Here is a 55,925-nt window from a genome sequence, read left to right on the forward strand (position 1 = left end):
GAGTGAGGCGAAAAATTTAGATGCTATTTAAATGCTGCCGGAGAGCAGACGACCGTTGATGGTGGTGTTGCTTGAAACGCCGTATTGGCTATAGGTGACCGGCACCGTCTTGCGGCCAAAAAACTCCATGGTGTCCTGGATCCAGTTCAGAGTGGCGCGGAAAAGAAAGGCGTTGCGCCGATTCTCCTGCTGAATTTCCCGGGCGTATTGCTGGTCGTCCGGATGAAGTCGCTCCACCGAATTCAACACGTTGAGCAGGGCTTCTTTGTGGCGGACGTCGGCCATCATGGCGGGCAGATCAAGCGCTTTGGCGTGCTCGCGTTCCGCCTGGATGGTGTCGCGCAACTGAAACAGCAACTCACGAACGGTTTCGCGTTCCATAACGTCAACCCTTTCCATAACGTCAACCCTCAACCAAGAATTTGAGCAGGCTGGATGCGACCTTGTTCAGGTCCGGCTCATACTGGCCGTTGGCAACTTGGGCCTTCAATTCCTGCACCCGAGCGGCGCGTGCGGCGTCTTCGGTCGATCCGGCTGATTGGGCAGCAGTTGCGCCCTGCAGCGCCGACGAAAAAGAGACGCTTTCCTTGCCTTCGGATTTTGACGATTTCTGCGTCTCACCGGCCTGGCCGATTTTGTTGAGACCACCAATCTGTCCCATGCCTCGCACTCCAAAAAATTCCACAGTCATCACGTTCACCTCAAGGAAAATGTATCAGGCTACAGCCTTTGATTCCGCTGCCCAGTCATCGAGTTTTTTCATCACCGCATCGTAGGTGTCGTAAGAGATGTCGGGCAACCAGTCGCCAAAGGCTTTTTTGGCCTCGGCAAATCCCTTGTCAATCCCTTCCTTGATTGCATCAATGCGCGACGGATCGCCTCCGGCAACTCCAACGGCGAATTGAAAAATTCGGTCGGATGTCTGCTCCACGCCAAAGTAACCGTTTTCGCCGATGAGGTCTTGCGCTTCTTCGGGAGTGACGGCAGTGAGATCGATTTCACTTTCGCCGACGGCTATCTTGGTGTTGATGCCCTGTTCCTGCAGCAGATTGGCCACCAAACTCCGCAACATCCCGTATTTGGATTCGTCGCTTGCACTCAGTTGCATGGAACCAGTGTAGGTGACGGCCAAGGTCGATTCGCTGCGCAGGCTGATCGTGTCCGACGAAGTCGTCTGCGAGTCTGCCGATTGCACGGTCGAAATTCTGGAGACGTCCACACTTGTGCTCTGGTGGGCAAGAAGCGTGCTGTGAGTCTGGTTGTTGCTGATATTGCTGACCATTTTTCTGCCTCCGTGCAGTGTTTGCGGGCCATCCTGGCTCGATTTAACAAGAATTTCTCCTTCCTGTTAGTTCTTTATCGGACGCGGCCGCGAAAAACTTTACAAAAAAAACGCTCTTTTTTTTAAGGAAGATGAGCAGCCGTAAAGTTATTTGGCGGGGGGCAGTTTCTTTTCCATCTGGCGATACATCTGCTCGGCCAAACCTATGCTTTGTTTCTGGGATATTTTGGTGGCGATTTCCTGGTCCAGCATGTCCTGATACATCTCGGAGGCGTTGTTTTCTTTAAATAATTCGCCTTCGGGCACGGTTTTGCGCATGGCTTTGAACATGGACTGGATGAAAATGGCTTCAAAGTCCTGGCAGGATTTCTTCAGCGCCTTTCGGTCCTTGGGCAATGATTGGGTCTCCGAGGTCTTTGCCGTAGCGAGCAGGACGTTGGAATCAAGATTCGTTTTCATGGGTGCAACCCTAAAAAAAAATGCAGCTCGTTTTAAAGGACGACCAGTTCGCCTTGCAGGGCGCCTGCCGCCTTGATGGCCTGAAAGATGGCGATCAGGTCGCGCGGGGTGGCGCCGATGGCGTTCAAGGCTCTGGCTACTTCACCAAGATTGACGCCCATGGGCAGCACCACCAGATTGCCTGCATCCTCGGTGGCGGTGATCGTGGTTTGCGGGGCGGCCACGGTGGCGCCGGCGGCCAGCGGGTTGGGCTGGGAAATGTTGGTCGACTCGGTGATCACCAGATTGAGGTTGCCGTGCGACACGGCCACCGTGGCGATGCGAACGTCCTGCCCCATGACAATGGTGCCGGTGCGTTCGTTGACCACAATTTTGGCCGCTCGATCCGGCTCGACCTCAATGCTTTCCAGGTCAGAGATAAAGTTGACCAGATCGCCTTTAAGCCGAGTGGGTTTGGTCACCTTGACCGAGCGTGAATCCATGGATTGGGCTGTTCCGTTGCCGAAATGGGCGTTAATGGCCTCGGCAATGCGGGATGCGGTGGTGAAATCGGTGTCGCGGAGTTGATAGAGCAGGTCTCCCGAGGGGGGCAGGGCAAAATCAACCGCCCGTTCAACAATGGCCCCGCCGGCGAGCATGCCCGAGGTGGGGAAATTTTTCTGGGCCTTGGCCGCCTTGCCGCCAAAGGAAATGCCGCCCACCGCCAGCGGCCCCTGGGCCACGGCATAGGTGTTGCCGTCCGGCCCTTTCAACGGGGTCATCAGCAAGGTGCCGCCGGAAAGGCTTGAGGCGTCGCCGATGGAGGAAACCTGGATGTCGATGGCCGATCCCGGTCGGGCAAAGGGCGGCAGTTGAGCGGTGACCATGACGGCCGCCACATTGTCGGTTTTCATCTGTTTAAAGACGTCTTCCGGGATGGCCATGCCCATGCGTTTGATCATGTTGATCATCGCCTGCTTGGTAAACACCGATTTTTTAATGTCGTCGCCGGTGCCGTTGAGACCAATGACCAACCCGTAACCCATCAACTGGTTGTCCCGCACGCCTTCAATGTCGGCCAGATCCTTGATGCGGGTCGCAAACCCCGCCCTTGGGGCAATGCAGAAAAAAACAAGCGCAAGGGTGATGATCCAACAGAACCGATGTTTCATGTTCCAATACCCTGATGATCCATAAAAGCGACCCATTAAAACGGCCAGGTGTTGTCAAAAATTCGCATCAGCCAACCCGGTTTTTGCTTGTCGGAAACCGCTCCCTTGCCGGTGTACGAAATCTGGGCGTTGAGAATGTTGCCGGAATCCACGGTGTTGCTGGCAGTGACGTCGTAAGAGCGAACAATGCCGGTCAGGTAGATGATCTGATTTTCGTTGTTGACGGTCACCGATTTGCCGCCTCGGATTTTAAGATTGCCGTTGGGGTACACCTCGACCACCTGGGTGGTCAGGGTGGCGGCCAAATTTTCCGAGCGGGTGGTTTTGCCGCCTCCGGAAAATTTATTACTGGAGGAGGCTTCAATCAAAGCTGCTGGATCAAGGTTGCTGTTTCTATCCGCCACCGATTGTTCCAATCCGAAAAAAGAGGAAATGCCAGCGGAAATACTGGACGAACGATCCGTGTCTGTGGAGGCCTCCTTGGAGGCTTTTGCCGTTTCCTGGATGATGACGGTGACGATGTCTCCCACCCGGCGGGCCTTGATGTCGGCCAGCCAGTTGCCTTCATCGCCGTTCCACAGGGTGCCGGGCGATTGCGGTTTGGCGTCGGCCGCCACGGGTTCTTCGAGCGGTTCCGGAACAGCCGCCGTCTCCTGGGTGCGGGGGGCGCACCCGCCTGCAGTCAGCAGCGTGATCGCCAGCAACAGGGACGCCGCTGCCCGCGTCCAGCCGGCCAAGTCAATATGTGGCGACAATGCGCGGGCAAATGCCGCGTCGCGCAGAATGAAACGCATGATTAAAACTCCACGGAAACCATGCCGGGTCCATCGACCCGACAGTGAATCAGCTTGTTGGAACTGATGTTTTTGACCTGGATCATCTCGCCCAGACGACCGTCGGTTTTGGCCAAGCCGCTGGTGGAAAGCTGCATGGCCCCTTTGCGCGCCACAATTTTGACCATTTCGCCCGACTTGACGATCGTCGGCATGGCTATGTGTGCTTCCTCAAGCGGCGTCCCGGCATTGACCGTGCGGGCGACCTGCATGCCCAGAAGCTGTTCCTTGGCGGTAAACGGTTTTTGCAGCCCGCCGATGTCCAGTTTCTGCATGACGATGCTGTTCTCGGAAATCACGTCGCCTTTGTGCAGGGTGACGGCGGCGGTCGCCACCTCGGCGACGACCTCGAGCCGACCGCGCACAACACAGGTGGTCGCCGGCTTGTCGTCCACGGCAAAGGCGATGGAAAAGCTTGAGCTGCCCAGGATTCCAGGCCGCGAAGGCGTCACCTTCCAGGTCAATTTTCCGGCCGGCAGGGTCACTTCTTCAGGAGCCCGCAGGGAGGTGAACCGGATTTCCGTTTGGGGCAGGGAAGCGCTGTTTTCCTTGAGGAACTGGTCAACAATAGCCTGCAATTGTTCCTGTTTAACGCGATTGCCCTTGCGCTGCACGACAATGCTTTGACTGCCCTGCCAGTCTACGTCGGCCACTTCCGGGCGGTTGCGCAGCGAGTTGATCACCGAGACGGTGTACAACTCCTTTGATTTGCCTGGGGCGGGCGAGGACGCCACCGGCAGTTGGGCAACGGCTTGGGCCTCTTCCCCGGCCGGTTTGATCACCGCGATGTCGCCCAACACAATGCGGGGCCCGGCGACGCTGGCGTTGGCCTGGAAATTGACCGAGAGCTGAGCGTATGCCTCCACCGGAAGCAACAGCGCCAAGAGGAGAAGAAAAAACCGTTGATTCAATCCATTACACCATGTTGGTGACGGTTTGCATCATTTCGTCCGAGGTCGTGATCACATTGGAGTTGATTTCATAGGCCCGTTGGGTGGTGATCATCTGGGTCATCTCTTCAACCAGGTTGACGTTGGAATTTTCCACATATCCTTGGAGCAGGGTGCCGATGCCGTTGGTTCCCGGCGTGCCGACTAGGGCTGTGCCCGAGGCCTCGGTCTCGCGGAAAAGGTTGCGGCCGATGGCGATCAGGCCGGAGTCGTTGACGAAGTCCACCAGATCAATGTTGCCCAGTTCGGTGGAGGTGGTTTCGTCGCCGAGGATGGCGCTGACCACGCCGGTTTCACTGATGGTCACCTCGCGGGCGTCTTCGGGGATGACGATCTCCGGTTCAATGGTGTACCCGTCGGAGGTGGTGATGCGGCCCTCGCCGTCCAGTTTCAGGTTGCCGGCTCGGGTGTAGGCGGTGTTGCCGTCGGGCAGGTTCACCTGAAAGAATCCGGCGCCCTCAATGGCCACATCCAGGGTGTTCTGGGTCTGAACAATGTCGCCCTCGGTGAACACCTTGGTGATGGCGGCCGGCTTGACGCCCAGGCCCACCTGGATGCCGGTTGGCGACTTGGTGTCGGCCGAGGTCGGACTGCCGGGCACTTTCATGATTTGGTAAAGCAAATCCTGGAAATCGGCGCGGCTTTTTTTGAAGCCGGTGGTCGACACGTTGGCCAAATTGTTGGCAATGACGTCCATGTTGAGATTCTGGGCCGACATGCCAGTGGTGGATGTCCAGAGTGAGCGCATACTGTGTGCCTCGCGTGTGATGCTTGTGGAGTCTCGGCGCGCCGCCGTTCGTCGTCGTTAGTCGTCGTTAACCGACCGAGCCGAGTTCGTCTTGTTTCTCGCCGAGTTTGGAATAACTCTCGATGACCTTGTTGTGCGCCTCAAAGGCCCGCTGGGTGGAGATCATGGCCGTCATCTCCTCAATCATGTTGACGTTGGAGGTTTCGAGATTGCCCTGCAGCACCCGAAATTCATCCAGGGGCTGATCGCCGCCTTGTTCCAGCTTGTAGAGGGCGTTGCCGGCCTTGATCAGTTTGTCCGGTTCGGCAACGGCAAACACCTGCACCCGGCCGCCGGCCAGGACGCCGTTGACCGAAATGTCTCCGGATTCGGCAATTGAGATGTCTTTGCCCTCGGCCGTGTCAATCTGCAGCGGATTGTTGCCTGCGCCAAGGACATTGAGCCCGTCTTCGGTCTTGATCATGCCGTTTTCGTCGATCATCAACCGTCCGGCGCGGGTATAGAAGGTTTCCTGTCCCTTCTGCACCTTGAAAAACCCTTCGCCGTCAATGGCCACATCCAACGGCCGATCAGTGGTTTGCATGCCGCCCTGACTGAAATCAACGCCAATCTTGCGGATGCGCGAATAATTGATGCCCCTGGCCTCAGCGGTCTGCTTGGTTCCGCGCAGGATGGCGGCAAAACTGATCCGGTCTTTTTTGAATCCCGTGGTGTTGACGTTGGCCAGATTGGCGGCGAGGTTGTCCATCGCCTGTTCTCTGGCCACCGCTCCACTGAGGGCGCTGTATTTTCCCGATACCATGCCGTCTCTTTGCGTCGTGCTTGAAGTTGTAGGGTGTTGTTTTTCTTGTCGGTTGCCCGGGCCGCTTTCTTAACGCCGAAATGCAGTCGCGGCCCTGAGGCGTTTGCCGGGCTGTTGTTGCGCGCTTGCCGCTTCAGCGGCCATACTGCGCCATGCTGCTCAGACTGAGCAATTGACCGGCTTCAACCCTGGAAATGCCAAGGACGGTTGCGATCTCCTCGACGTTCATGCCCTGGGAGGCCAGTTTGCCCAGGATGCGGTATTTTTCCGGGGCCTGTTTGTCAATTCTGGCCAGATTTTCCAGGCGGGGCCGCTGGAGATCGGTGGTCAGGCTGGCCGTTTTGAGGGCTGCGCCAAAGGCTGCCCTTTCCGCTTCAAACCCTTGGTCGTTGAGGGCCGCCTCGATCTTTTGCTGCAGCGTCAGAAGACGCTCGTTTGCCGCCTGGGTCTGGGCGCGTTGTCGTTTGACGATCAAAAGAACGGCAAGCAAGCTGGCGGCGACCATGCAGGCGCCAAGGACAAGCGGTATGGATATTGGCATGGGGGCCCACCTCGCTAAGGGGCAATCACGGTTCGTAGAGTTCAGAGTTGAGCAGTTTGACCCGCAGTTTAATCAGCGCCTGGCTGTGCAACTGCGACACCCGGCCCTCAGAGACGCTGAGCACCTCGGAGATCTCTTTCTGGGTCAGTTCTTCGTAGTAGTAGAGCGCAATCACCAGCCGCTCTTTTTCCGAGAGTTCTTCCAATACCTCGGCCATGAGCCGGGTCATTTCGGCTTTTTCGATGATCTCAGGGGGCATGGGCCCGCCCACGTCTTCCAGGCTGTCGAGGAAACTGCGTCCTTCTTCCGAGTGGTCCAGGGTCTCGTGGAGACTGACGCAGCCCAGATGGCTGACCTGCCCCAGCAAATCATGGTAGTCGTCAATGCCCATGGTCAATTCGTTGGCCATTTCCGCCTCGTCCGGCGAACGGCCGAGCTGCCGTTCCAGCCGCAGCATGGTCTGGGTCAACTGGTTTTGTTTGTCGCGCATGGAGCGGGAAAACCAGTCGAGCTTGCGCATCTCGTCAAAAATGGCGCCGCGCACCCGGTATTCGGCAAAGGTCTTGAACTTGACGCCCTTGGTCGGGTCATATTTGTTGGCGGCGTCGACAAGACCGACCATGGCGGCGCTGATCATGTCTTCCTTGGTCATGAAGCTCGGCACCTGGGGAGTCATGCGCTGCACCACCAGCTCAACCAGCGGCATGTTCTCCCGAATCAGTTGGGAGCGGTCATCCAGAGGCGGTACCGGAGGAAACATAGTTATCATCTCGTGTTGGCCTGCCTGTCGTATGGGCGGCGGCGATTATTTGCCGCCGAATTCCAGCAATCGTTTCCAGAAAAACTGGATCGACCCCTTGGGTTCTATGTTTTGCGGTTCCTGGACAATGGTCCGCGCCAGGGCTTCAAAGGCGTGACTGGTTTTTGAATCCGGAAACAGCTGCACCAGAACCTGCTGTTTACGGATGGCGTCCACCATCAATTTGTCTCGTGGAATCGATCCGATATAGTCGATGGAGATGTCCAGGTAGCGGTTGGCGACCATGGTGAGCTTGCGGTAGACGTCCAGGGCCTCTTCTTCGCTTCTGATGAAATTGACGATCAGGTTGAAATGCTTTTCGTGATACTGGTTGGAGAGCAGTTTCATCAAGGCGTAGGCGTCGGTGATCGCGGTCGGGTCGGGCGTGGTCACCACCAGAATTTCCTGGGCGGCGGTGTTGAAATAGGTGACGTTTTCGGAAATGCCGGCCTCGGTGTCGATGAGCACGAAATCAAAATCATTGTTCATCGTGTCGAGCGCTTCCAGCAGCCGCATTTTCTGTTCGGAATCGAGCCGGGTAAAACGCTGCACGCCCGAGCCTGCCGGGAGAATTTTGATGCCTTCCGGTCCGTCGGTGAGGATTGCTTCCAGGTCGTGTTCGCCGGTGAAGAAGTGGTTGAGGTTGTGGCCCGGCGCCAGGCCAAACACCACGTCGATGTTGGCTAGGCCAAGATCGGCGTCGAGGATCAGCACGCGTTTGCCCATACGGGCCAGCAACACCGCCAGATTGGCCACCACCGCCGTTTTGCCGACGCCGCCCTTGCCGCTGGTCACGGAAAAGACGCGGGTGGCGGTCTGTCCGGTTCTCGCCTCGGTCGGTTCGGGACTGTTCATGGCCCGCAGGGTGCCGGCCTGGTCCGTGGGACGTCCTTTTGTATCAGCCATGGGTCAGGTTTCCGTGGTCGTTCATGATGAGATCGGCAATTTCCGTTGGCGAGGGCGCAAGCAGGTCTTCGGGAACCCTCTGGCCGTTGGTGAGAAAGGAGATCGGGGTGTCGTTTTTGTAGTGAATGTTGAGCAGCACGCCAAGTTGGTCGCATTCGTCGATCTTGCTGAAAATGAAATTGCTGATCGGCAGGATGGAAAAACGCTTAATGGTTTCTTCGATCTCGCGCTCCCTGGTGGTGGCGGAGAGCAGCAGGTTGTTTTCAATCCCCAGCTGGGGGCGGAGAAAGGCGGCCAACTCCTGGATGTCCAACCCGTTTCTTGGACTGCGGCCGGCGGTGTCGATCAGCACCAGGTCGAAGTCGCGGAATTTTTCCAGGGCCTGCTCCAGTTCGCGGGGTTTGATCACCACCTCCACCGGCAGGCGCATGATTTCGCCGTAGACCTTGATCTGCTCGACCGCGGCGATGCGATAGGTGTCGATGGTGATCAGGCCGATCCGACCGCCGAAGCGGCTGAGGGCGTGAGCGGCGATTTTGGCAAGCGTCGTGGTTTTGCCCACTCCGGTGGGGCCAATCAGGCTGATGCGCCGTTGTCGGCTCGGCCGGCCGTCGAGCAGCGTCTCAGTGGTGAACAGTCGGGCAATGGCCGTCTTGAGAATCAGGGTCAGGTCGGCGCTGTCGAGATTGCGCGCCTTTTCGATGGTGTCGCGGGTAAACCGGGCCACCACCTGGGCGGTTTCCTGATTGATGCCGTAGCCGGTCAGGTAGCCGATCACCGGGTCGCCCGCGCCGGCGTTGCCGCCCACGCCAGCGGGCGCGGCAAACTCGGGTTCCACATACGGCCTGCGCAGGGTCGCAGGGTCAATCCCGGTGATCCGGTTGGACAGCCCTTTGACGATGTTGCGCAGCTCGGCCAATTCGTTGTGGATGTCCTGGCTCGCAGGGGCGGGCTCCGGTCGGTAAGGCGACGGCGCCGCCTTGGGTTCCGGGCTGTTGCGCGCCCAAATCTCCTCGTAGGAGATGTCGTCCTGACGCGGCGCGCGTTCCGCCCAATCGCGCCGTTGTTCGGGCGCCTGCGGCCGACGTTCGGCAATCGGGGGCTGACGCTCGGCAACCGAGGGCTGACGCCATTGCTGCCGGGTCCCGTATCGCGGTTCGGCAGGCGCTGCCGATTCCTGCCAACCGTTGTCAACGGCGGCGGTGATCTCCATCATCGGTTTGCCGATCATGCCAAACTTGCCGCTGCGGATGGTGCGGGTGGAGAGAATCAGGGCGTCCGGGCCCAACGCCTCCTTGACCATTTTCAGGCCAGTGGCCATGTCTTTTGCTTCAAAGACCTTAACTTGCATTGATGGTCACCGTACCGATGGATTGAATGCGGATCTGCGAGGTGATCTCGTTATGCGACAGCACTGCCAGATTGGGGAAATAGCGCTCGGTCAGGCGGCGGACATGCGGCCGGATCTGCGGCAGCACCAGCAACACCGGCTGCTGGCCGCCGGCAAGCGAGGTGATCAGGGTGTTGATGTTGTCGAGGATCTTCTGCGCCGTCTTGGGGTCCAGGGCCAGGTAGCTGCCGCGTTCCCGGTGTTGCACGGCGGCCTGGACGGTTTCTTCCACCTTGCGGTCCATGGTGATCACCGGCATCACGCCGTCGGCTTGCACATGGGCGGCGGAGATCGAGCGGGACAGGGCGTGGCGCACGTACTCGGTCAGGATGTCGGTGTCCTGGGTTGCGGTGGCGTAGTCGGCCATGGTTTCCAGAATCGAGCGCAGATCACGGATTGAGACGCCTTCGCGCAGCAGATTCTGCAGCACCCGCATGACGTTGCCCAGATTGAGCACATGGGGCACCAGCTCCTCGACCAGCTTGGGATAGCTTTTGGCCAGATTGTCGATCAGGGTCTGGGCCTCCTGACGGCCGAGCAGCTCATAGGCGTGCTTCTTGATCACCTCGCTGATGTGGGTGGCCATGACCGTGATGCAGTCGACCACGGTGTAGCCGGCGATCTGGGCGCGCTCGCGTTTGTCCTCGGTGATCCAGATCGCGGGCAGATCAAAGGCCGGCTCCTTGGTGGGCAGCCCCTTGATGGTTTCGGTCACCAGACCGGGATCCATGGCCATGTAGTAGCCGGGCATCATCTCGGCGGTGGCGATGTTGACCCCTTTGAGATTGACTGTGTACTGGTTGGGGTTCAACTGCAGATTGTCTTTGATGTGCACCGGCGGCACGATAAAGCCGGTGGTAAGGGCAAACTGCTTGCGGATCGATTGGATGCGGGCGAGCAGTTCGCCGTCCTGGGCCGCGTCGACAAAGGGGATCAGGCCGTAACCGACCTCAAGCTCGATCAGGTCGACATTGAGCATCTTTTCGTAATCCTGATCGGGTTTGACCACCGGTTGCGGCCGTTCGATCACGGTTTCCTCGAGTTGCTTGGCCTCCTCGGCCCGATCCAACCGATAGGCGGTGTAGGCCAGCCCGCAGGAAATAACCAGGAAGGGAAGAAAGGGCATGCCGGGAATCAGAGCAAAGCCAAGTAGAATTGCCGCCACCACCCACAGGGCCTTGGCATAGCGGGTGAACTGGGTTTTCAGCTCAGCGCCGAAATCGTCTTTGCCGGACGAGGAGCGGGTCACCAGCATGCCGGCGGCGGTGGAGATGATCAGGGCTGGAATCTGGCCGACCAGACCGTCGCCCACGGTGAGAATGGTGTACACCTTGGCGGCGTCGCCAATTTCCATGTCTTTTTGCAGCACCCCGATGATAAACCCGGCGCCAATGTTGATCAGGGTGATGATGATGCCGGCAATGGCGTCGCCGCGCACGAATTTCGAGGCGCCGTCCATGGCTCCGTGGAAATTGGCCTCGTTGGCGATCTCCTCGCGGCGTTTGCGGGCCGTGGCCTCGTCGATCAGGCCGGCGTTGAGGTCGGCGTCGATGGCCATCTGTTTGCCCGGCATGGCGTCGAGGGTGAAACGGGCGGCCACTTCGGCGATGCGGCCGGCACCCTTGGTGATGACGATGAAGTTGATGAGCACCAGGATCACAAAAATAACCAGACCCACCACATAGGAGCCGCCGACCACGAATTGGCCGAAGGCCTCGATCACCGAGCCGGCCGCGTCCATGCCCTCGTTGCCGTGAAGCAGAATTAGCCGGGTGGAGGCGACGTTGAGCGACAGCCGGAAGAGGGTGGTGACCAGCAGGATGGAAGGAAAAATCGAGAATTCAACCGCTTTTTCGGTGTATAGACTGATGATCAGAATCAGAATGGCGATGGTGATGTTGAGCGACAGGCAGAGGTCGAGGATTATCGCCGGCAGGGGAATGATCATCAGCATGAGAATGCCGATCAACCCCAGCGAGGCCATAATGTCGCTGCGCTGAAGCAGATCCTTGAGGCTGATCCGGCTCAGCAATGTTTGCGCCCCTGTTGCTTCCATTATCTCCTACCTTTCAGCGAATACACATAGGCCAGAATCTCTGCCACGGCCTTGAACATTTCCTCCGGGATCGACTGGCCCACCTCAACCTTTGAATGCAATAATCTTGCCACTGGTGGGTTCTCAACCAGGGGGATGTCGTGTTCACGGGCGATTTCACGAATCTTTTCCGCCACCAGTTCCTGGCCTTTGGCCAGAACCAGCGGCGCGTCCATCTTGCCGGCTTGATATTGAATGGCCACCGCGATGTGGGTGGGGTTGGTGATCACCACGTCGGCCTCGGGCACGGCGGCCATCATCCGCCGTCGCGCCATCTGTTGCTGGATGGAACGGATTTTTGACTTGATGTGCGGATCGCCCTCGGTCTCCTTCATTTCCTCCTTCTGTTCCTGTTTGCTCATCTTCATCTTTTCCTCCATCTCCCAGCGGATAAAGGCGTAGTCAAGAATGGCGAGCACGATCATGATCGCCGCCACCTTGGCCATAACCAGGGCCGCCGTCTTGGCCAGATAGAGAACAGTGTGTTCGACCGGCATTTGCAGCAGCAACAGGGCCTGGCCAAATTCGCCTTTGACCGTCTTGTAGGCGACCCAGCCGATCAGGCCGACTTTGAGCAGCGATTTGATCACCTCAACCAGCGAACGCTTGGAGACAAAACGGGCCATGCCTTTGATCGGATCGAGCTTGGCCAGGTCCGGCATCAACGGTTGGGTGGTGAACAGCCAGCCGATCTGAAGGAAGGTGGCGAAGAACCCGACGACCAAGACCACCAAAAACAACGGCGCCAGGGCCATGGCCAGACCTGCGCCGATATAGTAGCTCAGTTGCATCAGCGAGAGGGTGGTGATGGCGTATTCGCCGCTGTCGCGCCAGAGCGCAGTCATCATTTCCCGGATCTGCTCCCAGAATATGGGGGCGAAAAAGATCCAGAACAACAGCAACAAGGTGAACATCGCGGCCGCCTGCACTTCCCGGCTTTGCGCCACCTGGCCTTTTTTGCGAAAATCGGACCGGCGTTTTGACGAGGGGGATTCGGTCCGTTCCCCGGAGGAACTTTCTTCAGCCATGGGTTACTGCTCCGTGCCGCGCCTCGCCTTGAGGGGGAGGAGCAGGATGGGGGAGGGAATGGGGTCAGGAAGAGGGCGTACGAGGCGTTGTTAGCAAAATGCGCACCTGAAACCAGGGGGCCTGTCGTATGGCTAGAGGTGCCTGGGGAGCGCAGATGCTGTATTTATTTGAGTAATTGCATAATGTTAAGGATGTTCTCGGGCATAGTGTCAAATTCGCGACGCAGAACAGCGAAGGTGGCTCCGAGTGTCAGGCTCATGACAAGGAAGGCAATGCCGATGTTGAGCGGAAAGGAGAGCATGAAGACGTTGAGCTGCGGAAAGACGCGGGCCAGGATGCCGAGCACCAGGTTGGTGAGCAGGAGCAGGGCCAGCACCGGGGCGCTGAACTTGACGCCGAGGGCAAACATCTGACTGGCCAGCCGCATCAGTTCCAGCACCGCTCCATGGGAAAAATCGAGCAGTCCGGGGGGAAGCAGGACGTAGGATTCGACGATGGCGCGGAAGAAATAGTGATGCACGTCCAGGGTGAGAAAGGCAATCAGGGTCAGGATGTTGACGAACTGGCTCATCAGGGACAACTGCTGCGTGGTTTGCGGGTCAAAGATGTTGGCGGCGGCAAAGCCCATCTGGTAGCCAATAACCGTGCCGCCAAAGCTCACCGCAGCAAAAACCATCTGCGACACCAGGCCGATCATTGCGCCCAGCAACACTTCGTTGACGATCAACAAGCCCAGTCCGGTCATGCTCAGAGTCACCTTGGGCGTATAGGGGGCCATGGCTGGAAAGAGCAGCAGGCTGGTCATAACGGCCAGCCCGATCTTGATCTGTCCAGACATCTGAATGCCGGCAAAGGCGGGAATAACCGCCACCAGGGCAATCACCCGGGCCAGACAGAGAAGAAAAGTCTGGAACTGCTGCAGGGGGACAAGGGCCAAGTCCATTGTCGCGGCGCCGGGGGGCCTTTAATGCCCGACCGTGGCAATCTGGGAGATGATGCCGATGGTGAAGGTGATCAGCAGCTCCATCATCCAGGGGCCGAAGAACAGCAGCGCGACAAAAACGCCGACAATTTTAGGGATAAAGGTCATGGTCTGCTCGTTGATCTGGGTGGCGGCCTGGAAGATGCTGATCACCAGACCGATCACCAGGGCCGCGATCAACATCGGGGCCGAGGTCAGAAGCACGGTTTCGATCGCTTGTTTGCCGATGTGGACAACGTCTTCCTGAGTCATGGCGTTCCTTGCGGGGAAAAAGGGGGGGCTTAGCCGAAACTCTTGATCAGCGAGCCGACAACCAACTGCCAGCCGTCGACCAGGACAAAAAGCAGCAGCTTGAAGGGCAGGGAGATGACGATTGGCGGCAGCATCATCATCCCCATGGCCATCAGCACGGAGGACACCAGCATGTCGATCACCAGAAAGGGGACATAGATCATAAAACCCATCTGGAAGGCGCGCTTGAGTTCCGAGAGCATGAAGGCCGGGATAAGGATGGTGGTCGACACCGCTTTTTTATCGGCCGGCTGTTCTTCCTTGGTGATGTCGATGAATAGTTGCAGCTCGCTCTCCTGAACCTGGGAGAACATGAATTCGCGCATGACCTCGACTGATCGTTCCAAGGCCTGCTGCTGGCTGATTTTTTCCTGCATGTAGGGTTGTAGGGCCTGGTTGTTGAGAGTGGTGAGGGTCGGGGCCATGACAAAGAAGGTGAGAAACAGGGCCAGCCCCAGCAAAACCTGGTTGGGCGGGGTGTTCTGGGTGCCCATGGCCTGGCGGACAAATCCGAGCACAATCACGATGCGGGTGAAGGCGGTGGTCATCAACAGGATCGCCGGCGCCACGGTGAGAATGGTGAGAACAAAGATCACCTGGAGGGCGGTGGACACCTCGGCCGGGGTGTTGGCCGCTTTGACGCCGAGGGAGAGGGTGGGCAGGTCAATGGCCAGGGCCGTTGCCGGCGCCAGCAGCAACGCCAAGCCCAGCCAGCAGCTTGTCCGCTTCATTTGCTCTCCGCCAGCAGCGCGGCAAAATCCGGTGCGTCGGGGGCGGCGTTGGTCGACACCTCCGCCAAAAGGTGGATGCCGGCCGGACTGAGCCCGAGCAGATACTCCCTGCCGCGCACCTCGACCAGGGCCAGGGTTGTTTTGGGCGCCAGCGGCCGCAGTTCAACCACCGTAATGGCCTTGCCGCCGATTTTGCCCAGCAGCAGACGTTTGCGGGCCAGGGCGTAAAGCGTCAGGATCAGGCCAATCACCACCAGCAGGGCCCAGCCCGTCTGCAGAGCGGCGGCGGCCAGGGAAGGCGGTTCGGCGGCCCAGGCTGAGACGGGTGCGGCAAAAAGGAGGGCGAGCGCGAGCAGCCGCATGGTCAGCCCAGATTCTCGATCCGGTCCGACTGACTGACCACCTCGGTCAGCTTGATGCCGAACTTGTCGCCCACCTTGACGGCCTCGCCCCTGGCAATGAGCCGCGAATTGACGTAGAGGTCCAGCGGTTCTCCCGCCAGTTTCTCCAATTCAACCACATAGCCTTCGCCCATCTGGAGCAGATCCTTGAGCAGAATCCGCGCCCGGCCGACCTCCACCGAAACCTGCAGCGGCACGTCGAAGAGGAATTCCAAATCCCTGTTTAAGCTGCTCTGGCTGGCGCGGATGGGCGCGTCGGACTGGTGTTCCTTTAACAATTCCGCAGTCTCCTCGGGATTGAGGGTGTTGGATCTCTCGTCCATACCGTTAGGCGCTGCCATGGATGCCTCCTAATCTGTTGCTGTAACGGCCGGTGATGTGAAAGGCCTTTTTGCCGTTTCTTTCCCCAGGGATGGCAAGAAAAAGCGGTTGTTCCTCGACCAGGACGGTCAATGGTTGGTCGGGATTGTAATGCAGGTCAACAATGTCGCCGGGCTGCAGGGTAAGGATCTTGCGGATGGTCATGTTGATCAGTCCGGAACGGGCGGTGACCTGACTTTCCATTTCCAGGGCCTCGTGGGCAAAGATTTCCGTCCAGGTGTTGGTGGCGGCCTGGGTGATGGTGACCAGGGCCTTGAATTTTTCCCGCAAGGGTTCAAGGGTGAGATAAGGGATGATCAACCGCATTCGGCCGCAGAGTTCGCCTGACAACCGAATGGTGAAATGGGTGACCAAAACCTCAACGTCCGGCTCAACGATGCTGACCAGCCGGAAATTATTCTCCACCTTGGCCAGTTGGGCTTGCAACTCCACCACCGGCCGCATGGCATTCATCAACTCGTTGCAGATGTCGGTCATGACCGTCCGCAGGATGGCCATCTCAATGGTGGTCAGGTTGCGGTCCAGGGCCAGCGATTCGCTGGTCTGGGAGGAGCCGAGCATGATCTCCAACAGGGTAAAGGCCATGAGAGTGTCAAAATGGAACAAGCAGCCGTGCTTGAGGGGGGAAATGCTGTAAATGCCGACTGCGCCTTGACTTTTCAGATCGATCAGGCTCTGCTGGAAATTGGTGGTGGTGATCTCTTCCCGATCCACCGCAAAGCTGCGTTGCAGGGTGTTGGTGAGGCTGGTGGTGAATCTGCGGGCAAAGTTGTCCAGGATGATGTCGAGGTTGGGCACGCGCATCTCGCCGCTGCCCCGGGTTCGTTCGTAGGTGCGGAAGAGATCGACCTCGGTGGAGTGCAACTGGCGCCGGCTGCGGGACTGGCCGTTTTCCACCAGTTCGGTCGAAACCTTGCCCGACTTGATGGCCGCCAGCAGATCGGCAATTTCTTCCTTGGAGAGAATCGGTTCCACAGTGGTCACTGCACCACAAAGTCGGTCAGATAGATGTTGTTGATCTTGCCGGTTTTGAGGAAGGAGTTGATCTTGCTTTTCAGCTCGGCTTTGACCTGGTTTTTGCCCTGGATATCCTGCAATTCCTCAAAGGTTTTGTTGCCGATGAGCAGGAGAATGGCGTCCCGGATCTGCGGCATCCGTTTGTTGACCTCTTCAAGGGTGGCTTCTTTGTCCAGTTCCAGGGAGAGCGCCGCCTTGACGTAGTGGGGCGTGTCCTCGCCGATGATGTTGACGACAAAGTCTTTGATCTCCACCATGGGGCCGATATTGGCCTCTTCCGGCACAGGTTTGATCAGCGCCGCCGCCTTGCTCTCCTCTTCCTGTTTGCGTTTCATTTCTTCTTGCTTTGGTTTGTGGACAAGAAAATAATAACCGCCGCCGCCGGCGGCCAACAACACAACCAGCGCCGCCACGATAATAATGATCAGCTTTTTTTTGCCGCCTTTTTTGGGCTCTTCTTTTTTCTCTTCTTTATCCGCCATGATTGTATCCTCTAGGGCCGCCGTTTAGAACGGAATGGGCGTGGAAGGTTTATTGTCTTGTTCAACCGGACGGTCGCTGCGGAGAATGAAATCAACCCGTCGGTTTTGCACCATGTTTTCCGGCGAGGTGTTGGGAACGAGCGGCCGCGAGTCGCCGTAACCGGTGGCGGACATGCGGTCCAGGGCAAAGAGTTCGCCCCGGTGATAAAAACTCATCACCGCCACCGCCCGCGCCACTGAAAGATCCCAATTGGACGTTTTGCCCCCGGCCACCGGGGTGGCGTCGGTATGTCCCTCAATCCGCATGGTCATCGGCAAAGGCCGGATGATGTCGGCAACTTTACGCAAAATCGGATACGAGGCCGGGTCGAGCGTGGCCTTGCCGGCTTCAAAAAGGACCGAGTCATGAATGCGCAGAATGATGGAATCGTTGTCCCGTTGCACCGCTTCCACTTGGGCGTCGAGTTTGGTCATTTCCAGGTCGCTCTTGATCCGTTTGAAATGCTGAATCGGCGACTGTCTGGGAATAGGGGTGAATTTTGATTTGGGCGGCGAGGGCAGCACCGGGATGGAAAACGGGACCGGCGCCGCTTTGGTGCTCCAGCCAAAGGCGTCTTCAATCGAAGATTTCGCCTGGACGAATTTGGTCGGGTCCATACTGGCCATGGTCAGCAGGAGGACGAAAAAGGTGAGCAGCAGGGTCACCATGTCGCTGTAGGTAGCCATCCACATCGGCAGGCCGGGAGGTGGGCAATCCGGTGGTTTTGCCATGTCAACTCCTTGGTTTTATTTAAAGACCGATTCGCGTTTCTTCGGGGCCAGGTAGGTGTGCAGTCGCTGTTCCATCACCCGTGGGTTTTCGCCGGAAAGGATCGAGTCCATGCCTTCGGCAATCACTGTTTTTTGCAAAACCTCGGTGCTTGAGCGAGCCTTCAGTTTGCCGGCCATGGGAATGAAGAGGATGTTGGCCAGCACTGCGCCGTAAAAGGTGGTGAGCAGGGCAACGGCCATGGCCGGTCCGATGGCGGCTGGGTCGCTCATGTTCTGCAGCATCTGCACCAGACCGATCAGGGTGCCGATCATGCCCATAGCCGGACCAATGGCCCCCATGGTGTTGAGGATCTCTGAACCGTAACTGTGCCGGGCCGCGAGGTTGTCAATGTCGGTCATGAGAATAGCCTTCAATTCAGCCGGTTCCTGCCCGTCCACCGCCATCTGCAGGGCCTTGACCAGGAACTTGTCTTCTATGGCGTCGATTTGGTCCTGCAGGGAGAGGATGCCGCCTTTGCGCGCCTTGCCGGCAAAATCGAGCAGCTGAGCAATCAGTTTGTTGGTGTCCGGCTCTTTGATCAGGACGGTTTTTTTGACGATAGAGATCACGCCGATGATGTCGGCCAGGGGATAGTTGATCAGGGCCACGCCGATTGAACCGCCGAAAACGATGGCCACCGAGGGGATGTCGACAAAAATGCTTAGAGGACCACCCAAAAGGATGGCCCAGACCATCAGGCCAAAGGAGAGAACGATACCGATTATGGTTGCTATATCCACGCGTGTATTCCTTTACAAGCAGGGGAATGGAGAAAACGCCGAACCCGATGAACCGGATGGACTGAGTGTACCTAAAATCCAAATCAATGGCAAGTTTGCAAGTAAAATGCCAGGGGTAGCCCTGCGGATGAAATAGCGACGAGATAAAAGAGGGGATGGAACTGCGCCAAATGGCGCACAAGAGAACGGCTGCATGGATCGGGTGATCCATGCAGCCGGTGTCGGAATGTTGACTTGGGGGAAATCAGCGCTTGAGATTGATCAATTCGCTCAGCATCTCGTCGACCGTGGTGATAATCTTCGAATTGGCCGAGAAGCCGCGTTGGGTGGTGATCATTTTCACAAACTCCTGCCCCATATCGACGTTGGACTGTTCCAGCGAATTGGTAAACACTTTGCCTAGCTCTGGTCCGGGAAGGCCGGTGCGGATTGTGCCAACCTCGGCAGGGGCGGTATACCGATTGGCGCCTGCCAGTTTTAACGCGCCTGGATTCTGAAACTTGGACAACACCAGTTGCGAGATGTTGATCTGGCGACCGTTGGAGTAGGAGGCCACCACGACGCCGTCGCCGTTGATGGCGACGTTGGTCAGTTCGCCGGCGCTGTAGCCGTTTTGGTCCCGGCCAATGACGATGGAGCTGCTGTCATATTGGGTGCAGTCGAACCCCAGGGTAATGTTGGTGGGATCCGCGCCATTGCCCCAGGTGAGGGGGCCAATCAATGTGGTGAACGGATCAGGCAGGCCGTCTCCATTCGTATCAGGCGCTTTGCCCACGGAATCAAAGGTCATGGCCTGATTGCCTGCGGTGGTGGAGTCAAAATCCAAGATCGATGTGAGTGTTGTCACGTCGTTGTCGACGGTGTAGGAGGCCTCCCAGGTGTTGGTCAGGTCGTCAGTCAGCCTCCAGTAGACTGTGATCAGGTGGGATTCCCCAAGAGAATCGAAAATTTCACCTGAAGCTGAGTAGTTGTAGGTCGTTTTGTCGGTCGGGTCGAGCGTAACCGCCGCACTGATGGGAGTGGAGTTTTCATCCAGGTTGCTGGTAAAGGTCAGTTCGGTGGTCGGGTTGGCTTCGATGAGCCCTACATTGGCCACTTGGATGTCGGTGGGATCGGCAGGCAGCAGTTCGGTGTTGTCGAGCGGATCAAACGCTTTGCCCTGCACCCGTAATCCTTCAGGATTCACCAGATAGCCGTCTTCATCAAAGCGAAAGGCGCCGGCCCGACTGTAGTAGGCGGTGTCGTTGCCCTCTTCCTTAAGGACAAAAAAACCATTGCCCTCAATGGCGACGTCGGTGTCGGAAGAGGTGGTTTCAAAGGTGCCCTGACTGAAAATATTGTCAACCATGGAAAGGCCTACGCCGCGTCCGACCTGAGAACTGCCGCCGGAACCAAAGACGTTGCTGGACAAAAGATCGGAAAAAATAGTGCGCGACCCTTTGAATCCCAGGGTGTTGGTGTTGGCCAGATTGTTGCCGATAACGCTCATGGCTTGGGAATTGGTGTTGAGTCCGCTGACTCCGCTGAACATTGCACTTTGGATGCCCATAACAACCTCCTGAGTGGTTGGTCTGAATTGGATAATTGGGTGGTGACGTACTCTGAAAAGACGGCGTTTCCATGCGGCGGCAGCCGAAACACCTTCTTTTCTCAATTATCCCCGAGCCATCCGTTGCGTCAGAGATGTTCTTGCCGCGCCCTTGATTTCCCGTGGCGCGACGTGGAGCTTGTGCAGCTCCCCTTGCATGTGCGGCGTCCGTGCCGCGGTGTTGTTGATTTTTTGTGTATTTTTTTACCCGTCGCTGTCGGCCAAGGCGCTTTGCGTGCTGTCGTAAGCGCCGTGAATGGCTGAAATCGCGTATTCGCCCAATGCAGTGACGATTTTTGCCTCACTGCCGCTCAGGTCAATGCCGGTAACCTCTGAGCGCACCAAGGGGGAGACGCTTGCGCTTGCGGTTGTGCCGTTTTTGGCGCTGATTTGGATGGAATAGGTGCCCGGATCAAGCGCGGTTCCGCTGCTGTTTTTCCCATCCCAGGTAAGGAAATGGTTGCCTTCGGAAAGATCGCTGGCCGAAAGTGTGGCCACGGTTTTTCCGTCGCTGTTTTTAATCAGCAGGTCAACGTCGGTGACCGTGCCGTCGACTTTGTAGCCGATTTCCACCGACTCCTTGCTGAACGTAAATTCGGAGTTTTCAACCACCACGTCCTGGCCGATCAGCGTAAGCGCCGAGAGCCGTTCGGAATTGTTTTGGGCCGTAGCGAGCTGTTCCATTGAATCGTTGAGATTGAATAATTGCTCCAGTTGGCTGTATTGGGCCAATTGGGAGGTGAACTCGGTGGCGTCGGCAGGGTTGAGCGGATCCTGATTCTGCAACTGGGCCACCAGCAGGGTGAGAAATTGATCCTGCCCCAAGGCGCTGGTTTTAGAGCTTGAGGTGGTTGCTGTGTTCGACGAGGTGTTGGTGGTCCCGGCAACGGTTGTCATCGTATTTCTCCTGGGTCAGGCAAGGACGCTGAGGGTGTTGGCGGCGGAGAGATCTTCTTCGGCGCTTTCATCGATGTCCAGCGTGAAAACCGGTTGGTTGATTTTGCTGGCCGCAGATCGACCAGGTTGGCGCCAAGCGTTGTTCTCCTGGAAGCGTTCGCCGCCGGCGTTGTCGTTGGCGGCAATCGTCACATCCACCTGCTGCAGATTAAGCCCCTGTTGCTCCAAGGCTTCCCGCAACCGAGGCAGATGGCGGTCGATCATTTCCTGGGCTTGGGGATTCTGGGCGATGATGTGGGCCTTGACGTTGTCCTGCTCCACCTTGATCTCCATTCGCAATTCGCCGAGTTCCTGAGGATAGAGCCTGAGGTTGACGGTGCCGCTTTCCAGGCGCTTGTTCATGGAAAAATGGGCGATCATCTGGTCGACAACCGTGCCTTCAGGAACAACCGTTCCGTTGGGCAGACGGTAGAGCGACGATTCGGTCGAGGCGACGCTGGAGGTGAGTTGGCTTGTGCTGCGCTGATGAGCAAAGATAAGGGATTGATTTTCCTGGCCAGCGCCGGATTGTCCCTTCTGCAGGGCCAACTGTTCGGCAGTCGCTTGCGCATCCACACCGCTGGCCTCTGCGGTTTTGATCAGTTCATTCTGTTGGTTTTGGGCGGCGTTGTCCGTTTGCTGGTTGCCGCCCTGATCGGTGGTGTTTTTGGGCGCTTCGTTGGGCAGACGGGAGTGGATATAGTTATTGTTGAGGTCCAAGCTCTTGGTTTCCGCGCCGGTTGGGCCAGTCTTTCCGGGGCTGGAGGCGAGCAAGTCTTCTTCAGTTTCTCCGGTCTGATGGATGGCAAGGAGCTGGCCGTATTGGTTCTGCACGAGCATAGGGCCGTTTTGCGGCGTGGCGGCTTCTTGCGCCGTGGGGTCTGGCTGGAGTGCTGGCGTGGTTGCGGTGGCTTGCCCGGCACTTTGGCCCGCAATCAGATCGGCAGCGGCTGCGGTGGCCTGGCCGGAATTTTGGCCCGCAATCAGATTGGCAGCAGCTGTGGTGGCTTGTCCAGAACCTTGCCCCGCATCCAGATGAGTGGTGGCTGCCGCGCCTTGCAATAATGGATTGCCGTCGAAAGGAGACAGACTGTTGGCGTTGGCCGAAGGCGTTGCGGTCGCTGCATCGCCGCCTGCGGAGGGTGCCGCAACCTCAGGTGAAATTGCAACTTGCGGCGCGATGTTTTCTTGAACGGCAGGCGCTTGCACGGTTACGGCAGGCGCCTGCACGGTTGCAGTGTGTTCTGTTGGGGCGACAGCGGCGGGGGCTTGCGTGGGTGCGACCGCTCCGGCAGTGGCTCCGACGGTGGTCAAGGCGCTCAGCATGCGGGCAACGGCGGATTCGTTGTTTGGCGCCGAAGCGCTCTTGCCGTTTTCACCTGTCGTGAACTCGCCGGCAGTCGTTACAGTCTCGCGGAAAGTAGGCGGTTGTTGTGCCGCCGCGCCGTTCAGGCTGGTCTCCAATGCTGCGTCGTCGTCGGTGTTCTCGGCCTTTTCGGCCTGATCGAGATCTTCCGCAGCGTGCGGCTGTTCGCCGTTGGCTGCGCTTGTTGTATTTGCCGCGTCTGTCGGCTCTTGATTTGGGGGGGCGCTTTTTTTTGCGTCTGTTGCCCGATTCTCGGTTGCAGTTTTTAAACGAGAGGCAAAAAGACCGTCCTGTCCTGTTTGCGTCGATGAGGTCGCAGCCGGCGGGCTGGCGGTCATGATGTCGACAGGGACAGTGGAGAGAGCTTGCATAGGCTTACCGGGTGTCGAGGGTTGAAAAAGCGGTGGTCAATTTGGCCGCTTTTTCCCGTTCCATATTATTGAGGATTTTGGCGGCGGATTTGGTCTTCATCTTTGCCAGAATGGATATCGCCAGTTGCTGGTCAATGGTCCCCAGGACCACCGCAGCCTTGTCGGCCGTCATTTTTTCATACATCTTGGCGAGTTCCAGCGTCCGCTTCTGCTCTTCCGCCTCCTTTTGCTCGAGAAGTTTCTCGACTTGCACCCGGAGTTGGTTGAGTTGTTCTATCTTCTTATCGACTTCGCCCTCCAATCTCTTTAGTTCGTTTTTTTTGTTCTCCATCTCTTCGCGTTCGCGGGCAAAGGGCGCGTTGCCGCCGGCCTCCAGGGATTCCCTGATGCGCCGTTCTTCCACCGAACCGTATTGTTGCTCCTGTTGCTTGGCAACGGGCGGGTCCGCAGCCCGCACTGCAGACTGCATCGGATTAAAAAAGCAACCAACAAGGGCGAGAAGGACAAGGAAACGTGTATTCATCGAGATGCTCGGGGGCAAGAGAGGGCGGCGTGCGTTTTGTTGCGTGTCAGCGACGTTTGCGTTCATGAGAAAGGACGGCGATTTCATCGAGCATGCCGGCTTCTTTTTTCTCGAGATATTTTTTGTACGCGGCATTTTGCTGTTCCTCTAGTTTTTCGATGATCTTGCGGTCTTTGCTGGCTTTAACCAGTTGCTGCCGCTTTTTGGCAACCTGGAGCCGCTGCTTTTCCAGCTCTGCGGCGCGTTGAACCACCTGCTCTTTGACCAGATCGATTCGGTGGTCAAAAAGCACCAACCGGTCAACAGTGGTGCCCTGTTCATTCTCCCGTTGCAGCCCGGTGTACAACTCAGCTAATTCTTCCTCGACGCGGAGCAGCGCTTCCTGAAGTTTCGCCTCCACTTCCAGCGCCTGAAACAGCCGTTTTTGCGCCGCGTCTTCGAGCTGATGGCGGTATTTGAGTACCGCGTGCAGGGCAAACGGCTTCATTCGGCCTCGTCGGCGTCGGTTTTGCGGCGGTCAAAGCCCTTGCGGTTTGGCCGTCGCCGGTCGGCGCCCTGGCGTTCGCTGACCAGATCGCCCATGGCGGCAATGGTTTCCTCCAAGGTGGAGGGTTCGTCGAACCCCTGGGTGAGGAAGGTGTTAATGGCGTCGATGCGCGAAATGGCGTAGTCGATCTTTTTGTTGCTGCCGGCGGCATAGGCGCCGATGTTGATTAGATCCTCGGATTCCCGGTACACGGCCATGACGCTGCGCGCCTTGCCCGCTAATTCGCGATGCCGTTCTGTAGTGATGTCGCGCATGACGCGGCTGGTGGACATCATCACGTCAATGGCCGGGTAATGGTTTTTGGCGGCAATGCTGCGGGAGAGCACAATGTGGCCGTCCAGGATCGAGCGCACCGAGTCAGCCACCGGTTCGGTCAGGTCGTCGCCGTCGACCAGCACGGTGTACAGGCCGGTGATCGAACCTTGGTCCTGGAAGTTGCCGGCCCGTTCGAGCAGCTTGGGCAGGGTGGCGAACACGCTTGGGGTATAGCCCTTGGTGGTGGGCGGCTCGCCGATGGAAAGCCCGATCTCGCGCATGGCCATGGCAAAGCGGGTGACCGAATCCATCATCAACAGCACGTTTTTGCCCTGCTGCGAGAAATATTCGGCAATGGCCGTGGCCACAAAGGCCCCGCGCATGCGCAACAACGGCGACTGATCCGAGGTGACGGCGATGATCACCGAATGCGCCAGTCCGGCCGCGCCCAGATCGCGTTCAATGAATTCCTTGACCTCGCGGCCGCGTTCGCCGATCAGGGCGATGACGTTGATGTCCGCCTTGGCGTACTTGGCCATCATGCCCAGCAGCACGCTCTTGCCCACGCCCGAGCCGGCCATGATGCCCATGCGCTGGCCAATGCCGCAGGTCAGCAGGCCGTTGATCGCCCGGATGCCGAGGTCCAGCGGCTGGATGATGGCGTCGCGGCGCATCGGGCTGGGGGGCAGGGAATAGAGTGCCTTTTGGTGAGGCAGGTTCAGCGGCGGTCCCTGATCCAGCGGCTGGGCCATGCCGTCGAGCACCCGGCCGAGCAGGGCGTCGCCGACGTTGATCGAGGCCTGTTCCTTTTTCACCCGGATGAGGCTCCCTGGCCCAAGCCCCCGCAGTTCGCCCAGCGGCATCAACAGCGCCTGGTTGTTGCTGTAGCCGACGATCTCGGCCGGGATGGGCGCGCCACCCTGAAGTGGCGTTATTTCACAGAGCGAGCCAATGGAGGAGCGGGCGCAGGTTCCTTCGACCACCAGGCCGACAATTCGATGCACCTTGCCGTACACGCGGATGGGGGAAAAGGCGGCAAGGGGATTTGGGGCGCTGGTCATGGACGTTTCGTGGCTCGAATGATCGGAGGATGGCTGCCTGCGCCTGCCTGCGCCTGGTTTAGCCGCAGCAACGGCCGTGGTTCAGGCCTGCCGGGGTTAGGCGCCGGCTGCAGAGTCGCCTGCGGGTGGTTCTGCAGGCGGCGGCAGTTCGATGTCGACGGTTGGAAGCAGGCTCGGATGCTCTTCCAGCAAGTCTCTGACGCCTTCCAACTGGCCTTCAATCGAGGCGTTCACGGTGCAGGCCGCCGATTCCAGCGTACACCCGCCCCGGGTCATGAGGGGATCAGTCTTGAAGATGATCCGCTCCAACCCGCGGATAGCGGCAATCAATTCCGGAGCTTTGGCCTCGGCAACGGCAAGATCGTCGGGGTGGAGGGTCACATAGTGCTCCTCGCTGCCAATGGCCTGCTCCAACGCCGCCTGCAGCGTGTTGGCGATGATGTTGCGCGGCGTGACCAGTTCCTGGCCAAGGATCTTTTCCGTGAGGGCGATAACCAGATTGATCAGGTCGCCCTGGCTGTGGTCCAGCATCTGTCGCCGTTGGTTGTCAATTTTCCGACACGCTTCCCCAAAAGCGCTGACCGTCAATTCCAGCGTTGCCTGAAACTGGGCGGCCTGGTCGGCAGCGCCCCGATTGTAGGCCTCCTGTCGGACAGCCTCAAGGTCGATCGCCGGTTCCGGGGCAGGGGGAGGTTCCGGCGGCGGCGCCGCAATGGGCTCAACCACCGGCGTCTTTGCCTGGAGCGTCGGCTCGGGTGCAACCTGGTCCAGCGCTTGGGCAACAGCAGATGGCGCAGCTTCCATTGGAGCCGTTTTCGCCGGCATGGCGAGCGTGCGCTGCACCAGCGGCGTGGGCGTAAAATGGTTGTCCACCCTGAAGACCTTAGACGAACTCATCGCCGCCGGTTCCTCTGCCGAGCACCAACTTGCCCTCTTCCTCAAGTTTCATCGCAATCTTGACGATGGTCTGCTGCATGGTTTCAACCTCGGAGAGACGCACCGGCCCCATGGCTTCAAGATCGTCCTTGATCATGTCTGCGGCGCGGGACGACATGTTGCTGAAAATTTTAGTTTTGATATCGTCGGAGGCGGTCTTCAGGGCCATGGTCAGGGAATCGTTGTTGACCTCGCGCAGGATCATCTGAATGGCGCGGCCGTCAAGGGCGCAGAGATCCTCGAAGGTGAACATCATCTTGCGGATGTTCTCCACCATCTCCGGATCGACCTCTTCCAGGCTTTCCAGAATTTCCGAATCCAGATTGTCGGCCATGCTGCCAAGAATTTCCACCACCTTTTTCAGGCCGCCCACTTCCCGTTGCTCCTGGCCGCCGACCACGATGCCGATCTCTTTGCTCAAGGCCTCCTCGATCCGGTCGATGACCGCCGGAGAAACCGTGTCCAGAGTGGCGATGCGATGGATGACGTCGGCCCGTTTTTCCTCGGGCAATTTGGCGATGATGGCGCCCGCATGTTCCGTGGCCTGGGTGGACAGCACCAGGGCCAGGGTTTGCGGATGTTCGCGCTCAAGCAGTCCGGCCACCATCGACGGCTGCATCTTGGCGATGGTTTCCAGGGGCCGGGCCTCGGTGCCGGTGACCAGCTGACGCATGAGGCTTGTTTCCCGTTCCCTGCTGCCAGTGCCGGCGATCAATTTTTTGGCGAATTCCTGGCCCTTGACCACCAGTCCAGCCTGACTTTCGGCGGCTAGTTCAAAATCCTCGATAATCCGTGCCTTGAGATCATCGGGAATATGCTCGATTTCCGACATGCACCGGGTGACCTTGAAGATTTCCTCGTCCGTCAGCTCGCGCAGCAACTTGGTCGCGGTCTCCTCGCCCAGGCAAATCAGGAGAATCGCCGCTTTTTTCAGTCCTGTCAGTTTTTCAGCCGCTGCCATGGATGCCGTTGTTCCGTGAAGTGGTGGGGAGTGACTGCGCCTTGTCCGGTCATGCTGCAGAAATCAGGTCGGCTCATGAATCCAACCCCGCAAAACGTGGGCGCTGAACACCGGATCGTTTTCTACGCCTTTGCGCACCTTTTCAAGGGGATCCGCCGTCGATGATTCCGTTGCCTCCTTGTAGGCGGCGCCGCCGATCAGCGCTCCGGCTCCTTTGGGACCGGCGCCCGAGGGGCCGTATCCTGGTTTTCCGCCCGCAGCCTGCTGCGCCTGTTCGGCTTGCATTTCTTCCACTGTTTTATAGTGCTGGGTAACGTCCCGGTTCAGGGTCTTCATCAGCGGCCGGATCATGAACAGATAGAGCAGCAGGCAACCGAGAATCAGCAGGCCGTAGCGGAGAAAAGGCATGTACTGATACATTCGGTTGGCGGCCATGCCCTCGCCGTCGCCGCCCTCTGCCGATTCAAGAAAGGGCATGGAGGTGACCTCGATCTTGTCGCCCCGCTGGTTGTCAAGTCCCAGGGCCGAGGAGACCATGGTTTCCAGCGCCTTGAGTTCGGCTTCGGAGCGGGCTTCGGTCTTGGCGGGTTCCTTGTCCTTGCCCGGCACAACCTTGTCGGCCACCAGGACCGAGACCGAGAGCTTGCTCACTGTGCCGACCGGGTTGGTGGTCTTGGACACCACCTTGCTGATCTCGTAATTGGTGGTGCGTTGCGCTCGACTGGAAGGGGGCGATGCGCCGGCGCTCTGGTTGCTGTTGCCCTCCAGATTGGATTGAACGCCGGGTACGCCGCCGGTGATCTCGGAGCCTGATTTTTCCTCGCTGGTCTGCTCGCTGCGGATGACCGGCTCTTCGGGATCAAAGGTCTCTTCGGTTTTTTCGGTCTGAGCGAAATCCAGCGTGGCGCTGACCCGGACCATGGCGTTTTTGGCCCCCAGGGATTTGTCGAGCAGGGCCTGGGCACGGTCTTCCAGGCGTTGCTCGACCGAGGTTTGGTATTCGAGCATGTCCGGGGACAGGTTGCCGGACAGTCCCTTTTCGCCCAGGCGGGAGAGGACGTTGCCGTTTTGATCGATCACCGTTACTTGACCAGGGTCTAAACCCTCAATCGAGCTGGAAACCAGGTGCACAATGCCTTCAATCTGGGCTTCGTTCAGTCGTTTTCCCGGGGCCAGCTTAATGATGACCGAGGCGGTGGCCGCTTTCTGCTGATCCTTGAACAGACGCTTTTCCGGCAGCGCCAAATGCACCCGTGCTGTTTCCACCGGTCCGAGCGAGGCGATGGTGCGGGCCAGTTCCCCCTGAAGGGCGCGGGAATAGTTGACCTTCTGCACAAAATCGGTGAGGGCGAAGGATTGCTTGTCAAAAATTTCAAAGCCCACCCCGCCGCCCTGGGGCAAACCCATGGCGGCCAGGCTGAGGCGGGTTTCATAGACGTCTTTGGCCTGAATGAGGATGTTGTGGCCGTTGTTGGTCAGTTGATAGGGAACATTCTGGCCTTTGAGCCATTCCACCACCGCCGAGGCGTCGGAATCGGCCAGATTGCCGTAGAGCAATTGATAGTCGGCGGTTCGCGCCTGGACGATGATAAAGGCAAACAGTCCCAGGGTGATGACGGTGACCGCAGCCAGGGCGATTTTGCGCGAAATTGGCCAGCCGACGACCGTGTCGACCAGCGTCCTCCACCCGCTTTTCGGCTGCTGAGGGGCAGCGTCCGTTTGTTCAGCCATAATGCATCCCTGCTCCTGGAATCACGTCTCTCTGTTTGGTCCTTGCTTCACCCCAGCGAGGGCGTTACACCTGCATCCGCATCACTTCCTGATAGGCGTCAATGGCCTTGTTGCGGACCTGGATCATATACCTAAGCGAGATGTCCGCCTTTTCCATGGAGATCATGGCGTCGTGCAGATTTTTCTCGCCGCCGGAGTGAACCTGCTGCAGGGCCTGGTCGGCGGCCTGCTGCTGCTCGTTGGTTTGGGCCACCATGGTCTTAAGGAGGTCGCCAAACGAGGTTTCGACCTGGGCGACCGGCGAGGCGGTGGGTTGGGCAGGCGCGAGCGCCGGAACAACGGCTTGAATCGCTTCCATTTACTTATCTCCCGATGTCCAAGGCTTTCATGGCCATGCGCTTGGCCGATTTGATGGTGGTGGTGTTGGCCTCGTAGGAACGGGTGGCCGACATCATGTCCACCATTTCCTTGATAACGCTGACGTTGGGCATCTCCACGTAGCCGTCTTCTTTGGCGTCCGGGTGGGTGGGGTCGTAGATCCGTTGCGGCGCACTGTCGTCGTCAATGATTTTGGCGACCTTCACTCCCTGGGCCTGCCCCTGGGTCTGCAGCGAGGCGTTGAGGTGCTGTTTGAAGGGCAGATTCTCCGTTTGAAAAACCACTGATTTTTTCTTGTACGGGCCGCCCTCCGGGGTAGAGGTGGTTTCCGAGTTGGCCAGGTTGGAACTGATGGTGTTGAGCCGCGTCTTCTGGGCTTTGAGGCCTGTGGCGGCGATGTCAAAAGTGGTGAAAATATCCATAACAACCTCCGGGTTTGCTGTGTGCTTTAGCTAAGCAAATTACGCGCCACCATTTGCGGCATATTTGAGCATCGAAATTTTTTTGTTGAGCATGGTGACCGCCGCTTCGTACAAGATTTCGTTTTGCGAGAGTTTGATCATCTCCTCGTCGACGCTGACGCTGTTTTCGTCGCCAAGGCCGGTGTTGTCCTTTTTGACGCTCACAGTTCCCGACACCTGCTCAAGGGTTGACGGCTTCAGGGGAATATGATTGGGCTGGGTGGCCACCGGCCGCATGCCGTTGTCCGACAGGGCGCTGTGCAGCTGATCTTCAAAGGTGAACGACTGCGCCGAATATCCCGGCGTTTCGGCGTTGGCGATGTTGGAACCAATCACTTCCTGATTCTTGGAGCGAAGGTCCAGAACTTTCTGCAGAAGGTTCATGGTGGTGTCGAACTGTTGGATTCCCGGCATATTCTGCCTCCGCTGGTTGTGTGTTTGAATGGTGACGAACGCGGCGCGGCGCGCTTGCTTGCAGCTGGTATTATTGCCGCATTTCCAGAATCGCCGCTTCTTCGCGGGCGAGTTTGGTCCACAGTGGGTCTTTGCCTTTTTCGGCCAATTCCTTGAACAGGTTAAGCGCTTGCTTGGGGTTGTCCCGTTTGAGTTCAATCTGCGCCAGGCGGTACCGGGCCTGTTCGTCGCCAGTTTTTTCGCCAGCAAGCTGTTGAAACAGCGGAGCCGCCTGCTGCTCTTTGTCGGCCTGGAAGTACGCCTCGGCAAGGGGCAGCAGCAGGCCGTTTTGCACCACTCTCTCCCGTAATTCCGCGGCGCCAAGGGTGACGATCACCTTTTGCCACTCTTTGGATTCAAAAAAGATGCGTCCCTTGAGCATTTCCAGTTGGGGCAGTTTGGGGCTGTTGACGGCTGTCAGAATTTTGATCGCTTTGTCGAGCTGGCCGCTTTCATAAAGAGCCCGCGCCTTGAGCAGAAACACCGCGGCAAGATCAGAGCCCTTGGGGTAGCGCAGTTGATAGCGGTCGGCATATTCCTCGACCTGAACGTAGCGACCGGCGGCAAAGAGAGAGCGCAGCAGCGGCAGGTAGATCTTTTCCTTGTCGCCGTCGTCGGCCACCTCAAACAGATACTGGTAGGTTTGGGCCGCCTGATCGGCCATGGCGAGGTTGTCGTAGGCGCGGGCCAGGTCGTAGAGCAGGGCGCTGTCGACCCAGCCGCGGGCGAAGATTTTTTTGTTCTGTTTGGCCAGCACTAGGGCCTTGATGTATTCCTTGTCCTTGACCAACTGCCGTATCACCCCAGGCAATTGCTGGATCAGTAGGGCTGTGGCCTCGGTCCGCAGGTTCCCGGATTGAAAACCGCGCAAGAGTTCCAAACATCCCTGGACGCTGGCCTCATGCTCTCCGGACAGGGAATCCACCAGGGCCTGTTTGAAGGCGTTTTCTTCCCGCAAGGCCACAGAATCGGCCTGTTCGGCGTATTTTTCGTACACCGCGCGCGCTTCCTCCGCGGCCAGATGTTTGGCGGCATAGTCAAGGTCGGTCTGCTTGAGCAGCGCCCGCAACCCGCCGCTGGTTCGAGGAAAGGCGTCCTGAATCTGTTGCAAGTCAATCCGCGCCTTTTTCGCGGTGGCTGGGATGTGCAATTGGCACATGGCCTGACGGAAAAGGGCCAGATCCTGGTCTGGCTGGTTGTTGAGCAGGTCGGCGAGCTGAGTGTAGCGTTTGGCCGCCTCGGGGAAACGCTTGGCCGCGTAGAGGCAGTCGCTGAAAAATGCAAGCGACATGGGATCGGCGTCGATCACCCCGGATTGGGCGGCCAGTGCAAGATAGGCTGTCAATGCTTTGACTTTGTCGTTTTTTACATAGAGTAAATCGGCTTGGCGCAGCAATCGGACAGGGGCAAGCGAGGCGTTTTGAGTGAGGGCCGGTTCGGCCAGCAGTTTCTCCGCGTCAAGGGTGCGGCCGGCCATCAGCGCCAGTTCCGCCCGGAGAAGATTGAAGGAGCCGGCCAAAGGAGTTTCCGTTCCGATTTTATTGAGCAAATTGTTCAGTTCATAGTAGGCGTTGATGTGATCGCCGCGAAAGGCCTGCTGATAGATCAAGAGAAATTGGGCCAGATCGGCCATCAGCGAATCCGGGTATTGCAGCATGATGCGCTGCAGCAGAAAATACGGATCCCGGTATTCGCCGGCCCTGAGCAGGGCTTCGGCGTAGGTCAGGACCAGGCGTTCTTTCAGGTGTTCATCCGGTTGGCTCATCACCTGCTCCCGCAGCAACTGACAGGCCTGGTTCCACTTGCCGACCTTGGCCAAAGCGTCGACCTCTGCAGTCAGCCAGGCGTCATTGGCTGTCGGCGGCGACAAGACCGAGGCCAGAGGAAAAGGGGGCAGGTGCAGCAGGGGCGGCGGTTTGATTGCCACTGGAGATTCGTATTGGGTGAAAAAGGAAGGCCAGTTTTTGGCGTAGGCCGTGGCGTTGACCGGGTTGATTGAATCGGCGCCTGTTCGTTTGACCACGCTGACGCCCTGGAGCTTGGACGAGAGTTCTGGATAGGAGGTGGACAACTGATTGCCCAGGAGCACGTCGATCAGGAGCATGGCCGTGTCTTTGTTGCCTTCGGTGGTCACTTTTTGCGGGGCATAGCGAAAATAGAAGGAGAGAACGGTTTTTGAGTTTTGCGTCTTGCTGACCATTTTGATCATCCGGTCGTCGGCCGCAGGGGCCGACAGGGCCGGGTCCGGCGTGGTGTCGGCAAGCTCCAGGTCCATCCTGCGGCCGTTTGTGCTCAGGTTGAATCCGGGCAATTGGTCGAAGTGGAGAAAAAACTGCAAATGGGTCGATTCATCGCTGCGGTTGACCGTTTTGAGGACAGACGCGGCCTCGGCGCTGGTCCCGGAAAACAGGTTGACAGCGAGCAGCAGCAGAGAGATGATGAGAAATCGAATGGTCATGGCGTGTATGGGCAGTGGGAAGCGGGCGAACTCCAGGTCTGAAGCTCGGCGCGTTCACTCCTTTTAAGCAATAAACATTCCATTTTACCCTGCTGCGCCAGTAGGAATAAGGGGAGCTGATCGAGGGGTGCCGGGTGTTGGCAAGGCCTTCGGCCCTCTTGGGTCGTCTGCTGGCGTGTCATATTTTTGGCAACAAGACGGGGCGCATCGGCGGTCGATTTTAAATATAGGAGAACTTCTGTGGCGTTAGGGGAAGAGCAAGGCATGCTCGAGAGTTTTGTTGATGAGAGCCGGAAGAGGGTGAGCGGGGTTCTGCCTTTGGTCCAGGCCCTGGTGCTGCAGCCGGACCAAGCAGACCTTTTGCCGCAGGCGATCAGCAGTGGTTTTCACTTGTTCCAATCGATCAAAAGGGCCGGCGCGTTTCTTGGTCTTGCCCACTTGACGGCCCCGGCCGAGGCCATGGGGTATCTCCTGGATCGGGTCAGGGCCGGCGTTTTGCCGCTGACGCCCCAACGTCTTGGGCTTTTGGCTGAATCCTGCACCTTTCTAGACCAGGGCCTTGTGCTGATCCTGCGGGAAAAAACCGATCAGCGACTGGCAGCCTCCGCCGCCGCTCTGAGCGCGGCGATTTTTGAGTCCGCGCACGCGGGTGAGGATCACGGCAACGAACTGGCCGAGATCGGGGCAATGCTTGAGGATAACGAGCTTTGCCTGCAGGAATGCGAACATTTCGAACGTTTGCTGGCAACCGTTGAGCAGGAGTTTGTGCTTTGGGATTTCATCGCAGTTGACCATCGGCGGGTTGGAAACTTATGCCGGTTGCTGCACAGCTTAAGGCAAAATTTCGCAAGCTGTCATTTGGATGCGTTTGCACGCTTGTGCATGGCCCTGGAATCCACCTTGAATCGGTATATCCAGGGCGAGTTTTTTCAAACCGAATATCCAGAACGTGTTTTTTTGCGCGGCATTGACGCCATGCGCGAGGCCCTGTCCGGTTTAGCGCTTGGCAAAAATCTTGTCGTCGCCGATTTTAAACACCATTTGGCCGCAGTGCAGGGGTTGATCCGGCAACCCATCGGCGAGTTGCTGATCGAAGCCGGCCTGGTGGACGCTCGAACTGTGGACGAGGCCCTGACCACCCAGCAATCCCTCCAGGGCAAACAACCCCTCCGTCTAGGCGAAGTGTTGGTGGCCATGGGCGAGGTGACTGAAGAACAGGTGCTCGACATCCTTCAGGAGCAGCAGGGCAAGCGGGCGCGCGCGCAGGAGGCGGAAGCCGCCTTTGCCGCTGCAAGGCTCAATGCGCCGGCGTCTTTATCGTTTGCCCAGGCAGCGCCACAAGAAGTCGGCATGGATGGCCGCAAATTTGCAAGAATGATTGCCGTGATCAAACAGATAACGGCTGTGTCGTTGCCTGAAGCGCTGCAACCGTTGGCCGCTGAGGCGCATGCGCTCGCCCTGGCGTGCAACCGGGAGGCGTTTTCTTGGTACGTGCGCCATTTTCAAAGACTCGTCCAGGATCTGGCCCGCCGCCATCAAAAGAAGGTTAATCTCAGCGTGCACGGAGAGGATGTGCTCCTCGAAGAAGTCGACATGTCGGCCTTTGCCGACCTGCTAGCCCCTCTCTTGCGCAATAGTGTCGTTCACGGCCTTGAATCGGCGGAAGACAGGGTACGCCTCGGCAAGCATGCGAGTGGTCGGCTGACGTTGACGGCCCTGCGGCAGGGAAAGGAAATTTGGGTGTGCGTCGAGGATGACGGACGAGGGTTTGATCGGGCAAAACTTGCCGCGTTGAATGTTGCCTGTGGCCTGATCGCTGCGGAAAAGGTCGAGCAGTGTTCGCTTTTCGAGCTTCTTCAAGCGTTTTGGGCTAATCAGGACCTCGTAACGGGAACAGGCCGCGGCGACCGATTCGCCTGCACCGGCCTGGGCGCCGTGCAGGCCCAGTTGCAGCGCATGCAGGGACGCCTTGAGATGTGGTCGAGTCCGGGCAAAGGGGCCCGGGTTACTCTGCGAGTGCCTCAGGCATCTTGAAATCCTTGGAGAAAGATTTCTTTTCTCGGAAGAAAACTTGCTTTCCAGGTTTTCCTGTTGATAGAATACCCCATGTTGAAAATCTCCCCCGCCTTGCGCGATTGCCTTGAGCGATTGCCGAGGCGGGAGTCGTCAGTTTGTAGAAATAACGCCCTAACGGAAAACCGAGGAGGAACGAATGGCAAAAAATGTACTGCTTGTTGATGATTCCAGCACCATGCGCAAAATTATCAGCCGATCATTGCGACAGGCCGGACTTGATTTTGGTGAAATTTACGAGGCCGGCGACGGCCAAGAGGCTTTGGCCGTGCTGGAAAAGGAATCCGTCGACATCGTGCTCAGCGACATCAACATGCCCAACATGAACGGCATTGAGTTCCTGCGGGAAAAGGCCAATCGTCCTGGGATCAAAGATATCCCGGTGTTCATGATTTCCACCGAAACCGGCGACGACATTATCGGCGAGGCCAAAAGTCTGGGCGCAGTCGGCGCATTAAAGAAGCCCTTTACTCCGGACAAAGTCAACGAGGTGCTGGGGCCGTTGATGTGAGGGGAAAAGGAATTTTACCGCACCACAAGACTCTTTTCCGGATGATCCGCCGTGATCATCCGGATAACCGCGGAGGGGAAAGAGTGTGAATAGTTTTGCCGAAATTAACGACAAGCTTATCGAGTCAACCATAGAGATATTCACCGGCATGGTCATGATGGAAATCTCTGTTTTGGGAGAACCGCTGACGGAACTGGGGTCTCTCAAAAAATCGATCACCGGCATGGTCGGCCTCGCCGGCACCCGCAAGGGCGTTTTGGCGGTCCACTTTCCCAGGCAGGTGGCCTTGGACGTGACCAGCAATTTTCTTGGTCTGGAAGTTTCTGAAGTCAACGAGGACGTCCAGGACGCCATTGGCGAGATCGCCAACATGCTGGGCGGCAATTTGAAGACCATTCTTTCTGATCGCGGCCGGGACATTCAACTCTCGTTGCCGTCGACCATTTCCGGCGATGAGTATTCTTTTTCCTCGCAGGCGGAAGTCGACCAGGTCATTATACCTTTTCAGGCCCCATCCGGCGTGTTTTACGTCGAGGTTGAACTGGAACATTAACGGCTTTGGCCGTATTTTGGCCGCAACCTTAGCCCGGAGACTTTTTCTTGGAATTAGAAAAACATCTCGTCGACGCCACTTTGGAGGTCTTTGCCTCCATGATTTTTATCGATATTACGCCGGCAGCGCCGTCGGATGAGCCCATTTCGGTCCTTGAGCCGAATTTGTCCAGTTTGATTGGGCTCGCCGGCGATCTCAAGGGCATCCTTGCCGTTCATTGTCCCTCGGCCGTGGCCTTGGGCATCACCTCAGCCATGCTCGGCATGGACGTAACGGAACTTGGAGAGGACGCCAAGGACGCCATCGGCGAGATTGCCAACATGGTTGCGGGCGGGCTGAAGGTGGCGCTGGCGCCAACCGGAAAGAAAATCGAACTGGCCATTCCCACCACTGTTATCGGCACGTCCATTCGAACCAGTGGTCTCTCCGGTGCCACCAGGATCATGATCCCGTTTTCCAGCCCAATTGGTCGCTTTGGCCTTGAACTGCGTTTTATCCTTGCCTGAGATATCAGGTAAATTTTCATGCGCCAGCCGCCGAAACAAATGCAGACCTGTTTGTGCCTATCAAGCCGATTTTCCAAAACATTGGACGCCGTGCCTCTCTCTTGACGTGAAGTGATGAAAGCCAGAGAACGCTTCGACAAAATATTGCTCGCCAGTCGGGATCGAATCCAGGACGAGGTTGCCGCTCTGATCGGCAAACCGTTCAAATTGGGCGAGGCGCAATTTCGTCTGGCGAGCAAGGAAGCGTTGTTTGCTGATTTGAGTGGCAAACAGGTGCTTGCGCACGTTCATTTGGACGGCGACATTCAGGGGGAAGGCTGTCTGGTGGTTGGCCTTAAGGACGCCATATTCATCGGCGGCGCCCTGATTATGCTGCCTGAATCGGAATTGGAGAGCGTAGTCAAGGCGCAAGAGTATTCCGATGAATTGAAGGATTCCTACGGCGAGGTGGCCAACATCGTCTGCGGCGCGGTAACGGTGACCTTTGAAGAGCAGTACCCCAAAACCGTGCGCCTGATCAGGACGGAACAGGAGGTCGTCGTTCCGGTCAAAGTGGACGTCGAATCTGCACAGCCGGTCGCCGACGTTCCCTATTATCTCATGGCCGCCCCGATGCAGTTGGATGGGCGTGAGCTCGGCAATTTGTATCTGGTGTTGCCTGCGCTGCCCTTTGGTCTTGCCGATGATGCGCCAAAGGAAAAAGCAGCGGCTGCGCCGAAGGAATCTGCGGTCGCGACAGAGGCGGCCGCCGGCAAGCAAGCGGAGGCCGTTGGCGTGCTTGCCAGGGAAACAGACGCCGCTGGTTCCGCAGAAGAGGTCGGTGTTCTTGAGCGTCCCGGAGGAGAGGAGGAGACCGCGGAATCGGCGACCGCTCAACCGACCCCGCCGAAGCATGACGTCGGCAAACAGAAAAAAATGATCGACGGCCTGGTGAAAAACAGCTTGGCCAAAATGTGCGAAGAAGTCAGCGCCCTGCTCGGAGGAGTTTTGCAGGTGACGCCGACTGAGAATATCGCGGTGACCAAGGAGGGCTTTCTCGAGCAGGCAGGCGGCAAGCAGATCATGGCGCGCATGGAGTTGCGCGGCAGCGGGCAGGGCGAGGAGGCCTACCTGTTCGTTGACGTTAAATCTGCAGTGTATCTTGGCGGCTGTCTGATTATGCTGCCGGAAAGCGAACTGGAGGAAACGGTTCGCAACGAAGACTTCGGCGACGACGCCCGCGACGCCTACGGCGAGGTCGCCAACATCATTTCCGGGGCCTTTACGGCCACGTTTGAAGAACATTCCCGTCTTAAGCTTGGTTTTGTGAAAACATCGATGGAGCCGGTGGCGCCGGTCAAAATTGACCCGGACTCCGACGATGTGTTTGCCAATCAGGCCTATTATCTTGCCTTGGGGCAGATGCAATACAATGCGCGCGATCTGGGGCGGCTGCAGTTGCTGATCCCGGCCAAGACGCTTGGGTTGGAAGAACTGCTGACGGCGGGCGAGGAATTGGCTGCAGACGACGAAAGCAAGGGGGCTGCGCCGCCAAAAGCGACAGCCGCGAAAAGCGGCGGAGCGGCAGGTCCCACCCAATTACGGGAGAAGCCCAGCGAAAGTGCAGATGTCCTCGTCTTTACCGACGACGATGGCGAGGCGGGACGTATTGTCAATGTTCTGGAGGAGCAGGGGTATGTCTGCCGCATTCTCCACTTTAAGGATTCGGTCAACAGCGTGCTGACGCCTCGGATTCAAATGATCTTTTTGGTTATGCAGGAAGTGAGCGAGCAGGGATTTGGCGTGGCCATCAAAATCAGCAGCGCCGGTCTGTCCGCGCCTTTGGTGGCCGCCGGTCCGGCCTGGACCAGGACGCTGGTGCTTAAAGCGGTGAAATACGGCGCCTGCGACATTCTTGTCACCCCGTCGTCGCCCGACGACGTCCGGGAAAAAATCGAAGGCAATCTGGTCAAAAAAGCGGCGTAACTCGGGTTACTCCCCTTCCTATTCCTCGGACACTGCTCCGATCAGTTCCTTTTTCTTGATTTTTTCCAGCAACGTGGTCCGCTTCAGATTCAACAGGCGAGCCGCTTCCTTTTTGTTGCCCTGGGTCAGTTTCAACGCTTGAACGATTAATTGGGTTTCAAAATCGTTGACCAGCGCATTGAAGTCAATGCCGCTGTCGGGCCACATTTCTCCGGCAATTGCGGCGGCAGAGGAGGCGAGCAGCAACTGTTCCGGGGGAGAAACGTTGCCTGTTTCTTGGGCAGGCGCACTTGCCGGTTCAGGGGGCAGAGGACCGTTGCGGTATTTTTCCGGCAGATCGTGGTAGTCGACATGAGTCCCGCCGTGGAGAATCGTCATGTGCTGCACCAGATTCTCCAATTCCCTGACGTTGCCCCGCCAGGGAAAGTGCGAGAGGGTCAGCATGGCGGCCGGATTGAATCCCAACAGGGGATTTTTTTTGGTTTTCCCGATGGTGTTGATGAAATACTCAATCAGCAATGGAATGTCTTCGGAGCGTTCACGCAAAGGGGGGATGGCGACCGGAACAACGCTGAGCCGGTAGTAGAGGTCCTCGCGGAATCGGCCTTCGGCCACCATCTGCTCCAGATTGCAGTGCGTGGCGGCAATGACGCGGACGTCCACCGGGATCGGCTTGAGCCCGCCCACGGGTTCAAACTCCCGTTCCTGCAGGACTCGCAACAGTTTTGCCTGCAGCACCGGTTTCATGTCGCCGATCTCGTCGAGAAAGAGAGAGCCGCCGTTGGCGTATTCAATCCGACCTATTTTCGAGCTAACTGCTCCGGTGAAGGCGCCCTTGGTGTGGCCAAACAGTTCGCTCTCCAGCAGATCGTCGGGGATGGCCGCGCAGTTGACCGGCACAAAATGATGCGTCGCCCGCGGGCTGTGGGCGTGGATGGCCTTAGCCACCAACTCCTTGCCGGTTCCTGATTCGCCCTGAATCAGCACGGTGCTGAGGTCGTCTTCGGCGAGTTTGCCAATCAGCTTGAACAGCCGTTGCATGGACTGACTTCGGCCGATTATTCCGTAAAATGCGTCTGGGGTCATGGCGTTAGTCGGGAAGTTTGTCCGCCAGTTTGCTGGTGGTGAGGCGCATGTTGAGGCTGAGGAGCCGCATGATTTTTTTAAGCAGCGTCACGGCCAGGGCCGGATGGTGTTCGGTGAAAATATCAAAACCCTTTTTGGTCAAGATTATGACAACCGATGGCTGCCGGGCAACCACTGTGGCCGAACGGGGCGATTTGTCGATGATCGACATCTCGCCGATGGTGTTGCCCTTGCCCAGACGGGTAATAACCCGGTAGTCGCCGACCGAGGTTTTTTTGAGGACGTCGAGCAGGCCGCGCACCACAAAACACATGAAATCGCCTTTCTCGCCCTCGGTAAAGAGATGTTCCCCACGCATGACTTCGGCGAAATTCATGTGACGGGCAAGGATGTCAAGCTCATCGGATTTGAAGGCGTCAAACAGGGGCAGCGTCAAAATGAGATCCCTGGTTTTTTCTTCAGTTTCGGTGAGTTCCTGTTCAGGGGCAGCGGTTCTTTTCATGCCGAATACAATGCGGCGCAGTGGTGGGCAGCCGGAGAGATTGTTTTTTTATTGCGTCCTCGTTTACAGTTATCGTAAGCCTACCACAGGTGAATCGGGGAAGACAAGGGACTTTCCTAGAAAGTGTCATTTTATTGACAAGAAGAATGCGTTGTGCGGGCCGCATGGAGTCGGCGCGCGCACCATGGAGGCAAAAGTGGTTGCACGAAAAACATTGCGCCTGGCGTCGCCAGTCTTGGGCGCGATACTGCTGGTGAGCGTGGTTGCGGCGTATGCCTGGGAGGGGACGGGTGCACGCGTTTTGGACGGAGACTCTTTTCGCGTGCAACACGGCGGCCGGGTGGACACTATTCGCCTCTACGGCATTGACGCGCCAGAGTACGATCAAGCCGGCGGACCGGAGGCAAAGAAGCTGACCAGTGCGCTGGTCAACGGCAAGAAGGTGACCGTCGCGCCGATGGATACCGACCGATACGGCAGGACTGTCGCCTTGGTGCAGGCGCGCGGGGTTTGGGTCAATGCCGAGTTGGTGCGCGCAGGGCTGGCCTGGGTGTATCCGCAGTACTGTAAAGCGCAGCCGCTTTGCCGCGATTTGGAAATATTGCAAGAACAGGCCAGAAGTCGGCAGCTTGGCCTGTGGCGGGACAACAGGTCGGCGCCGCCCTGGGTCTGGAAACGGCAACGACAGTGATGATTTTCGCGTTGCTCGCTGGCGTGGTCGGTGCGCGAATTCCGTTTATTGAGCAGAAGTGCTGTCGATGATTACCTGGATGTCGGCGCCGGAAATGGTTTCGCGTTCCAGCAGGGCGGCGGTGATGGCGTCGAGTTGAGCGCGATGCTGCTCCAGAATGGCGCGCGCCTGATCATAGGCTGCCTGCACCAGACGTTTCACCTCGGCGTCGATCAGCATTGCCGTCTGCTCGCTGATGATTTGCGCGGGCTGGCCGCTTAAGGGGTTTGACGCCCTGAACGTCAGCGGCCCAATTGCTTCGCTCATTCCCCACTCGCACACCATCCGTCGGGCAATGTCAGAGGCGCGTTCAATGTCGTTGCCCGCGCCGGTGGTCATCTGGTTGAAGACGATTTCTTCGGCAATCCGCCCGCCCAGCAGGGTGCAGAGATTGTTGCACAGGAAGGTCCGGTCGTGGCTGTTGCGTTCTTCCTGGGGCAACTGCATGGTCAGGCCCAAAGCCCGCCCCCGGGGAATAATCGTCACCTTGTGCACTGGGTCGGCGCCGGGCAGCATCCAGGCCACCAGCGCGTGCCCGGCCTCGTGGCAGGCGGTGGTGCGCTTCTCCCGCTCAGTGAGGATCAGACTGCGCCGTTCCGCGCCCATCATTACTTTGTCCTTTGCCGCTTCCAGAATCTCCATGCTGATGGTTTGGCTGTTTCTTCGGGTCGTCAACAGCGCGGCCTCGTTCACCAGGCTGGCCAGTTGGGCCCCGGAAAATCCGGGCGTGCCCTTGGCAATCACCTGCCAATTGACGTCTGGCCCGATTTTGGTCTTGCGGGCATGCACCTTGAGGATTTTTTCCCTTCCGCCAACGTCGGGCAACGGCACCATCACCTGCCGATCAAACCGGCCTGGGCGCAACAGGGCCGGATCGAGAATGTCCTGGCGGTTGGTGGCGGCAATCACGATTACGTGGTTGTTGACCTCAAAACCGTCCATCTCCACCAGAAGCTGGTTCAAGGTTTGCTCCCGCTCGTCGTTGCCGCCGGAACCGGCCCCGGAGCTGCGGTGACGGCCGACCGCGTCGATCTCGTCAATGAAGATGATGCAGGGGGCCTTCTTCTTGCCCTCGTTGAACAGATCACGGACACGGGATGCGCCGATGCCCACATACATCTCGACAAAGTTGGAGCCGCTGATGGAGAAAAACGGCACCCCGGCCTCGCCGGCAATGGCCTTGGCCAGCAGCGTCTTGCCGGTTCCGGGTTCGCCGTAGAGGAGCACGCCGGTGGGAATCTTGGCGCCGGCTTCAATGAATTTGCCCGGATTTTTGAGAAAATCCACCAACTCTTCCACTTCTTCCTTGGCTTCGTCAATCCCAGCCACGTCATCCAGCTTGATTTTCGACTCTTCGGGGTTGATCAGGCGCGCCTTGCTCTTGCCAAACGCCATTGCCCGCCCCCCTCCTCCTCCCTGGCCGCTGCCCTTTTGAAAGTAGAAAAACCAGAGCAAGGCAAAGAGAAGGATGGGCAGCCAGGAAAGCAGGGTTTGTAGGAACCACGGCGTCTGGGGTGGTTCTTCCGCCCGAACCGTAACGTTTTTGCGCAGCAGGTGTTCCAAAGCGTCGTTGGTCTGGGGAACAACGGTTTTGAAGAGCGAACCGTCGGCGGTTTCCCACAGAATAGTGTTGTTGATCATGGTGACTGTGGAGAGAAATCCGCTGTCCGCCTTTTTGAGGAATTCGGTATAGGGAAGGGCGTGACGCCGGTCCGGGGATTGTTTGCAGTAGTGGAAGAGAAATAAGGCCGCCAGGGCAACGATGAGCCAGATGGACAAGTTCTTGTAGAATTTCTGCACGACCTTCTCCTGGATATGAAAAATGGAAAACTCAGGGCAACGGACGCGCTGAAACACCCGGCGCCCGGACGGAATCGGCTAAGGCAAGGGAATGGCAAACCTTGCGGACACCCGGTATCCCAGGGAAAGAGCTACCATACATCAGGATAAAGGTAAAGTCGAAGGGGGGAGAGGTAAGAAAATCCCCTCCAAGGCCGCCACCTTGGAGGGGAAGGGGGGAAGCTCGCTCGTTCTCTGAATGAAGGCGAGTAGCTACAATTCTAGTGCAGTATCCATTCCATTGTCAGGGGGGCGACGGCATTAGCAATGTGCTTTTTAACCTGCTGTATTTATGAGTATTGTATTCTTGGTTTTGCGCGTCGGTCCTGGGCGGAACAAATGTCGCAAGGTTGGAGTGATCATTTTGCGTCTTTTTAGGTCGTTGTGGGAGCATTTTGCGCGTCTTTGTTATGGTTGTTTTGGGGCCTCGAATCTGGCGCATCTCGAAGCGTTGGTTGATAAAAATATGAAATAATAGATATATAAGTAATATGTTATTTTTGTTAAACGGAAATTGTTATTTCAATATCAGTCTAAAGTAATTTATTGGGCGTAATTTGATCGTATCATTTATAGATTTCCTGGCAATTGCTTATGGTTTTTCTTGACAGGAGTTTGGGCTGCGGATAAAAAACTTCAAGAGAAATATCCCATGTCGAGGCTTCGGAGTCGGAGCAGGTCGCCAGGGATGCCGCCACAGGGAGGAACCACCGCAAAACGCGATAAACCGGGTTTTTATCCGCCAATAAATCCTGGTGTAACACAACATCCGGAGGTCCGGAGCAAGGAGAAGCAAATGGAAGCTCTAATTTTTTTCGTTGTCTGGTTGGGAGGCGCCGCTCTCCATACGCTGTTCGATCTGAGAATCAAGCCGGTTCTTCAGTCCGTCAGAGAAGAAAGCGATTTGCCCTAACCGAAATTTTCGTTTGGGATTGAATCAGTTACACAGTCATTATTCAGCGCGGGGCAGCGACGGTTGGGGTCGTTGGCCTCGAAATGGAGGAGAAGGTGCCATGGAAAATATATTAACCAAAGTCCTGCCCCAGGAGGGTGGGCTTGAAGGGAGCCGGTCCGGTCTGTACAACGGCGTGATCGGCTTGTTGGGTTTGTTCACCCTGGTTGGCGTCGCTTTCGGCGTGCACGCCATGTTTGCCGGTCACGAACACGTTTACGGCGTCACCCGCGAAGTGCCGTGGGGGTTGATGCTCGGGGCCTATGTTTTTTTCGTCGTTTCTTCGACCGGTCTGTGCCTGGTTTCGTCCATCGGGCATGTGTTTGGTTTCGAGGCCTTTAAGCCGATTGCCAAGCGTTCCGTCTACTTGGCGATTGCCACCATTGTCGCCGGATTTCTGGTCATCGCCTTTGAGATCGAAAATCCCTGGCGCATGGCGGTGTACAACATCATCTCGCCGAATCTCAGCTCCAACATTTGGTGGATGGGCACCCTGTACGGCGCGTACCTGTTCTTTATGCTGATCGAGTTTGCCTTACTCCAAGCCGGCAAACACAAAACCGCCGGCATGCTTGGACTGCTCGGGGTGATCTCCGGCGTTGCCGCCCATTCCAATCTCGGCGCGGTGTTTGGATTGCTGAATGGCCGCGAGTTCTGGCATGGTCCGTATATGCCGATCTACTTCATCGTCTCGGCGATGATGTCCGGTTGCGCCACGGTTATTTTCTTTCACTGGCTGGGGTACAAAATCAACGGCTGGAAGATGAGCGAGACCCTGCAGGAGTCCCTGCGCTCCGTGGCCAAGTTGGGGGCGTTGCTCTACCTGGTCATCATGTTCTTCACCACCTGGAAATTCATTGCCGGCGTTTCTGGTCATCCCCCGGGAGAGTATGAAGCCTTTATGACGTTGTTCAACGGGCCTTACGCCAAGAATTTCTGGTATGGCGAGGTTGCGCTTGGTCTGGCGATTCCTTTTCTGATTATCCTTGGGGTGCGTGCTAAGAATTTGACCGCCATGGCGATTGGTTCAGGCGCCAGCATTGTCGGCATCTTTGTTATGCGCTACGACCTGGTGATTGTCGGTCAGATCATTCCTGGATTCCATGAGATGAACATCGTTAATCTACCGCATATCCTGCCGTACACCCCGACGCTGCACGAATGGATGGTGACCCTGGCTGGTTTCGCCTTCTGCGGTCTCCTCTTCATGATGGGCGAGCGGCTGTTCCGCGGCCATCTGTCTGAAGACCACTGATGGACCCTGTGTCGAAAGGAAAAGCGGCAGGCGCGGTCGGCCCGCCGCTTTTCCCCGGCGCCCCGCACTGACAGGAGGCCGGTATGGCAAGAAAGAGAACGGAAATACAAGCGATCAGGTCCGATGTGCCGATTTACCCGATCGGCGTCGCCGCCAGGTTGCTCAATGTGCATCCGCGCACCTTGCGGATCTATGAAAAAGAAGGATTGATCCAGCCCGCCCTGGTAGGCAGCAGGCGGATGTTTTCCGCCGACGACATCCAATGGATCACCTGCCTGCGGACTTTTATCCACGAAGAGGGCATCAGTATTCCTGGATTGAAAAAGCTGCTGGAGTTCATCCCCTGCTGGGAGGTGGCCGGATGTCCGGCTGCCATTCACACCTGTTGTGCCGCCCGGGTGGATCGGGCGGCGCCTCGCACCCTGCATCCGGCCGGCGACGCGGTTGCCCGGCGCGAGGCTAAAGAAAAAGACCGGCAGATTCAGGGGGAACCGGGGCAAAAAAAAAAGCGTCAATCGTCCGGCTGACGCCTGCACGGGAAACCGGGCCGAGGGTGTTCTTCCTCGACGCCCTGCGTCGCTCCTGCGGCTGAACCGCTCTAGCGGCTGGGATGCAGCACTGCAACCGCTGCTGCGGAACCACGGTTGAAGGCAAATGCTGGACACAACCAATACAAAAGGCGCTCTGCACTTGTGCGAGCGCCTTTTGTGCGTCTTGGGGTAGGGGGCGGAAGTGGGCGGCCTGTTCGTCTATTCCTCGTGCTCGGGTTCGTCTGCCAGCGGGTTGGCAATGCCGTAGCGTTCGATTTTGCGGCGCAGGGTGTCTTTGGAGATGGCGAGTTCGCGGCAGGTCACCATCTTGCGCCACCGGTTGCGCTCCAGGCTGAGGATGATCGCCTGTTTCTCGATGTCCTCCAGGGTTTGCGGGCCATGGTCGCGGGGTGCGGCTGGGGTCGCCTCCTCGTGGCCCGCGGCAAAGGATTCGGGCAGGTGGTGCGGCTGAATGTAGCCGCCCTCGCAGAGAATAAAGGAATATTCGACAATGTTTTCCAGCTCGCGGATGTTGCCGGGGTAGTCGTAGCGCATGAGAATGGTCAGGGCGCCGCTGGAGATGCCGACAATGTCCTTGCCTTGCTGGGCGCTGTACTTCTTGATGAAATGATCGATCAGCAGGGGGACGTCCTCTTTGCGCTCCCGCAGCGGCGGCAGGCTGATTTTGACCACGTTGAGGCGATAGAACAGATCGTCGCGAAAGGCGCCTTCCCGCACCAGCGCCTGGAGGTTGCGGTTGGTCGCGGTAATGATGCGCACGTCGGCCTTGACCGGGGTGTTGGATCCCAGCGGTTCGTAGACCTTTTCCTGGAGGACGCGCAGCAGTTTCACCTGGACGCTGCCGGGGATGTCGCCGATTTCGTCAAGGAAAAGTGTGCCGCCCTCGGCTGCCGCAAAACGGCCGATTCGGTCCTTGCGGGCGTCGGTGAAGGCCCCAGCCTTGTAGCCGAACAATTCCGATTCCAGCAGGGTCTCCGGCAGGGCGGCGCAGTTGACCACCACAAAGGGTTTGTCTTTGCGCTCGCTGGAATTGTACAGGGCGCGGGCCACCAGTTCCTTGCCGGTGCCGCTCTCCCCCAGGATCAGGACCGTGCTCGGGCTGCGGGCGATGTCCGGTAAAATCGAGAAGAGCCGTTGCATCGAGGCCGATTTGGAGAGGATGGCGTCAAAGGTGTATTTTTGATGCAGTTGCTGGCGCAGGGCGGTGATCGCGGTCAGATCGCGGAAGGTTTCGACCCCGCCGATGATGTTGCCCTCGTGGTCGGTGAGCGGCGCGGCGCTGATGCTGATTGGCACCTTGTCGCCCTGGCTGTTGCGGATGGTGATCGAGCGGTTGGCCACCGGCGCGCCTTTGTAGAGGCTTTCGGCGATGGCGCAGTTCTTGCCGCAGATCGAAGAATGAAAAATATCCGAGCAGGACAAGCCCATGGCGTCGTCGCGCGACCAGCCGGTGATCTCCTCGGCGGCCCGGTTGAACGAAGTGATGTTCCAGTTGCGGTCCACGGTGAACACGCCGTCGGCAATGGAATCGAGGATCAGGCTTTCGCGGATGGAGGAGGTGTTGTCGCGGAAGGTCTCTATCCCGCCAATGATGTTGCCAAAATCGTCAAACAGCGGCGCCGAGCTGATGGAGACCGGGATGGAGTTGCCCGCCTTGCCCTTGATGAAGATGGAGCGGTCAATGTAGAGGCTGTTGTGGTCAATGGCCTTCATCAGCAGGCAATCGCCGCCGCAGACGCTGGAATGAAAAATTTCGCTGCAGGGCTTGCCGATCACCTCATCCGCTTTCCAACCGGTGATGGATTCGGCGGCCCGGTTGAACGAGGTGATGATCCGGTTGCGGTCGATGGTGAACACGCCGTCGGCCACCGAGGCCAGGATCAGGGCGTTGTTGAGGCTGTCGGAGCAGTCGTGGAAGGTTTGCACGCCGCCGATCACTTTGCCGTTGAGGTCGTAGAGCGGCGAGGAGGTGAGCGACAGCGGGAAAAAGCGGCCGTCTTTATGGGTCATGAAGACCGTCTGGGCGGCAAAGGATTTTTCCTGTTCAATGGTGGATTTGATCAAACAGCCGTTTTCGCACAGTTCCGCCGGAAAGACGTCTTGGCAACTCTTGCCGAGAATGTCTTCGGCCCTCCAACCGGTGATGGCTTCGGCGGCCCGGTTAAAGGAGATGATTTCCATGGCGCGGTTGACGGTGAGCACGCCCTCGGACACGGAGTCAAGCAGTAGCTGGTGGTAGAGCGACTCGTTGTTGCTGTCCAGGGTGATCAAGGCGCCGGAAAGCGAGCGGTCGCTGCCCCACAGCGGCGTGATTGCAGCCAGGACGTCAACAGGTGCGCCGCTTTGCCCGCTGTGCAGCAACAAAGACTGTCGGGACAGCGAATCCTCCCATGCGGCCTGGGCAAAGAGTTCGGCAAGATTGACGTTTTTTTCCTTCAGCAACAGGATTTCATCCATCGATTTGCCGAAGAGTTCGGCCAGGGGGCGCCCGGTCAATTTTTCGGCGTTTTTGTTGAGCCCCGCGATTCGGCACTCGCGATCAATATAAAATACCGCCTGAGTGTTTCGGAAGAGGGAAGGGGGGGGCGATATTGCATTGCTCATGGTCGGCGTACCGGTTGAAAGGGTGGCTGATCGGTTGAAAAAAAATGTTCCCGGGCCAGTCGGACGAACTGCGTCACAGCATGATCGTAACCACTCTTGGCGAGGGAAACAAGCGCTTGTCAAGGGCGTCGTCGAGCAGGGATCGTCTCGTCGAAAATGGCGTTACTATACCATATATTGGAAAACTTGCTCTTCTCATGGTTTTGGGGTATGTTCGCTCGTTGCATTTTTTAATAAATGAGCGGCTATTCATTCTGAGTCTTTTTTTCTCGTGCCATAACAACACATTGTAGCACAGGGTGCCGATGTCGTCTTCGTTACTTTTTATTTTGAGGGTATGGAATGAACATTAAAGAGCTGGAGAAGTTGAACAATGAAGGGCTGGAACATCTGCCTTCGCTTGAGCGCCGGACCTTTTTGCGCGCTGGTCTGGCCATCACCGGATTGTTCATGGGCGGCACGGTGCTGTCGCTGACTGCTGTCGGCAATGCCGAAAGCGCCGTGGGCGCCATGCCTAAAAACGAAAAATATCCGTACAGTCCCCACTACAGCATGGTTATGCGCCAAAACCTCTGCGTCGATTGCGAGCGTTGCATGGAGGCCTGCGTGCAGACCAACCATGTGCCGTCCTACGGATGGAGAACCACCATTCTTGAGCGGACCCGGGAGATCGGGCCCAAGGAAAAGGAAACCATCTTCATGCCTGTGCTGTGCAACCAGTGCAACGAGCCGCCCTGCGTTCGCGTCTGTCCGACTGTGGCCACTTATAAGGACAAAACCACCGGCATCGTGGTCATGGACAGCAAAAAATGCATCGGCTGCAAGACCTGCATGGCGGCCTGTCCCTATAACGCCCGCTATTTCAACGAAGAGGTTCGGGCGGTCGACAAATGCAACTTCTGTTTTGACACCCGGCTCTCCAAAGGAAAAAAAGACACCGCCTGCGTAGAGGCCTGTCCGGCCAAGGTTCGCGTCTTCGGCGATCTCAGCGATCCCAACAGCGAAGTGTACAAACTGGTGCATCAGCCGGAAACCACGGTCTGGGTTCTGCGGCCTGAAACCGGCGCTCTGCCGAACGTTTACTACATGAATGCCTAATCGGTGCAGGAGAGGGGACTATGAAAGCAAAAATGAGAAAAGTTGCGGCTCTTGGCCTGTTTGTTGCCGCTGCTGGGGTGTTCTGTGCCGTAGAAATGCAGGCGAACGAGCCGGCCGCTGTTCAGGCTGCGCCGGAAAAACAGTATGAATCCTACGGAGCCACCCAGGTGGTTGGGGTGGAGCCGATCAAAAACATGTTCAGCCACAAATCCCATGTGGTCACCGCCGGATTGAGCTGCGACAGTTGCCATCCCGATGTGTTTGAACGCAAACGCGGCGCGGCCAAGGCAAAAGGCGACTACAACATGGCTTCTCTGGACGCCGGCAAATATTGCGGCGTCTGCCACGACGGCAAGTCGGCGTTCAACACTACCGGGCCCGAGACGTGTAAAACCTGTCACGGCAGCGACATGAAGCAGCCGGACACGATTGTGTTCAATCTGCCGGTGAAAACCGTTATTTTTGAGCACAAAGGGCATGTGGACATGGGGCTTGATTGCGCCAGTTGCCACGACAAGGCCTTTGAGATGCGCAAAGGCGCGGCCGAAGAGCATCCAGACAAGTTCACCATGGAGGCCCTCTATGCCGGCAAATACTGCGGCGCCTGTCATAACGGCAGCGACGCCTTTGCCTCCAACACCCGCTGCACCACCTGCCACATTGGCGTGAAAGGGTTTGACCGGAAATTTGCCGGCGCCGCTGAGGCCGGTAAAAAAGATCACGGTAAAAAAGAGCACTGAGCATTCTGTTCCACCGGGGCGGGCTTCACGCCCGCCCCGTTCCTTCTCTCTTCGCTACACCTTCTCTTCCCTCTCTTCGCTTGACCTTGTCAGGCAAACTTGACAATGCCAGTATGCACTTGGGCCGCGCTCCCCTGAATGGGGCCTGTTGCTGTGGCATGGCGGCCTATTTTTTCTCGATCAACCGGAATTGTTCGTATTTTTAGGGACAGCTTCGGCAGCTTCTGCGCTTTTTCACATGCCGCGCTGGCAACTGATCAGGCGTAAAATGCGTAATCGGTAGAATGACTTTGGCTCATCTCGCTGTTTTTTCAAAAAAAAACACAATATTCGTTTTCTTCTGGTTGTTCTCGTTTTCGTTGCGGCTGGAGTCGTGTCGTTGCTCCCGTTGGCTATGTGTTTGATATATCAAATGTTTGAAATGTACAGTCAAATTACCCTGCGCTTTGGATGAGTATGTTGGGCGTATTTTGATCCATTCGCAACGGGCGATTCGGACGCATTTTGATCCATTGCTGTTGATAATATATCAATTGCTTGTGACGGGAAAACTTAAAAGCAAATTCTTGTAGATGTAAAAAGCGTCGTCACTTCAATCCGTTGCTGAAATGGTTGGAGGAAAGCGTCGGCCCGGTTGCTGGAATGGCATATCCCTTGCGATAACAGGGGAAACAATCGCTCCAACCAGCGACAACGAAACAAAAAGGGGACGACAATGAACATGCTGCCGCACAGTCAAGTCACACAGTCAGGGAACGATGGCGGTCGTTCTCTGGCTACCTGGATCCGGGCGCATTTGGCCCGCGTCATCGAGTCTTTCTGGTTCTGTCTCACCTTTGTGCTCTTTCTTCTTCTGGGACCTTTTTCGGCTGTAGTGGTGCTTATCGGCCTTGGCTCCCTGGCAAGTGAAGAGCATAGAGAGCGGATGATTGAACCGGCACGGTTATAATCCATTCAATTCATACAACTTTAAACGAGTAGCGAGGAGGTTGATCATGGCAAACGGATTTTCACTGACAGCAACAGCTGAACCGGAGGTGGCGAATTCTCTGGTGAAAACTTTGTCCGGCATTTTCGGCTTGTTGCTGATTGTCGGCGTTGGCGTCGGCGTGGCTGGTTTTTTTATTGGTCATGAACATATTTTCAACAACACGCGGGAAGTGCCTTGGGGGCTTTTAATTTCAACCTACGCCTTTTTTGCGATCACATCCACCGGGCTGTGTCTTCTGGCCGCGATCAGCCACGTGTTCGGCGGCAACAAGCTGGCCCCTCTGGCCAATAGAATGGTGTGGGTTTCGTTGATCACCATCCTCAGCGGTTTTACCGTCATTGGCATGGAGATTGAGAGCCCGTGGCGGATGGCCATCTACAACGTCATCTCGCCCAACATCACCTCCAACATCTGGTGGATGGGCACGCTCTACGGTATGGCGCTTGGCTTTATCCTCCTTGAGTTCTGGCTGATTCTGACCCGCCATTACACCCTTGCCTTAGCGCTCGGCATCCTTGGCGCCTTGGCCGAGGTTGCAGCCAACACCTGTCTGGGCGGCGTCTTTTCCACCCTTGCCGCGCGGCCCTTCTGGTACGGCGCCCAACTGCCGGTGTATTTTCTGGCCTGCGCCTTTCTTTCCGGGGCTGCAGCAGCCGTCATGTTCACCCACTACGCCTACGTCATCCGCGGCCGCCAGATGGAGCCGCACGTGTTTGACGGCGTTCAGGCCGCCGCCAAAGTGTTGATGCTGATGCTCATTTTGGTGGGGGTTTCCACCTTCTGGCGGATGGCTTCCTTCTACGTCGGCGGCGTCAGTGACGGCAAAATTGCGGCCAACGCCCTCTATTCCGGCCCGTTGGCTTTCAATTTCTGGGTCATTGAAATTGGCGTCGGTCTGCTGGCCCCTCTGGCGCTGCTGCTGGTCACCCGCTTGAAGAGCGTGGCCGCCATGTCCACCGCATCGCTCATGGCCTTGGTCGGCATGTTCATCTCTAGGCTCAACATGGTGACCGGCGGGCAGATTGTGCCCCAGTTTGCCGGATACGACAATCTGCCCACGTACATCAACTACACACCTTCCGGATATGAATGGATCGTGGCGCTGGCCGGCATCGGATTCACCGGAGTGGCCTTTCTTCAGGGCGAGCGGTTTTTCGGCAAGAGTTTCACCGAACACGAAGCGCACTGAAAGCGCAGGGCCGATGCGATGTTGTGACCGGCGCATGCGCCGGCCACAGGTTCACCATGTGAGGGTTGAAATGGTTGATGAACAAAAAGCAATATTCACCATCGGCGTTGCCGCCCAGATGCTGGGAGTCCATCCGCGAACCCTGCGGATCTATGAGGAAGAGGGGCTGATAGTCCCGCTTCGCAAGGGCAAGTGGCGGTACTACACCATGAATGACATCAAGTGGATCGAGTGCCTGCGGGAGATGATCCACGAGCACGGCGTCTCCATTGCCGCCGTGAAAAAATTATTGCAGTACACTCCTTGCTGGAACATCACCGATTGCCCTTTTGAAAAACGTAAGCAATGCACGGCCTTCATGGCAAATGGACTGGTCCCGAAGAAGATCGAAAAGCAGAAAATAAAAAAAGTGCAAAGCGCGGACTCCAAAGCGGCCTGATTGTTTTGAGGACGCCTGGCTTGCAAGCCGCCGGCCGCCGGGACTTTGTTCCGACCGCCGGCGGCTTTTTTGTTTTCCGCAGCCAACGGGAAGGGTAGGGGCGGGGAGGCGGCAAGAATGTTGAACCTCTTGCCGCTGTCGGGTATAGATGCGACATTGATTGAACCGGCTGATTGGCCTGTACGAAATCCCATCCAGGGCGCGTCCCGTGCCCTGGATAAACCATCCCCTTCGCTTGCCGAGGAAAAGATGCGCTCCAGAAAATACTGTCTGTCGCTTGCCGTTGTCGTTGTTGTGTGGGCTTGTGGATTCGGGACGGCCGACGCCGCTTCGTCGCGATCCACAGTGCAAAAAAACCTTCAGCGGTTGCTGAAATCCAAATCTTGTCCGGGCTGTGATCTTTCCGGCGTCAATTTGAGCCAGAGCAAACTGGAAAACGCCAACCTTGAGGGGGCGAATCTCAGCGGGGCCCAGTTGTCCCTGGCTGATTTGTCCGGGGCCAACCTGCGGAAAGCCAATCTGCAGAAAGCCAACTTGGGCGGAGCCGATCTAGCTTATGCGGATTTGGAGGGAGCCAATCTGACCGGCGCCGTGTTGGAAGGCGCGGCATTCAACGCCACCAAGATGAAAGGTCGCGTCGTCAACCGGCTGCTGCATGCCGATCAGGCGCGGGCAACTGAATCGGTTGTTGCTGCAAACGGGGCTGCAAGCCAGTTTGCGGGACCGACGTCGGCCGCAAAAGTTGGGGCTCTTGACCCCAACGTCAAGACCCAGGCAAAATCGTCGACTGCGGCCAAGTCGAGCGAAAACGAGGTGCGCCAATCAGCTCATCAAGAGCCGGCTGCGCAGCGCGAGACCGATGCGCCGGGTGAGGCGATGACGCGGGCGGTTGGCGATGCGCCGAGTTCTGCCGGGATTGTCAGGGGGGCGGCTGCTGGTGCGGAGTCGGTTGCCCCGACCCCCGTCGCCGCGTCTGAGGCTGTCGCTGCGAAAACCGAGGAAGCCGCTGTGGATGCAATCAGCGCCGCCAAGCAAGGCCTGATTGAGCGGATGCTTGACATGGAACGCTGCGTTGGTTGCGACCTGTCCGGCGTGGATCTGTCCGGGCTCGATCTGGCGGGTTTTGACCTGGAACGGGCCAATTTTCGCGACAGCAATCTGCGGAATGCGGATCTGGGCAAGGCCAACCTCAAAGGGGCCAATCTGCAAAACGCGCGTTTGCAGGAGGCGGATTTGAGCAAGGCTGATTTGTATCGCGCCGATTTGAGCGGCGCTGATCTCACCGATGCCGATTTGGAAGACGCAGTGATCGACGCTGCCGAGCTCAGTGGCGCTGTGGGAGTCAAACTCCCGGAAGAGTAGGCTGAGCAATGAAATTCTTCAGCGAGACGTCGCGACTTTCCTTGACATCCAGGGCCGTTTTCTGTATACAACAAGGCTTAAATTTTTAATCTTTCATCATTGATGCTTTTCATAAGGAGTTAGGAGTCCCCATGGCAAATCACAAGTCAGCAGAGAAAAGAGATCGTCAGGCTAAAATGCGTCGTTTGCGCAACCGGATGAACAAATCAGCAATGAAAACCGCTGTCCGGCAGGTTGAAGAAGCTCTTGCCGCCGGTTCCGAGGAACAGGCCAAAGCCGCTCTGCAGGCCGCCATTCCGGTGATTTACAAGACCTCCTCGAAAGGGTCCATTCACAAGAATACCGCAGCCCGCAAGGTGTCTCGTCTGGCCAAAAGGGTCAACAAGATGCTGCCCCTTGCCTAAGGTGACGCCCTTTTTTCTGTTCAGTTCCGAGAACATCCAGGCCATGGGCGCAGTTGGCTCCCATGGCCTTTTTTGTTCTCACCGAGCGTAGAGTCGATTACAGGACGCTTTGCCTCTGTTCGACGTCTTCCGCTCGGCGCTCCTCCGAGCGTGTGGTTTCGGGAACTGAAAGAAACAGGCCTGTCTGTCGCCCGCGTCCTTCGGCGTCAAGGCGCAGGCTCATTCTCTCACCACCGCAGCCTCCTCACAGGTTTTTCCATGTATTTTCCCGAGCAGCCCGCCTTTGCAGAAATGATCGGTTCCTCCGATCTTGTCCCGGTTCATCGAACCATTGTCGCCGATCTTGACACCCCGCTCACCATTTTTGCCAAAGTGGCCGGCAACGATCCCCACGCCTTTCTCTTTGAATCGATGGAGGGCGGCGAAAAATGGGGGCGCTATTCGTTCATCGGCCTTGATCCGCTGGTCACCTTTTCCAGCATCCGTGACCTGGTGCAGATCAAACGCCCGGGCCAGCCTGACGGCGACGAAGAGCGATCCGGCGTCAACCCTTTGGTTGAATTGAAACAACTGCTGGAATCGTTCACTGTGAGCAATGCCCCTGGGTTGCCCAGATTTTACGGCGGCGCAGTCGGCTTTCTCGGATACGACATGGTGCGGTTCATGGAAAAGATTCCAGACCGGCACCCTTCGTTCGGCTTGCCCGACAGCTCGTTCATGGTCCCAGGCATTGTCCTGATCCATGATTCGGTGCAGCAAAATCTGACCATTGTCTGCAACGTCTGGAAGCGGGGAGACGCGAGCGCCGAGATCCTGCACGCTGCGGCCTGCCGTCGAATCGAAGAAATCATTGACCGGCTCAACCAACCCATCTCCCGCCGTTTTGTTTCTCAGGAGCAGGCGGTGGAGCCGCACCAGTTCACCTCGAACATGGACGAAGCCAGCTTTGGCGCCATGGTGGAACAGGCCAAAGAGTACATCCTGGCCGGCGACATTATCCAGGTAGTTCTTTCCCAGCGATTTCACGCTGAATCAACGCTCAAACCCTTTGCCCTCTACCGCGCCCTGCGTCACATCAATCCCAGCCCCTACCTCTTTTATCTGCGCCAGGACGACATGATGCTGATAGGCTCTTCACCCGAGATTCTGGTGCGCCTGGAAGAGGGCAATATCGAGCTGCGGCCCATTGCCGGCACCCGGAAACGGGGAGCAACCCCAACAGAGGATCAGGCCTTGGAGCAGGAACTGCTTGCCGATCCCAAGGAACGGGCCGAGCATCTGATGCTGGTGGACCTGGGACGCAACGACGTCGGTCGGGTGGCGGAAAACGGTTCGGTGGTGGTCCGCGATCTGTTGGTGATCGAGCGCTACAGCCATGTGATGCACATTGTCTCTGGAGTGCATGGTCGGTTGGCTGCGGGCCTGGATCAGTTCGACGTGATGGAGGCCTGTTTTCCGGCTGGAACGGTTAGCGGCGCGCCAAAAATCCGGGCCATGGAGATCATCGACGAGCTGGAAATCAGCCGTCGCGGCCCTTATGCCGGCGCGGTCGGGTATTTTGGTTTCTCCGGCAACATGGATTTCTGCATCACCATCCGCACCTTCATCCTCCATGGCCAGGATCTGTGGATTCAGGCCGGAGCCGGCATTGTCGCCGATTCTGATCCGAAAAAGGAATACGAGGAAACCATCAACAAGGCCATGGGCTTGCGCAGGGCCGTGGAACTGG

General features: G+C 57.5%; 56 protein-coding genes and 2 pseudogenes (1 of these 58 running past the window's edge). 16 read left to right on the forward strand and 42 right to left on the reverse strand.

Going from position 1 to position 55,925, the window contains the following annotated elements; genetic code table 11:
• Positions 1 to 27 precede the first annotated feature (27 nt).
• From RCH93_RS03875 to RCH93_RS04055, 37 genes are all read right to left on the reverse strand, one after another.
• Entirely contained in the window at positions 28 to 381 is a 354-nt protein-coding gene (locus tag RCH93_RS03875; RefSeq protein ID WP_306547002.1) for a flagellar protein FlgN, read from the reverse strand.
• A gap of 22 nt (positions 382 to 403) precedes the next feature.
• Complete coding sequence (gene flgM / locus RCH93_RS03880) at positions 404 to 691, reverse strand: flagellar biosynthesis anti-sigma factor FlgM (RefSeq protein WP_306547003.1); 288 nt, start codon at positions 689 to 691, stop codon at positions 404 to 406.
• Positions 692 to 715: 24 nt separating this feature from the next.
• Complete coding sequence (locus tag RCH93_RS03885; protein ID WP_306547004.1) at positions 716 to 1,282, reverse strand: hypothetical protein; 567 nt, start codon at positions 1,280 to 1,282, stop codon at positions 716 to 718.
• 147 nt (positions 1,283 to 1,429) lie between these two features.
• Positions 1,430 to 1,741, reverse strand: coding sequence for a rod-binding protein (locus RCH93_RS03890; protein ID WP_306547005.1), 312 nt, complete (start codon positions 1,739 to 1,741; stop codon positions 1,430 to 1,432).
• A gap of 32 nt (positions 1,742 to 1,773) precedes the next feature.
• The gene (locus tag RCH93_RS03895) at positions 1,774 to 2,892 is read right to left on the reverse strand and encodes a flagellar basal body P-ring protein FlgI (RefSeq protein ID WP_306547006.1); all 1,119 of its coding nucleotides are present in this window, start codon (positions 2,890 to 2,892) and stop codon (positions 1,774 to 1,776) included.
• A 35-nt stretch (positions 2,893 to 2,927) separates the two neighbouring features.
• Positions 2,928 to 3,686, reverse strand: coding sequence for a flagellar basal body L-ring protein FlgH (locus tag RCH93_RS03900; protein WP_306547007.1), 759 nt, complete (start codon positions 3,684 to 3,686; stop codon positions 2,928 to 2,930).
• A gap of 2 nt (positions 3,687 to 3,688) precedes the next feature.
• Complete coding sequence (gene flgA, locus RCH93_RS03905; RefSeq protein WP_306547008.1) at positions 3,689 to 4,636, reverse strand: flagellar basal body P-ring formation chaperone FlgA; 948 nt, start codon at positions 4,634 to 4,636, stop codon at positions 3,689 to 3,691.
• A gap of 4 nt (positions 4,637 to 4,640) precedes the next feature.
• On the reverse strand, positions 4,641 to 5,423 hold the full coding sequence (gene flgG / locus RCH93_RS03910; protein WP_306547009.1) for a flagellar basal-body rod protein FlgG: 783 nt from the start codon (positions 5,421 to 5,423) through the stop codon (positions 4,641 to 4,643).
• 67 nt (positions 5,424 to 5,490) lie between these two features.
• Positions 5,491 to 6,225 (reverse strand): flagellar basal-body rod protein FlgF, encoded by a 735-nt coding sequence (flgF, locus tag RCH93_RS03915; protein ID WP_306547010.1) that lies wholly within the window; start codon positions 6,223 to 6,225, stop codon positions 5,491 to 5,493.
• Positions 6,226 to 6,358: 133 nt separating this feature from the next.
• Positions 6,359 to 6,766, reverse strand: a complete 408-nt coding sequence (locus RCH93_RS03920) for a hypothetical protein (RefSeq protein WP_306547011.1) — start codon at positions 6,764 to 6,766, stop codon at positions 6,359 to 6,361.
• A gap of 25 nt (positions 6,767 to 6,791) precedes the next feature.
• The gene (locus RCH93_RS03925) at positions 6,792 to 7,526 is read right to left on the reverse strand and encodes a FliA/WhiG family RNA polymerase sigma factor (protein ID WP_306547012.1); all 735 of its coding nucleotides are present in this window, start codon (positions 7,524 to 7,526) and stop codon (positions 6,792 to 6,794) included.
• A gap of 45 nt (positions 7,527 to 7,571) precedes the next feature.
• On the reverse strand, positions 7,572 to 8,471 hold the full coding sequence (locus tag RCH93_RS03930) for a MinD/ParA family protein (RefSeq protein WP_306547013.1): 900 nt from the start codon (positions 8,469 to 8,471) through the stop codon (positions 7,572 to 7,574).
• Positions 8,464 to 9,822, reverse strand: coding sequence for a flagellar biosynthesis protein FlhF (flhF, locus tag RCH93_RS03935; RefSeq protein WP_306547014.1), 1,359 nt, complete (start codon positions 9,820 to 9,822; stop codon positions 8,464 to 8,466). Before flhF ends, RCH93_RS03930 begins: the two co-directional genes overlap by 8 nt.
• Positions 9,812 to 11,917 (reverse strand): flagellar biosynthesis protein FlhA, encoded by a 2,106-nt coding sequence (flhA, locus tag RCH93_RS03940; RefSeq protein WP_306547015.1) that lies wholly within the window; start codon positions 11,915 to 11,917, stop codon positions 9,812 to 9,814. Before flhA ends, flhF begins: the two co-directional genes overlap by 11 nt.
• A complete protein-coding gene (flhB, locus tag RCH93_RS03945; protein ID WP_306547016.1) occupies positions 11,917 to 12,984 on the reverse strand; it encodes a flagellar biosynthesis protein FlhB in 1,068 nt (355 codons plus the stop codon). Before flhB ends, flhA begins: the two co-directional genes overlap by 1 nt.
• Positions 12,985 to 13,148: 164 nt before the next feature.
• Complete coding sequence (gene fliR / locus RCH93_RS03950; RefSeq protein WP_306547017.1) at positions 13,149 to 13,928, reverse strand: flagellar biosynthetic protein FliR; 780 nt, start codon at positions 13,926 to 13,928, stop codon at positions 13,149 to 13,151.
• Between the two features lie 21 nt (positions 13,929 to 13,949).
• Positions 13,950 to 14,219, reverse strand: a complete 270-nt coding sequence (gene fliQ, locus RCH93_RS03955) for a flagellar biosynthesis protein FliQ (RefSeq protein ID WP_306547018.1) — start codon at positions 14,217 to 14,219, stop codon at positions 13,950 to 13,952.
• A gap of 29 nt (positions 14,220 to 14,248) precedes the next feature.
• Entirely contained in the window at positions 14,249 to 14,989 is a 741-nt protein-coding gene (gene fliP / locus RCH93_RS03960; RefSeq protein ID WP_306547019.1) for a flagellar type III secretion system pore protein FliP, read from the reverse strand.
• Entirely contained in the window at positions 14,986 to 15,351 is a 366-nt protein-coding gene (locus RCH93_RS03965; protein ID WP_306547020.1) for a flagellar biosynthetic protein FliO, read from the reverse strand. The genes fliP and RCH93_RS03965 overlap by 4 nt, the downstream gene beginning before the upstream one ends.
• Before the next feature lie 2 nt (positions 15,352 to 15,353).
• Entirely contained in the window at positions 15,354 to 15,731 is a 378-nt protein-coding gene (fliN, locus tag RCH93_RS03970) for a flagellar motor switch protein FliN (protein WP_306547021.1), read from the reverse strand.
• Positions 15,718 to 16,755 (reverse strand): flagellar motor switch protein FliM, encoded by a 1,038-nt coding sequence (locus RCH93_RS03975; RefSeq protein ID WP_306547022.1) that lies wholly within the window; start codon positions 16,753 to 16,755, stop codon positions 15,718 to 15,720. The genes fliN and RCH93_RS03975 overlap by 14 nt, the downstream gene beginning before the upstream one ends.
• Positions 16,752 to 17,270, reverse strand: coding sequence for a flagellar basal body-associated protein FliL (gene fliL / locus RCH93_RS03980; protein ID WP_306547023.1), 519 nt, complete (start codon positions 17,268 to 17,270; stop codon positions 16,752 to 16,754). Before fliL ends, RCH93_RS03975 begins: the two co-directional genes overlap by 4 nt.
• A 24-nt stretch (positions 17,271 to 17,294) precedes the next feature.
• Positions 17,295 to 18,041, reverse strand: coding sequence for a flagellar motor protein MotB (locus tag RCH93_RS03985; protein ID WP_306547024.1), 747 nt, complete (start codon positions 18,039 to 18,041; stop codon positions 17,295 to 17,297).
• Positions 18,042 to 18,056: 15 nt separating this feature from the next.
• Entirely contained in the window at positions 18,057 to 18,821 is a 765-nt protein-coding gene (locus RCH93_RS03990) for a motility protein A (RefSeq protein ID WP_306547025.1), read from the reverse strand.
• A 244-nt stretch (positions 18,822 to 19,065) separates the two neighbouring features.
• Entirely contained in the window at positions 19,066 to 20,370 is a 1,305-nt protein-coding gene (locus RCH93_RS03995) for a flagellar hook protein FlgE (protein ID WP_306547026.1), read from the reverse strand.
• 243 nt (positions 20,371 to 20,613) lie between these two features.
• Positions 20,614 to 21,306 carry a flagellar hook assembly protein FlgD gene (locus tag RCH93_RS04000; RefSeq protein WP_306547027.1) on the reverse strand — a complete coding sequence of 231 codons (693 nt, stop codon included), beginning with the start codon at positions 21,304 to 21,306 and terminating at the stop codon, positions 20,614 to 20,616.
• 15 nt (positions 21,307 to 21,321) lie between these two features.
• Complete coding sequence (locus RCH93_RS04005) at positions 21,322 to 23,082, reverse strand: flagellar hook-length control protein FliK (protein ID WP_306547028.1); 1,761 nt, start codon at positions 23,080 to 23,082, stop codon at positions 21,322 to 21,324.
• 4 nt (positions 23,083 to 23,086) lie between these two features.
• A complete protein-coding gene (locus RCH93_RS04010; RefSeq protein ID WP_306547029.1) occupies positions 23,087 to 23,605 on the reverse strand; it encodes a MotE family protein in 519 nt (172 codons plus the stop codon).
• Positions 23,606 to 23,651: 46 nt separating this feature from the next.
• The gene (fliJ, locus tag RCH93_RS04015; RefSeq protein WP_306547030.1) at positions 23,652 to 24,092 is read right to left on the reverse strand and encodes a flagellar export protein FliJ; all 441 of its coding nucleotides are present in this window, start codon (positions 24,090 to 24,092) and stop codon (positions 23,652 to 23,654) included.
• Positions 24,089 to 25,468, reverse strand: coding sequence for a FliI/YscN family ATPase (locus RCH93_RS04020; RefSeq protein WP_306547031.1), 1,380 nt, complete (start codon positions 25,466 to 25,468; stop codon positions 24,089 to 24,091). The genes fliJ and RCH93_RS04020 overlap by 4 nt, the downstream gene beginning before the upstream one ends.
• Before the next feature lie 96 nt (positions 25,469 to 25,564).
• A complete protein-coding gene (locus tag RCH93_RS04025; protein ID WP_306547032.1) occupies positions 25,565 to 26,365 on the reverse strand; it encodes a FliH/SctL family protein in 801 nt (266 codons plus the stop codon).
• A complete protein-coding gene (gene fliG, locus RCH93_RS04030) occupies positions 26,352 to 27,365 on the reverse strand; it encodes a flagellar motor switch protein FliG (RefSeq protein WP_306547033.1) in 1,014 nt (337 codons plus the stop codon). Before fliG ends, RCH93_RS04025 begins: the two co-directional genes overlap by 14 nt.
• A gap of 63 nt (positions 27,366 to 27,428) precedes the next feature.
• Positions 27,429 to 29,096: a flagellar basal-body MS-ring/collar protein FliF gene (gene fliF / locus RCH93_RS04035; protein WP_306547034.1), complete on the reverse strand. Its 1,668-nt coding sequence runs from the start codon at positions 29,094 to 29,096 to the stop codon at positions 27,429 to 27,431.
• A gap of 64 nt (positions 29,097 to 29,160) precedes the next feature.
• Positions 29,161 to 29,454, reverse strand: coding sequence for a flagellar hook-basal body complex protein FliE (gene fliE / locus RCH93_RS04040; RefSeq protein ID WP_306547035.1), 294 nt, complete (start codon positions 29,452 to 29,454; stop codon positions 29,161 to 29,163).
• 4 nt (positions 29,455 to 29,458) lie between these two features.
• Positions 29,459 to 29,896 carry a flagellar basal body rod protein FlgC gene (gene flgC, locus RCH93_RS04045; protein ID WP_306547036.1) on the reverse strand — a complete coding sequence of 146 codons (438 nt, stop codon included), beginning with the start codon at positions 29,894 to 29,896 and terminating at the stop codon, positions 29,459 to 29,461.
• A 39-nt stretch (positions 29,897 to 29,935) separates the two neighbouring features.
• Positions 29,936 to 30,349 carry a flagellar basal body rod protein FlgB gene (gene flgB / locus RCH93_RS04050; protein WP_306547037.1) on the reverse strand — a complete coding sequence of 138 codons (414 nt, stop codon included), beginning with the start codon at positions 30,347 to 30,349 and terminating at the stop codon, positions 29,936 to 29,938.
• A gap of 70 nt (positions 30,350 to 30,419) precedes the next feature.
• Positions 30,420 to 32,846, reverse strand: coding sequence for a lipopolysaccharide assembly protein LapB (locus tag RCH93_RS04055; RefSeq protein WP_306547038.1), 2,427 nt, complete (start codon positions 32,844 to 32,846; stop codon positions 30,420 to 30,422).
• A 264-nt stretch (positions 32,847 to 33,110) separates the two neighbouring features.
• Here RCH93_RS04055 and RCH93_RS04060 point away from each other — a divergent pair, with 264 nt between their 5' ends.
• The 5 genes from RCH93_RS04060 (at position 33,111) to RCH93_RS04080 (ending at position 38,454) form a co-directional block, all read left to right on the forward strand.
• Positions 33,111 to 34,880 carry an ATP-binding protein gene (locus RCH93_RS04060; protein ID WP_306547039.1) on the forward strand — a complete coding sequence of 590 codons (1,770 nt, stop codon included), beginning with the start codon at positions 33,111 to 33,113 and terminating at the stop codon, positions 34,878 to 34,880.
• 178 nt (positions 34,881 to 35,058) lie between these two features.
• Positions 35,059 to 35,430 (forward strand): response regulator, encoded by a 372-nt coding sequence (locus RCH93_RS04065; RefSeq protein WP_306547040.1) that lies wholly within the window; start codon positions 35,059 to 35,061, stop codon positions 35,428 to 35,430.
• A gap of 85 nt (positions 35,431 to 35,515) precedes the next feature.
• On the forward strand, positions 35,516 to 35,983 hold the full coding sequence (locus RCH93_RS04070) for a chemotaxis protein CheX (RefSeq protein ID WP_306547041.1): 468 nt from the start codon (positions 35,516 to 35,518) through the stop codon (positions 35,981 to 35,983).
• Positions 35,984 to 36,030: 47 nt separating this feature from the next.
• Positions 36,031 to 36,489: a chemotaxis protein CheX gene (locus tag RCH93_RS04075; RefSeq protein ID WP_306547042.1), complete on the forward strand. Its 459-nt coding sequence runs from the start codon at positions 36,031 to 36,033 to the stop codon at positions 36,487 to 36,489.
• Between the two features lie 114 nt (positions 36,490 to 36,603).
• Positions 36,604 to 38,454: a hypothetical protein gene (locus RCH93_RS04080; protein ID WP_306547043.1), complete on the forward strand. Its 1,851-nt coding sequence runs from the start codon at positions 36,604 to 36,606 to the stop codon at positions 38,452 to 38,454.
• An 18-nt stretch (positions 38,455 to 38,472) separates the two neighbouring features.
• Here RCH93_RS04080 and RCH93_RS04085 read toward each other — a convergent pair.
• Positions 38,473 to 39,516 (reverse strand): annotated as a pseudogene (locus RCH93_RS04085) (sigma-54 interaction domain-containing protein); the annotation flags it as partial.
• Between the two features lie 28 nt (positions 39,517 to 39,544).
• Positions 39,545 to 40,042 carry a cyclic nucleotide-binding domain-containing protein gene (locus tag RCH93_RS04090; protein WP_306547045.1) on the reverse strand — a complete coding sequence of 166 codons (498 nt, stop codon included), beginning with the start codon at positions 40,040 to 40,042 and terminating at the stop codon, positions 39,545 to 39,547.
• A gap of 322 nt (positions 40,043 to 40,364) precedes the next feature.
• On the opposite strand from RCH93_RS04090, the gene RCH93_RS04095 reads away from it, so the two are divergent.
• The gene (locus tag RCH93_RS04095) at positions 40,365 to 40,733 is read left to right on the forward strand and encodes a thermonuclease family protein (protein WP_306547046.1); all 369 of its coding nucleotides are present in this window, start codon (positions 40,365 to 40,367) and stop codon (positions 40,731 to 40,733) included.
• Positions 40,734 to 40,778: 45 nt separating this feature from the next.
• Here RCH93_RS04095 and ftsH read toward each other — a convergent pair whose 3' ends face one another.
• Positions 40,779 to 42,572 (reverse strand): ATP-dependent zinc metalloprotease FtsH, encoded by a 1,794-nt coding sequence (gene ftsH / locus RCH93_RS04100; RefSeq protein ID WP_306547047.1) that lies wholly within the window; start codon positions 42,570 to 42,572, stop codon positions 40,779 to 40,781.
• 1,052 nt (positions 42,573 to 43,624) lie between these two features.
• Here ftsH and nrfD (RCH93_RS04105) point away from each other — a divergent pair.
• A complete protein-coding gene (gene nrfD, locus RCH93_RS04105) occupies positions 43,625 to 44,818 on the forward strand; it encodes an NrfD/PsrC family molybdoenzyme membrane anchor subunit (RefSeq protein WP_306547048.1) in 1,194 nt (397 codons plus the stop codon).
• A gap of 83 nt (positions 44,819 to 44,901) precedes the next feature.
• Complete coding sequence (locus tag RCH93_RS04110) at positions 44,902 to 45,345, forward strand: MerR family transcriptional regulator (protein ID WP_306547049.1); 444 nt, start codon at positions 44,902 to 44,904, stop codon at positions 45,343 to 45,345.
• Between the two features lie 222 nt (positions 45,346 to 45,567).
• Here the strand turns inward: RCH93_RS04110 and RCH93_RS04115 are convergent, their stop codons facing one another.
• On the reverse strand, positions 45,568 to 47,307 hold the full coding sequence (locus RCH93_RS04115; protein ID WP_373693253.1) for a sigma 54-interacting transcriptional regulator: 1,740 nt from the start codon (positions 47,305 to 47,307) through the stop codon (positions 45,568 to 45,570).
• A pseudogene (locus tag RCH93_RS17885) lies at positions 47,281 to 47,973 on the reverse strand (PAS domain-containing protein); the annotation flags it as partial. The pseudogene RCH93_RS17885 and the gene RCH93_RS04115, both read right to left, overlap by 27 nt.
• Before the next feature lie 342 nt (positions 47,974 to 48,315).
• Here RCH93_RS17885 and RCH93_RS04120 point away from each other — a divergent pair.
• The 8 genes from RCH93_RS04120 to trpE form a co-directional block, all read left to right on the forward strand.
• Complete coding sequence (locus RCH93_RS04120) at positions 48,316 to 49,071, forward strand: 4Fe-4S dicluster domain-containing protein (RefSeq protein WP_306547051.1); 756 nt, start codon at positions 48,316 to 48,318, stop codon at positions 49,069 to 49,071.
• Between the two features lie 20 nt (positions 49,072 to 49,091).
• The gene (locus RCH93_RS04125; protein ID WP_306547052.1) at positions 49,092 to 49,811 is read left to right on the forward strand and encodes a c(7)-type cytochrome triheme domain-containing protein; all 720 of its coding nucleotides are present in this window, start codon (positions 49,092 to 49,094) and stop codon (positions 49,809 to 49,811) included.
• Between the two features lie 715 nt (positions 49,812 to 50,526).
• Complete coding sequence (locus RCH93_RS04130) at positions 50,527 to 50,760, forward strand: hypothetical protein (protein WP_306547053.1); 234 nt, start codon at positions 50,527 to 50,529, stop codon at positions 50,758 to 50,760.
• Between the two features lie 46 nt (positions 50,761 to 50,806).
• Positions 50,807 to 51,991 (forward strand): NrfD/PsrC family molybdoenzyme membrane anchor subunit, encoded by a 1,185-nt coding sequence (gene nrfD / locus RCH93_RS04135; protein ID WP_306547054.1) that lies wholly within the window; start codon positions 50,807 to 50,809, stop codon positions 51,989 to 51,991.
• 70 nt (positions 51,992 to 52,061) lie between these two features.
• A complete protein-coding gene (locus RCH93_RS04140; RefSeq protein ID WP_306547055.1) occupies positions 52,062 to 52,430 on the forward strand; it encodes a MerR family transcriptional regulator in 369 nt (122 codons plus the stop codon).
• 117 nt (positions 52,431 to 52,547) lie between these two features.
• Positions 52,548 to 53,792, forward strand: coding sequence for a pentapeptide repeat-containing protein (locus RCH93_RS04145; protein ID WP_306547056.1), 1,245 nt, complete (start codon positions 52,548 to 52,550; stop codon positions 53,790 to 53,792).
• A 131-nt stretch (positions 53,793 to 53,923) separates the two neighbouring features.
• Positions 53,924 to 54,196, forward strand: coding sequence for a 30S ribosomal protein S20 (rpsT, locus tag RCH93_RS04150; RefSeq protein ID WP_306547057.1), 273 nt, complete (start codon positions 53,924 to 53,926; stop codon positions 54,194 to 54,196).
• Positions 54,197 to 54,454: 258 nt separating this feature from the next.
• On the forward strand, positions 54,455 to 55,925 hold the 5' portion of the coding sequence (gene trpE / locus RCH93_RS04155; protein WP_306547058.1) for an anthranilate synthase component I. The gene runs 17 nt beyond the window's last position; 1,471 of the gene's 1,488 nt are visible here — the first part of the coding sequence; the start codon lies at positions 54,455 to 54,457; the stop codon falls past the right edge of the window.

The sequence above is a fragment of the Desulfobulbus sp. genome (assembly GCF_030824455.1).
GTDB lineage: Bacteria > Desulfobacterota > Desulfobulbia > Desulfobulbales > Desulfobulbaceae > Desulfobulbus.

What these genes read in the sequence shown, in the direction of transcription:
- RCH93_RS03875 (WP_306547002.1), bottom strand. Translation starts at nt 381, where the DNA reads ATGGAACGCGAAACCGTTCGTGAGTTGCTGTTTCAGTTGCGCGACACC.
- flgM (WP_306547003.1), bottom strand. Translation starts at nt 691, where the DNA reads ATGACTGTGGAATTTTTTGGAGTGCGAGGCATGGGACAGATTGGTGGT.
- RCH93_RS03885 (WP_306547004.1), bottom strand. Translation starts at nt 1,282, where the DNA reads ATGGTCAGCAATATCAGCAACAACCAGACTCACAGCACGCTTCTTGCC.
- RCH93_RS03890 (WP_306547005.1), bottom strand. Translation starts at nt 1,741, where the DNA reads ATGAAAACGAATCTTGATTCCAACGTCCTGCTCGCTACGGCAAAGACC.
- RCH93_RS03895 (WP_306547006.1), bottom strand. Translation starts at nt 2,892, where the DNA reads ATGAAACATCGGTTCTGTTGGATCATCACCCTTGCGCTTGTTTTTTTC.
- RCH93_RS03900 (WP_306547007.1), bottom strand. Translation starts at nt 3,686, where the DNA reads ATGCGTTTCATTCTGCGCGACGCGGCATTTGCCCGCGCATTGTCGCCA.
- flgG (WP_306547009.1), bottom strand. Translation starts at nt 5,423, where the DNA reads ATGCGCTCACTCTGGACATCCACCACTGGCATGTCGGCCCAGAATCTC.
- flgF (WP_306547010.1), bottom strand. Translation starts at nt 6,225, where the DNA reads ATGGTATCGGGAAAATACAGCGCCCTCAGTGGAGCGGTGGCCAGAGAA.
- RCH93_RS03920 (WP_306547011.1), bottom strand. Translation starts at nt 6,766, where the DNA reads ATGCCAATATCCATACCGCTTGTCCTTGGCGCCTGCATGGTCGCCGCC.
- RCH93_RS03925 (WP_306547012.1), bottom strand. Translation starts at nt 7,526, where the DNA reads ATGTTTCCTCCGGTACCGCCTCTGGATGACCGCTCCCAACTGATTCGG.
- RCH93_RS03930 (WP_306547013.1), bottom strand. Translation starts at nt 8,471, where the DNA reads ATGGCTGATACAAAAGGACGTCCCACGGACCAGGCCGGCACCCTGCGG.
- flhF (WP_306547014.1), bottom strand. Translation starts at nt 9,822, where the DNA reads ATGCAAGTTAAGGTCTTTGAAGCAAAAGACATGGCCACTGGCCTGAAA.
- flhA (WP_306547015.1), bottom strand. Translation starts at nt 11,917, where the DNA reads ATGGAAGCAACAGGGGCGCAAACATTGCTGAGCCGGATCAGCCTCAAG.
- flhB (WP_306547016.1), bottom strand. Translation starts at nt 12,984, where the DNA reads ATGGCTGAAGAAAGTTCCTCCGGGGAACGGACCGAATCCCCCTCGTCA.
- fliR (WP_306547017.1), bottom strand. Translation starts at nt 13,928, where the DNA reads ATGGACTTGGCCCTTGTCCCCCTGCAGCAGTTCCAGACTTTTCTTCTC.
- fliQ (WP_306547018.1), bottom strand. Translation starts at nt 14,219, where the DNA reads ATGACTCAGGAAGACGTTGTCCACATCGGCAAACAAGCGATCGAAACC.
- fliP (WP_306547019.1), bottom strand. Translation starts at nt 14,989, where the DNA reads ATGAAGCGGACAAGCTGCTGGCTGGGCTTGGCGTTGCTGCTGGCGCCG.
- RCH93_RS03965 (WP_306547020.1), bottom strand. Translation starts at nt 15,351, where the DNA reads ATGCGGCTGCTCGCGCTCGCCCTCCTTTTTGCCGCACCCGTCTCAGCC.
- fliN (WP_306547021.1), bottom strand. Translation starts at nt 15,731, where the DNA reads ATGGCAGCGCCTAACGGTATGGACGAGAGATCCAACACCCTCAATCCC.
- fliL (WP_306547023.1), bottom strand. Translation starts at nt 17,270, where the DNA reads ATGGCGGATAAAGAAGAGAAAAAAGAAGAGCCCAAAAAAGGCGGCAAA.
- RCH93_RS03985 (WP_306547024.1), bottom strand. Translation starts at nt 18,041, where the DNA reads ATGGCAAAACCACCGGATTGCCCACCTCCCGGCCTGCCGATGTGGATG.
- RCH93_RS03995 (WP_306547026.1), bottom strand. Translation starts at nt 20,370, where the DNA reads ATGGGCATCCAAAGTGCAATGTTCAGCGGAGTCAGCGGACTCAACACC.
- RCH93_RS04000 (WP_306547027.1), bottom strand. Translation starts at nt 21,306, where the DNA reads ATGACAACCGTTGCCGGGACCACCAACACCTCGTCGAACACAGCAACC.
- RCH93_RS04005 (WP_306547028.1), bottom strand. Translation starts at nt 23,082, where the DNA reads ATGCAAGCTCTCTCCACTGTCCCTGTCGACATCATGACCGCCAGCCCG.
- RCH93_RS04010 (WP_306547029.1), bottom strand. Translation starts at nt 23,605, where the DNA reads ATGAATACACGTTTCCTTGTCCTTCTCGCCCTTGTTGGTTGCTTTTTT.
- fliJ (WP_306547030.1), bottom strand. Translation starts at nt 24,092, where the DNA reads ATGAAGCCGTTTGCCCTGCACGCGGTACTCAAATACCGCCATCAGCTC.
- RCH93_RS04020 (WP_306547031.1), bottom strand. Translation starts at nt 25,468, where the DNA reads ATGACCAGCGCCCCAAATCCCCTTGCCGCCTTTTCCCCCATCCGCGTG.
- RCH93_RS04025 (WP_306547032.1), bottom strand. Translation starts at nt 26,365, where the DNA reads ATGAGTTCGTCTAAGGTCTTCAGGGTGGACAACCATTTTACGCCCACG.
- fliG (WP_306547033.1), bottom strand. Translation starts at nt 27,365, where the DNA reads ATGGCAGCGGCTGAAAAACTGACAGGACTGAAAAAAGCGGCGATTCTC.
- fliF (WP_306547034.1), bottom strand. Translation starts at nt 29,096, where the DNA reads ATGGCTGAACAAACGGACGCTGCCCCTCAGCAGCCGAAAAGCGGGTGG.
- fliE (WP_306547035.1), bottom strand. Translation starts at nt 29,454, where the DNA reads ATGGAAGCGATTCAAGCCGTTGTTCCGGCGCTCGCGCCTGCCCAACCC.
- flgC (WP_306547036.1), bottom strand. Translation starts at nt 29,896, where the DNA reads ATGGATATTTTCACCACTTTTGACATCGCCGCCACAGGCCTCAAAGCC.
- flgB (WP_306547037.1), bottom strand. Translation starts at nt 30,349, where the DNA reads ATGCCGGGAATCCAACAGTTCGACACCACCATGAACCTTCTGCAGAAA.
- RCH93_RS04055 (WP_306547038.1), bottom strand. Translation starts at nt 32,846, where the DNA reads ATGACCATTCGATTTCTCATCATCTCTCTGCTGCTGCTCGCTGTCAAC.
- RCH93_RS04060 (WP_306547039.1), top strand. Translation starts at nt 33,111, where the DNA reads ATGCTCGAGAGTTTTGTTGATGAGAGCCGGAAGAGGGTGAGCGGGGTT.
- RCH93_RS04065 (WP_306547040.1), top strand. Translation starts at nt 35,059, where the DNA reads ATGGCAAAAAATGTACTGCTTGTTGATGATTCCAGCACCATGCGCAAA.
- RCH93_RS04080 (WP_306547043.1), top strand. Translation starts at nt 36,604, where the DNA reads ATGAAAGCCAGAGAACGCTTCGACAAAATATTGCTCGCCAGTCGGGAT.
- RCH93_RS04090 (WP_306547045.1), bottom strand. Translation starts at nt 40,042, where the DNA reads ATGAAAAGAACCGCTGCCCCTGAACAGGAACTCACCGAAACTGAAGAA.
- nrfD (WP_306547048.1), top strand. Translation starts at nt 43,625, where the DNA reads ATGGAAAATATATTAACCAAAGTCCTGCCCCAGGAGGGTGGGCTTGAA.
- RCH93_RS04110 (WP_306547049.1), top strand. Translation starts at nt 44,902, where the DNA reads ATGGCAAGAAAGAGAACGGAAATACAAGCGATCAGGTCCGATGTGCCG.
- RCH93_RS04120 (WP_306547051.1), top strand. Translation starts at nt 48,316, where the DNA reads ATGAACATTAAAGAGCTGGAGAAGTTGAACAATGAAGGGCTGGAACAT.
- RCH93_RS04125 (WP_306547052.1), top strand. Translation starts at nt 49,092, where the DNA reads ATGAAAGCAAAAATGAGAAAAGTTGCGGCTCTTGGCCTGTTTGTTGCC.
- RCH93_RS04130 (WP_306547053.1), top strand. Translation starts at nt 50,527, where the DNA reads ATGAACATGCTGCCGCACAGTCAAGTCACACAGTCAGGGAACGATGGC.
- nrfD (WP_306547054.1), top strand. Translation starts at nt 50,807, where the DNA reads ATGGCAAACGGATTTTCACTGACAGCAACAGCTGAACCGGAGGTGGCG.
- RCH93_RS04140 (WP_306547055.1), top strand. Translation starts at nt 52,062, where the DNA reads ATGGTTGATGAACAAAAAGCAATATTCACCATCGGCGTTGCCGCCCAG.
- RCH93_RS04145 (WP_306547056.1), top strand. Translation starts at nt 52,548, where the DNA reads ATGTTGAACCTCTTGCCGCTGTCGGGTATAGATGCGACATTGATTGAA.
- rpsT (WP_306547057.1), top strand. Translation starts at nt 53,924, where the DNA reads ATGGCAAATCACAAGTCAGCAGAGAAAAGAGATCGTCAGGCTAAAATG.